41 protein-coding genes and 3 pseudogenes (1 of these 44 only partly in view) are annotated in these 57,313 nt (G+C 68.9%); 18 read left to right on the top strand and 26 right to left on the bottom strand.

Annotation, left to right across the window (positions count from 1 at the left end; translation table 11 throughout):
- Window positions 1–163: 163 nt before the first annotated feature.
- Window positions 164–388 (bottom strand): annotated as a pseudogene (locus tag WMF22_RS05670) (cellulose binding domain-containing protein); the annotation flags it as partial.
- A 499-nt stretch (window positions 389–887) separates the two neighbouring features.
- Entirely contained in the window at window positions 888–1,085 is a 198-nt protein-coding gene (locus WMF22_RS05665; protein WP_438035112.1) for a hypothetical protein, read from the bottom strand.
- A gap of 261 nt (window positions 1,086–1,346) precedes the next feature.
- On the opposite strand from WMF22_RS05665, the gene WMF22_RS05660 reads away from it, so the two are divergent.
- Window positions 1,347–3,800 (top strand): alpha-glucuronidase family glycosyl hydrolase, encoded by a 2,454-nt coding sequence (locus WMF22_RS05660; RefSeq protein WP_438035111.1) that lies wholly within the window; start codon window positions 1,347–1,349, stop codon window positions 3,798–3,800.
- A gap of 444 nt (window positions 3,801–4,244) precedes the next feature.
- A complete protein-coding gene (locus tag WMF22_RS05655; RefSeq protein ID WP_438035110.1) occupies window positions 4,245–7,568 on the top strand; it encodes a hypothetical protein in 3,324 nt (1,107 codons plus the stop codon).
- A 434-nt stretch (window positions 7,569–8,002) separates the two neighbouring features.
- Here the strand turns inward: WMF22_RS05655 and WMF22_RS05650 are convergent, their stop codons facing one another.
- The 4 genes from WMF22_RS05650 to WMF22_RS05635 form a co-directional block, all read right to left on the bottom strand.
- On the bottom strand, window positions 8,003–8,542 hold the full coding sequence (locus WMF22_RS05650; protein ID WP_438035109.1) for a hypothetical protein: 540 nt from the start codon (window positions 8,540–8,542) through the stop codon (window positions 8,003–8,005).
- A 280-nt stretch (window positions 8,543–8,822) separates the two neighbouring features.
- The gene (locus WMF22_RS05645) at window positions 8,823–9,365 is read right to left on the bottom strand and encodes a hypothetical protein (protein ID WP_438035108.1); all 543 of its coding nucleotides are present in this window, start codon (window positions 9,363–9,365) and stop codon (window positions 8,823–8,825) included.
- Complete coding sequence (locus tag WMF22_RS05640; protein WP_438035107.1) at window positions 9,362–10,132, bottom strand: hypothetical protein; 771 nt, start codon at window positions 10,130–10,132, stop codon at window positions 9,362–9,364. The genes WMF22_RS05645 and WMF22_RS05640 overlap by 4 nt, the downstream gene beginning before the upstream one ends.
- Window positions 10,129–10,668 carry a hypothetical protein gene (locus WMF22_RS05635; protein ID WP_438035106.1) on the bottom strand — a complete coding sequence of 180 codons (540 nt, stop codon included), beginning with the start codon at window positions 10,666–10,668 and terminating at the stop codon, window positions 10,129–10,131. Before WMF22_RS05635 ends, WMF22_RS05640 begins: the two co-directional genes overlap by 4 nt.
- Before the next feature lie 1,993 nt (window positions 10,669–12,661).
- On the opposite strand from WMF22_RS05635, the gene WMF22_RS05630 reads away from it, so the two are divergent.
- Complete coding sequence (locus WMF22_RS05630; protein ID WP_438035105.1) at window positions 12,662–12,904, top strand: hypothetical protein; 243 nt, start codon at window positions 12,662–12,664, stop codon at window positions 12,902–12,904.
- Between the two features lie 462 nt (window positions 12,905–13,366).
- Here WMF22_RS05630 and WMF22_RS05625 read toward each other — a convergent pair whose 3' ends face one another.
- The gene (locus WMF22_RS05625) at window positions 13,367–14,128 is read right to left on the bottom strand and encodes an ATP-binding protein (protein ID WP_438032200.1); all 762 of its coding nucleotides are present in this window, start codon (window positions 14,126–14,128) and stop codon (window positions 13,367–13,369) included.
- A complete protein-coding gene (gene istA, locus WMF22_RS05620; protein WP_438032199.1) occupies window positions 14,125–15,612 on the bottom strand; it encodes an IS21 family transposase in 1,488 nt (495 codons plus the stop codon). The genes WMF22_RS05625 and istA overlap by 4 nt, the downstream gene beginning before the upstream one ends.
- Before the next feature lie 515 nt (window positions 15,613–16,127).
- Between istA and WMF22_RS05615 the strand changes: the two genes are divergently transcribed.
- Both WMF22_RS05615 and WMF22_RS05610 read left to right on the top strand, forming a co-directional pair.
- Entirely contained in the window at window positions 16,128–16,274 is a 147-nt protein-coding gene (locus WMF22_RS05615) for a hypothetical protein (RefSeq protein ID WP_438032198.1), read from the top strand.
- Between the two features lie 431 nt (window positions 16,275–16,705).
- Window positions 16,706–17,233, top strand: a complete 528-nt coding sequence (locus tag WMF22_RS05610; RefSeq protein WP_438035104.1) for a hypothetical protein — start codon at window positions 16,706–16,708, stop codon at window positions 17,231–17,233.
- A gap of 625 nt (window positions 17,234–17,858) precedes the next feature.
- Here the strand turns inward: WMF22_RS05610 and WMF22_RS05605 are convergent.
- Complete coding sequence (locus tag WMF22_RS05605) at window positions 17,859–18,221, bottom strand: hypothetical protein (protein ID WP_438035103.1); 363 nt, start codon at window positions 18,219–18,221, stop codon at window positions 17,859–17,861.
- Between the two features lie 190 nt (window positions 18,222–18,411).
- Here WMF22_RS05605 and WMF22_RS05600 point away from each other — a divergent pair, with 190 nt between their 5' ends.
- Window positions 18,412–18,771, top strand: a complete 360-nt coding sequence (locus WMF22_RS05600; protein WP_438035102.1) for a hypothetical protein — start codon at window positions 18,412–18,414, stop codon at window positions 18,769–18,771.
- Here WMF22_RS05600 and WMF22_RS05595 read toward each other — a convergent pair.
- A complete protein-coding gene (locus WMF22_RS05595) occupies window positions 18,768–19,922 on the bottom strand; it encodes a hypothetical protein (RefSeq protein WP_438035101.1) in 1,155 nt (384 codons plus the stop codon). The two genes, WMF22_RS05600 and WMF22_RS05595, sit on opposite strands and share 4 nt — an antisense overlap.
- A 1,516-nt stretch (window positions 19,923–21,438) precedes the next feature.
- On the opposite strand from WMF22_RS05595, the gene WMF22_RS05590 reads away from it, so the two are divergent.
- Window positions 21,439–22,632, top strand: a complete 1,194-nt coding sequence (locus WMF22_RS05590) for a reverse transcriptase domain-containing protein (RefSeq protein ID WP_438035100.1) — start codon at window positions 21,439–21,441, stop codon at window positions 22,630–22,632.
- Between the two features lie 856 nt (window positions 22,633–23,488).
- On the opposite strand, the gene WMF22_RS05585 is transcribed toward WMF22_RS05590, so the two are convergent.
- The 5 genes from WMF22_RS05585 to WMF22_RS05565 form a co-directional block, all read right to left on the bottom strand.
- The gene (locus WMF22_RS05585) at window positions 23,489–25,894 is read right to left on the bottom strand and encodes a protein kinase domain-containing protein (RefSeq protein WP_438035099.1); all 2,406 of its coding nucleotides are present in this window, start codon (window positions 25,892–25,894) and stop codon (window positions 23,489–23,491) included.
- A 160-nt stretch (window positions 25,895–26,054) separates the two neighbouring features.
- On the bottom strand, window positions 26,055–27,431 hold the full coding sequence (locus WMF22_RS05580; RefSeq protein WP_438035098.1) for a DUF1552 domain-containing protein: 1,377 nt from the start codon (window positions 27,429–27,431) through the stop codon (window positions 26,055–26,057).
- A gap of 5 nt (window positions 27,432–27,436) precedes the next feature.
- A complete protein-coding gene (locus tag WMF22_RS05575; protein ID WP_438035097.1) occupies window positions 27,437–29,155 on the bottom strand; it encodes a DUF1592 domain-containing protein in 1,719 nt (572 codons plus the stop codon).
- Window positions 29,156–29,508: 353 nt separating this feature from the next.
- Entirely contained in the window at window positions 29,509–30,147 is a 639-nt protein-coding gene (locus tag WMF22_RS05570) for an NADPH-dependent F420 reductase (RefSeq protein ID WP_438035096.1), read from the bottom strand.
- Window positions 30,148–30,175: 28 nt separating this feature from the next.
- Window positions 30,176–31,030, bottom strand: a complete 855-nt coding sequence (locus tag WMF22_RS05565) for an inositol monophosphatase family protein (RefSeq protein ID WP_437298070.1) — start codon at window positions 31,028–31,030, stop codon at window positions 30,176–30,178.
- A 212-nt stretch (window positions 31,031–31,242) separates the two neighbouring features.
- Between WMF22_RS05565 and WMF22_RS05560 the strand changes: the two genes are divergently transcribed.
- A complete protein-coding gene (locus WMF22_RS05560) occupies window positions 31,243–32,151 on the top strand; it encodes a LysR family transcriptional regulator (protein ID WP_438035095.1) in 909 nt (302 codons plus the stop codon).
- Window positions 32,152–32,263: 112 nt separating this feature from the next.
- Here the strand turns inward: WMF22_RS05560 and WMF22_RS05555 are convergent, their stop codons facing one another.
- Window positions 32,264–33,199 carry a LysR family transcriptional regulator gene (locus WMF22_RS05555; protein WP_438035094.1) on the bottom strand — a complete coding sequence of 312 codons (936 nt, stop codon included), beginning with the start codon at window positions 33,197–33,199 and terminating at the stop codon, window positions 32,264–32,266.
- A gap of 109 nt (window positions 33,200–33,308) precedes the next feature.
- Here WMF22_RS05555 and WMF22_RS05550 point away from each other — a divergent pair, with 109 nt between their 5' ends.
- Entirely contained in the window at window positions 33,309–34,040 is a 732-nt protein-coding gene (locus tag WMF22_RS05550; protein ID WP_437298067.1) for an SDR family NAD(P)-dependent oxidoreductase, read from the top strand.
- The gene (locus tag WMF22_RS05545; protein ID WP_437298066.1) at window positions 34,030–34,347 is read left to right on the top strand and encodes a DUF1330 domain-containing protein; all 318 of its coding nucleotides are present in this window, start codon (window positions 34,030–34,032) and stop codon (window positions 34,345–34,347) included. Before WMF22_RS05550 ends, WMF22_RS05545 begins: the two co-directional genes overlap by 11 nt.
- Before the next feature lie 133 nt (window positions 34,348–34,480).
- On the opposite strand, the gene WMF22_RS05540 is transcribed toward WMF22_RS05545, so the two are convergent.
- The 3 genes from WMF22_RS05540 to WMF22_RS05530 form a co-directional block, all read right to left on the bottom strand.
- A complete protein-coding gene (locus tag WMF22_RS05540; RefSeq protein WP_437298065.1) occupies window positions 34,481–34,960 on the bottom strand; it encodes a hypothetical protein in 480 nt (159 codons plus the stop codon).
- Between the two features lie 408 nt (window positions 34,961–35,368).
- Entirely contained in the window at window positions 35,369–36,310 is a 942-nt protein-coding gene (locus WMF22_RS05535; RefSeq protein ID WP_438035093.1) for a helix-turn-helix domain-containing protein, read from the bottom strand.
- On the bottom strand, window positions 36,292–36,480 hold the full coding sequence (locus WMF22_RS05530) for a hypothetical protein (RefSeq protein WP_437298063.1): 189 nt from the start codon (window positions 36,478–36,480) through the stop codon (window positions 36,292–36,294). The genes WMF22_RS05535 and WMF22_RS05530 overlap by 19 nt, the downstream gene beginning before the upstream one ends.
- Window positions 36,481–36,590: 110 nt before the next feature.
- On the opposite strand from WMF22_RS05530, the gene WMF22_RS05525 reads away from it, so the two are divergent.
- The gene (locus tag WMF22_RS05525; protein ID WP_438035092.1) at window positions 36,591–37,754 is read left to right on the top strand and encodes a DUF418 domain-containing protein; all 1,164 of its coding nucleotides are present in this window, start codon (window positions 36,591–36,593) and stop codon (window positions 37,752–37,754) included.
- On the opposite strand, the gene WMF22_RS05520 is transcribed toward WMF22_RS05525, so the two are convergent.
- Window positions 37,744–38,598: a reverse transcriptase domain-containing protein gene (locus WMF22_RS05520; RefSeq protein ID WP_438035091.1), complete on the bottom strand. Its 855-nt coding sequence runs from the start codon at window positions 38,596–38,598 to the stop codon at window positions 37,744–37,746. The genes WMF22_RS05525 and WMF22_RS05520 overlap by 11 nt on opposite strands.
- An 874-nt stretch (window positions 38,599–39,472) precedes the next feature.
- Window positions 39,473–41,734, bottom strand: coding sequence for an SdrD B-like domain-containing protein (locus tag WMF22_RS05515; RefSeq protein ID WP_438035090.1), 2,262 nt, complete (start codon window positions 41,732–41,734; stop codon window positions 39,473–39,475).
- A 1,116-nt stretch (window positions 41,735–42,850) separates the two neighbouring features.
- On the opposite strand from WMF22_RS05515, the gene WMF22_RS05510 reads away from it, so the two are divergent.
- Window positions 42,851–43,309: a hypothetical protein gene (locus WMF22_RS05510; RefSeq protein WP_438035089.1), complete on the top strand. Its 459-nt coding sequence runs from the start codon at window positions 42,851–42,853 to the stop codon at window positions 43,307–43,309.
- Window positions 43,310–43,336: 27 nt separating this feature from the next.
- Here the strand turns inward: WMF22_RS05510 and WMF22_RS05505 are convergent, their stop codons facing one another.
- The gene (locus WMF22_RS05505; RefSeq protein WP_438035088.1) at window positions 43,337–43,912 is read right to left on the bottom strand and encodes an exonuclease domain-containing protein; all 576 of its coding nucleotides are present in this window, start codon (window positions 43,910–43,912) and stop codon (window positions 43,337–43,339) included.
- 47 nt (window positions 43,913–43,959) lie between these two features.
- On the opposite strand from WMF22_RS05505, the gene WMF22_RS05500 reads away from it, so the two are divergent.
- Both WMF22_RS05500 and WMF22_RS05495 read left to right on the top strand, forming a co-directional pair.
- Window positions 43,960–44,967 carry a hypothetical protein gene (locus WMF22_RS05500; RefSeq protein ID WP_437298058.1) on the top strand — a complete coding sequence of 336 codons (1,008 nt, stop codon included), beginning with the start codon at window positions 43,960–43,962 and terminating at the stop codon, window positions 44,965–44,967.
- A 169-nt stretch (window positions 44,968–45,136) separates the two neighbouring features.
- A complete protein-coding gene (locus WMF22_RS05495; RefSeq protein ID WP_437298057.1) occupies window positions 45,137–45,997 on the top strand; it encodes a hypothetical protein in 861 nt (286 codons plus the stop codon).
- A gap of 112 nt (window positions 45,998–46,109) precedes the next feature.
- On the opposite strand, the gene WMF22_RS05490 is transcribed toward WMF22_RS05495, so the two are convergent.
- A complete protein-coding gene (locus WMF22_RS05490; protein WP_438035087.1) occupies window positions 46,110–47,291 on the bottom strand; it encodes an FAD-dependent monooxygenase in 1,182 nt (393 codons plus the stop codon).
- A 205-nt stretch (window positions 47,292–47,496) separates the two neighbouring features.
- Here WMF22_RS05490 and WMF22_RS05485 point away from each other — a divergent pair, with 205 nt between their 5' ends.
- Window positions 47,497–48,456, top strand: a complete 960-nt coding sequence (locus tag WMF22_RS05485; RefSeq protein ID WP_438035086.1) for a TetR/AcrR family transcriptional regulator C-terminal domain-containing protein — start codon at window positions 47,497–47,499, stop codon at window positions 48,454–48,456.
- A 25-nt stretch (window positions 48,457–48,481) separates the two neighbouring features.
- On the opposite strand, the gene WMF22_RS05480 is transcribed toward WMF22_RS05485, so the two are convergent.
- Both WMF22_RS05480 and WMF22_RS05475 read right to left on the bottom strand, forming a co-directional pair.
- A complete protein-coding gene (locus WMF22_RS05480; RefSeq protein WP_438037239.1) occupies window positions 48,482–48,847 on the bottom strand; it encodes a VOC family protein in 366 nt (121 codons plus the stop codon).
- A gap of 378 nt (window positions 48,848–49,225) precedes the next feature.
- Window positions 49,226–49,477: pseudogene (locus tag WMF22_RS05475) on the bottom strand (enoyl-CoA hydratase/isomerase family protein); the annotation flags it as partial.
- Window positions 49,478–49,655: 178 nt separating this feature from the next.
- On the opposite strand from WMF22_RS05475, the gene WMF22_RS05470 reads away from it, so the two are divergent.
- Both WMF22_RS05470 and WMF22_RS05465 read left to right on the top strand, forming a co-directional pair.
- On the top strand, window positions 49,656–51,455 hold the full coding sequence (locus WMF22_RS05470; protein WP_438035085.1) for a CotH kinase family protein: 1,800 nt from the start codon (window positions 49,656–49,658) through the stop codon (window positions 51,453–51,455).
- A gap of 823 nt (window positions 51,456–52,278) precedes the next feature.
- On the top strand, window positions 52,279–54,756 hold the full coding sequence (locus WMF22_RS05465; RefSeq protein ID WP_438035084.1) for an aldo/keto reductase: 2,478 nt from the start codon (window positions 52,279–52,281) through the stop codon (window positions 54,754–54,756).
- 308 nt (window positions 54,757–55,064) lie between these two features.
- On the opposite strand, the gene WMF22_RS05460 is transcribed toward WMF22_RS05465, so the two are convergent.
- Window positions 55,065–56,099: a formylglycine-generating enzyme family protein gene (locus tag WMF22_RS05460; RefSeq protein ID WP_438035083.1), complete on the bottom strand. Its 1,035-nt coding sequence runs from the start codon at window positions 56,097–56,099 to the stop codon at window positions 55,065–55,067.
- Between the two features lie 257 nt (window positions 56,100–56,356).
- On the opposite strand from WMF22_RS05460, the pseudogene ilvA reads away from it, so the two are divergent.
- A pseudogene (gene ilvA / locus WMF22_RS05455) lies at window positions 56,357–57,313 on the top strand (threonine ammonia-lyase, biosynthetic); its annotated part runs 561 nt beyond the window's last position; the annotation flags it as partial.

The raw sequence follows: 57,313 nt of genomic DNA, 5'->3' as shown, positions 1-57,313 counted from the left end.
TCGATGACGAGCTGCTGCTCGATGACGAGCTGCTGCTCGACGACGAGCTCGCGCTGCTGCTCGACGAGGAGGACGCGCCCGTGCCGACGACCGTGCCTCCGCTGCCGGTGACCGACGCGACCGCGGGCCGCCCGCTGCCGTTTGCGCAGAACCCCCACTCCACCCAACCTTTCTCCTTGATCGCTGCGTTGTGGGTCACGTTCGTGGCGGTGAACTGCCCGTTCGAGGACACGGGGGTCACGTTCCACGCATTGGCCAGCGTCGAGCCGTTGAGCCGGACGACCACGTTCCAGCCGGTGGTGGCCGGGGAGCGGGACTTGTTCGTCACCCTCACGTTCGCGCAGTAGCCGTTCCCCCAGTCCGACTGAATCGCGATATCCGCCGACATCGAGCCGTCTGCGCTGTCCAGGGCGCCGTCCAGAGAGTCGAGGTCCTCTTCCTCGATGGGCTCCACGGCGCACGCAAGCAGACCGAACGCGAACGAAGCGGAAACGCAGCCAAGCAAGCGAGTGATACGCATAAGATTCTCCATGATAAGAACGGCCGAGTCGCGGGCTTCTGCTCAAGGTGGAACCGTGCACCAGCGAGACGCCCGGGAACCCTCGTTCAATTGTAGAGCTCAATATTCCCGGCCAGCGTGCGCCTGATCATGAACGCCTCGCAAACCTTGCCGACCCCATGCCTGCAACCACGGTGTTCGTCGGACAGCAACTCACATGCGGATACCCCGCGATGGGGCGGGGCACCATGAGAAAGCAAGAGCAACTCGGAAACGCAGCAGCGGGGAGCGAGCGCTCCTGGCAGCAATCTCCCCCCGAGTCGGTCCTCCGGATCGTGCCGCCGTCGCTCAGGCTGCCTGGGCGCGCGCCATCGTCTCCATCGCCGAGTTACGCCATTCCGAGCCAGATGCCGCCGTCGATCCACGCCAGCACCTGGCGCAGCTCCGCGCGCTCCGCGGGCGTCTCGTACGGCGGGATCAGCGCGGCGCACTTCCCAGTGGAAGGCGCCTCGATCACGGTTATTGGCAGTTTCAGTCCGCGTTTCTGACGTTTTTTGCTCAGACCCCGCCAGAAATACAGGAACACTGAACACTTCGCACACAACCGCACGAGAAGCGACCTCTGACGAGGTGGGCAAGGCATGACGGAGCCGCGGTGCGTTGCGGTCTTGCACGGGGCGTTTAGCCCTTGACGGGCGTCGAGATTCACCCTCGAGATCCGCGAGTCGGTTTGTTCACCCTCTTTCCCGAGCCACCCTCCATGGAAAGGCTGATTCAGATGGCGCCTCCTTCGGAAAACAAGATGTCACGCTGCGCGGGTCGACCGCCCACCAGGCGGCCTCATTCAATGAAGATCCTGAGGGTGCCGCTCCTCGTCGTCGGGCTCTTGAGCGCGGCGCTCGCGGGCGCCTGCTCCTCGAGCGGCACCGATGAGCCGAACGAGGTGACCGGCAGCGGCGGCTCCAGCGCGGCGGGGAGCCCCAGCGGGGCCACCGGCACAGGCGGCGGGAGCAGCGGCGCGAGCAGCGGCGCGAACAGCGGTACGGGCGGCGGCGCCTCGGTCGGCCAGGGCGGCGGGGACACGGGAGCATCGACCGGGAGCACGGGCGGGATGTCGGGGTCCGACGAGGAGTACCCCGTGCCGGGCGCCCTGCCGGAGGAGACGGGCGCAGACCTCTGGCTCAGGTACCCGAAGGTGCCGATTCCGGGGCGCCTCGCGGAGTACCAGGCGGCCTTCAAGCGCGTGGTCAAATCGGGGACCGGCGCGAGCCTCGACATCGCCGAGGCCGAGCTCGTCAAAGGGCTGAGCGGGTTGACGGGAGGAACGGTCGGGACCGGCGCGGCCGTCGACGGGCCGGGCGCCGTGGTGATCGGGACGGCCGCCGCGGACGTCATCAAGGGCCTGCCGCTCGCAGCGCGCCTCGGCGCCCTGGGCCCCGAGGGCTACCTCGTCGAGGCCGCCGACGTCGGAGGCCAGCCGGTGATCGCCGTGGCCGGCAACACGGAGGTGGGCGTGCTCTATGGCACCTTCGCGCTCCTCCGGCACGTCCAGAGCCACAGCGCCCTCGACAAGCTGTCGCTCACCGGCTCTCCGAAGATCGGCCATCGCATCCTGAACCACTGGGACAACCTCGATCGCAGCGTGGAGCGCGGCTACGCGGGCCGCTCCATCTGGGACTGGAGCGCGCTGCCCGGCACGCTCTCCCCCCGTTACAAGGACTACGCGAGGGCCAACGCCTCCATCGGCATCAACGGGACGGTGCTGACCAACGTGAACGCCAACGCGCAGGTCCTGACGCCGTCGTACCTTACGAAGGTCAAGGCGCTCGCCGACGTCTTCCGCCCTTACGGCATCAAGGTCTACCTCACGGCGCGATTCAGCGCGCCGGTCGAGATCGGCAACCTGAGCACGGCGGATCCGACCAACGCCAGCGTCAAGCAATGGTGGACGAACAAGGTCAACGAGATCTACAAGCAGATCCCCGACTTCGGTGGTTTCCTCGTGAAGGCGAACTCCGAGGGGCAGCCAGGGCCGCAGGACTACGGGCGGACCCACGCCGACGGCGCCAACATGCTCGCCGACGCCCTCGCGCCGCACGACGGCATCGTGATATGGCGCGCCTTCGTCTACTCCGACACGAGCCCCCCGGACCGCATCAAGCAGGCCTACGAGGAGTTCAAGCCTCTGGACGGCAAATTCAAGAGCAACGTCCTCGTGCAGGCCAAGAACGGCCCGCTCGATTTCCAGCCCCGGGAGCCGTTCCATCCGCTGCTCGGGGCCATGCCGAAGACGCCCCTCGCCCTCGAGCTCCAGATCACGAAGGAGTACCTCGGCGAGGACACGCACCTCGCCTACCTCGGCCCGCTCTTCGAGGAGGTCCTCAAGGCGGACACCTACGCGGGCGGCGAGGGCTCGACCGTGGCGCGGGTCATCGACGGCACCCTCCACAAGTATGCGACCACCGCGATCTCGGGCGTCGCCAACGTGGGTGACGACACGAACTGGACGGGATCGCAGATGAACCAGGCGAACTGGTACGTGTACGGGCGCCTGGCGTGGAACCCGGACCTCTCCTCGGAGGCCATCGCGGAGGAGTGGGTCCGGCAGACCTTCTCGAACGACCCCGTCGTCGTCGAGCCGGTCGTCCAGATCATGATGCAGTCACGCGAGGCGCTCGTCGACTACATGACGCCCCTCGGCCTCGTCCACATCATGGGCAACGACCATCACTACGGGCCTGGGCCGTGGCTGAACAGCCTGGGCCGCGTCGAGTGGAACCCGGTCTACTATCACAAGGCGGACGCGAACAGCATCGGCTTCAACCGCACCTCGTCGGGCAGCAACGCTGTTGCCCAGTACGCCGCGCAGGTGGGACAGACGTTCGGGAGCCGGGACACGGTGCCGGACGATCTCGTGCTCTTCTTCCACCGCGTCGGCTGGAACGACAAGCTGAAGTCCGGCAGGACGGTCTGGGAGGAGCTCGTCCATCGTTACAGCCAGGGCGTCGATGAGGTGGGGGTCATGCGAGAGACATGGAAGTCCGTCGAGGGCCGTATCGATGCCAAGCGCTTCGGTGACGTGAGCGACTTCCTGCAGATCCAGCACTACGAGGCGCGCTGGTGGCGCGACGCGTGCCTCGCCTACTTCGGCTCGGTGTCGAAGCTCCAGGTCCCGAGCGGCTACGCCCCCCTGTCGAACACGCTGAGCTTCTACCAGGGGCTCCGCTGCCCGTCCGACGCGAAGAAGCCCCGCTGCTCGCAGGTCTATACGGGGAATCCGTCCCCGGCCATCCTCCAGTGAGAGCAGTGAGAGCGCAGTGAGAGCGGCGGGCCGGCTCGGTCTGGCCCGCGGCCCGCTGGCGATCTTCACGCTTCACGCCCCTGCCCCTGCCAAGCGCACGGCACCCTCTGGATCTCGCTGACTCCGCGATCTGAAGCGGGGCGCAGGTTCGTGGGATACGGGCTCAGCCGCCAGGCAGGCGAGCGAGGCGTACAACGGTGCGCCGCAGCGAGCCGAACGACGCGGCTGAGCCCGTAGCGCACGGACCTGCGCCCCGCTGTAGCCCGGTCGTAATACCGGAGTCATCGCATGACCTCGTCGGGTATCGCGGTCGACGTGAACGCACACACGCTGTTACCGTCTCGCTGGCTCATCCATCAGAGAGCGGCGTGGTGCGCGTCGGCTGCCAAGGCCGTCAGGAGGTGCGTCGTGACGCTGGCATCGAGTCGAGCTTTGTTGTTGTTGATGGCAGGGTGCGCCCCGGCGTGCAGCGCGCCCGACCCCCACGCGGCGGGGAATGGTCCAGCCGAGCGCCCCGCGGAGCGCGCGCTCCGGCCGGGCGGCGCCGCGCCGGTCGAGCTCGGGCGGATCGTGAGCAGGGCGCGGGCGAGCTTTCGATCCACGCGACAAGGGCTCTCCGCCGAAGGCGCCGCCCACCGGATCGACGTCGAGGGCGGCGCGGCGCGGATCCGCGCGAAGCCCTCGGCGAGGGCGGCGCGCAGGGGGCGAGCGAGGCAGCTCCAGGCGCTCGCCGAGGCGCGCACCGCCGCCGAGCTGACGGCGCGCCGCCGCGCGCTCCGCGGGCTTCTCGTCGAGGGCGCGCCCGGCGAGCTCCAGCCGGGCGGCGCGCTCACGCTCACGACGCGATCGATCGCCCGCGCCGGCCACGAGTGCGTGAACGGCGAGGGCCGCGTGCGCATCGCCGCGGACGGCGGCGCGGAGCGCGCGTTCGAGGCCTGCAGCGAGCTGTGGAGGAACCACGAGATGAACGCCGAGCAGGCGTTCCGGTTCCCCGAGCGGCCCGGGGGGCGCGGCGATCTCGTCGTGCGCGTGAGCGCCCGGCTCGGCGCCGCGGACGGCGCGCCCTCGGTCGCGAGCGACGCCCGCGGCCTCGTCCTCGGCGCCGCGCCGGGGCAGCGGTTCGTGTACGGCCACGGCACGTGGATCGACGCGTCGGGCCGCCGCGTCCCGGTGCCCGCCCGCTGGGCGGACGGCCACATCGAGCTGCGCGTGCCCGCCTCGGTCGTCGAGGAGAGCGGCTATCCGGCGCTGCTCGATCCGGAGGTGGGCCCGGAGATCGGGACGGAGCCGCCCGTGCCCGTCCAGCAAGACGCCGGGTTCGATCCGGAGGTCGCGACCGACGGGACGAGCTACGTCGTCGTCTTCGAGGATCTGTCGCGCATCCGCGCGGTCCGCGTCGGCGCGCGCGGGGACGTGCTCGATCTCGACTGGCTGGATCTGGGCGAGGCGTCCGCCGGACAGTACCTGCCCAGCGTGGCGTACGGCGGAGGCCGCTACCTCGTCGCCTGGAGCCAGTACGGCGACGACGGCCGGATCACCATCCGCGGCCGCGTGATGGGACCCGACGGCACGCTCGAAGGGCCGGCGAGCTTCGCGATCTCGACGTCGGACGAGGGCGTGTATCCCTCGGTCGAGTGGAACGGGGAGCGCTTCGTGACCGCCTGGCTCAGCCTCGCCGACGATGGGGCCGACGACGTCCGCGCGACGCTCGTCGACCCGAGCGGCAGCGCCGTCCCCGGCGCCGAGCGCGCCCTCTCCACGAGCGGCCGCGCGTCGCGGCCGGCGGTCGGCGCCGGGGCGGACGTCTCCATCGTGGCCTGGGACGAGGACGTCTCCGGCGGCGGCGCGCGGGCCATCCGTGCGGCGCGGGTGGCCAGCGATGGGACGGCGCTCGATGCCTTTGGCGTCCAGATCTCGGAGGACCCGGGCAACGCGCGGCTGGTCGCGCTCGCGTCCGGCGGGAGGAGCTTCCTGGCCACGTGGGTACGGGACGATCCCACGAGCACGATCCGGGGCGCTGTGCTGCGCGCGGACGGCACGATCGCGGCAAGGGACTTTCCGATCTCGCGGCCGAGCCCGGGCGCCGGGGCCCCCGCCGCGGCGTTCGACGGCAGCAGCTATCTCGTGGCCTGGGCCGACGAGCGGGACGGTCGCGCGATGTACGGGGCCCGCGTCTCGGCCGAGGGTGTCGTGCAGGGGACCGACGACGTGAGGCTCGCGGGCGGGTCACCTCGCTCCGTCCTGGATTCGGATCGGAGCGCGCTCGCGTGGAACGGCTCGCGCTTCCTGCTCGCGTTCCACGGCCAGGGCATCGAGGGCAGCCTGATCGGCCCGGATCTCGCGCTGGCCGCGGGCCGGCTCGGGCTCAGCCCCCTGCCGAACAGGCAGGGCGCCCCGCGCGTGGCCTGGACCGGCGAGAGCTACCTCGTCGCCTGGACCGACGAGCCGGACCCGGAAGGAGAGCGGACGACCGCGCGCGCGGTGCGCGTGAGCGCGGCCGGCGAGGTCGTCGATCCGGTCGGGATCGAGCTCGCGAGCAGCGCCTTCGCGATCGATCTGGCCTCGAACGGCGGCGGCGCGTCGGTGCTCACCTGGAGCGCGGTCGGCGCCGGCGGGGATCAGCTGCGGCGGGTGTCGGGCGACGGCGCGCTCGGGGAGAGCGTCGCCGTCTCGTCGCTCCACCTGTCGGCGACGCCGTCGGTCGCGGGCAACGGCGACGGATACCTGGTGACCTTCGTGGAGAGGACCGTGGAGGAGCCCTTCGTGTACACCGCGTCGGGCCGCCTGCTCGACGCATCGGGGAGCGCTGGCCCGGTGTTCCCCATCGTGCCCTCGGTCGAGGCGGAGTCGCACGCGATGCCGCTCCACGCCGGGCGGGACTACCTGGTGGCCTACGTGAAGGCGGGCCTGCATCTCGTCCCCGTGAGCCGCACGGGAGACGTCGGGGAGGCATTCCTGCTGTCGAGCGCATCGGCCGCCATCGCGGGGGCGACGGACGGCACGGACACGCTCGTTGTCTGGACGGAGTCCGGAGGTAGCTGGCCAGAGGGCGGTGATAAGCCGGTGCACGGTCGAATCTACGGCACGGGCGGCTGGCGGGGCGAAGCATTCCTGATCTCGCCGACGAGCGCTGGTCATGCGGCGGCCGTGGCCTGGGACGGCGCGAGCTACCAGGTGGTGTGGGAAGAGGCGAAGACGCACCGGCTCTGGATCCGCGCCGTGGCCCCCGATGGGACACCGGGTGTGGAGGCGCTGCTCGTGGATGACGCGTGCAATGCGCCGACGCTGGCCCGCGGCGAGGATGGCCGGTTCCTGCTGAGCTACGACAAGCTCGGCCCTGCCGCGCGCACGCGGCGCGTCGTCTCGCGGCTGCTCAGCTGGGAGCCCTCACCCGGGCCCGGCGCAGGCGGCGTTGCGGGTGGAAGCGGCGGCGCAGGGCTCGGTACGGGCGGAGGCGACAGTGTGGAGCCAGGCGCGGGCGGGAGCGGCGGTGCAGTGCCGGGGTTGGGCGGAAACGGCGATGCGGAGCCGGCCGCGGGCGGCCGAGCAGGGAATGGCGGGGGCGGCGGTACCTCCAGCGTTGCCGCCGGCAGCAGCAGAAATGACGGGACGGACGACACCAGCAACGACGCACAATGCAGCGCTCACGGCGCTGGCAGCAGGTCAGCGTACATCGGGCTCACCGTCGCCCTGTTCGGCATCACCCTCGTCGCGCGACGCCGCGGCGCCAGGAGTGCGCAGGACGCTCAAGCGGGCCGCTCTGATTGACCCACCGAGAAATGAACCGCCAAGGACACCAAGACGCCAAGAAATATAAAATTGGCGTCTTGGCACGCTTGGCGGCTCGAACCCCTGCCCTATTCAGGCGGATTCAGTCCATTTGCGTCCTTGGTGTCTTGGCGGTTTATTTCTCGCTTGATCAACGCGAGCGCGGGATGGCAGGCCCTCAAGGAAGCTCCGCCGATAGCCGGCGTCGGGGATCGCGGCGGCTCGAGCGAGCAGATCATCGCGCTCGGCCCGCAGCGCCGCGCGGGCGCCGTCGACGTCGCCGCTCGCCTGGAGCGCGAGCACGTGGACCAGCCCCGGCGAGTATCGCCGCCGACGCGCCGTCGTCGAGGGGGCGCCGCCGAGCTTGCCTCGAGCGCCTCGACGGCGAAGCGCCCGAGTTCGGCCACGCGGGCGGCATCCACCCAGGGGGACAGCTACGGAGCCACCCAAGTCCACACGACCGAGAAGAGGCACACGTAGATTGTCGCCTGGCCCATCGACCCCCCGTCCATGTCCACATCCGGCACCACCTCGTTCCCGAGCTCCGGCGGGATCGGCTGGTAGCCGGGGTACGTGGCCTCGATCTCCCCAGCGATCTCGCGCGCCACCGGCTCCTCCTCGGGGATGCCGGGGAGGTGGATCCCGTAGTATGGCCCGAGCAGGGACACGTGGAAGCTGAGCGCCGCATTATCGGTGAGCCAGATGCGGGCCGAGTACGCCGGGTCGCTCGCCCCCGCCACCAGGCTGAGGGACTCGTTCTGAAGGCCGTATCGCTCCCCCAGGCGGTGGATCATCGCTTCCCACGTTGGGTACGCCGCTCGCCCTCGGTTTGCGGCTTCCACCAGGCGGCGGTGCTCCTCCGTATCGACGTAGACGGGCTCGCCCGGAGGTACATGGATGCGCGAAATTTTGTCCATGCCCCGCGGGTAGAAGCGGTAAACGATGTCGAGCAGCTTGGAGCGAGCTGTCTTCATGGATTCGTCACCTTGGCGCCGAGCCCCTTGTAATTGGATTTGAACGCAGCGTCCACCGTGCGGTGAAACCTATCACACAAGGATCACATAGGATCACGTAGGGTCGTTCAGAAAGTCCGAAGGCTTATCCGGACACCCATCCCTGGAGCAGATGATCCCTGCCGGGGAGCGAGCCGCCTGAGCTCCCCACGGCGCATAGCGCCGCCGAGCTCACCTCGATCGCCTCGCCGTCCACGCGACCGAATGCGGTCACGTGCACGGCAGCCGCCCAGGGCTGTGGTTACGGATCCACCCAAGTCCACACGACCGAGAAGAGGCACATGTAGATCGTCGCTTCGCCCATCAACACCGTGTCCATCGCCACATCCGGCACCACCTCATTCCCGAGCTCCGCCGGGATCGGTCGGTAACCGGGGTAGGTGGCCTCGATCTCCCGAGCGATCTCGCGCGCCACCGGCTCCTCCTCGAGGATGCCGGGGAGGTGGATCCCGTAGTATGGCCCGAGAAGGGACACGTGGAAGCTGAGCGCCGTTTCGTCGGTGAGCCAGATGCGGGCCGAGTACGCCGGGTCGCCCCCTCCCGCCAACAGGTGGAGCGACTCGTTCTGAAGGCCGTATCGATCTCCCAGGCGGCGGATCATCGCTTTCCACGTTGGGTACTCCGCTCGCCCTCGGTTTGCGGCTTCCACCAGGCGGCGGTGCTCCTCCGTGTCGTCGTAGAATGGCCCATTGGGAGGTACGTAGCTGCGATCGGTGCAACGTACGCCCCGCGGGTAGAAGTGGTAGACGACGTCGAGCAGCTCGGAGCGAGCTATCACCATCATTTCGTCACCCTGGCGCCGAGTCGCTTATACTTAAACTTGAACGCAGCCTCCGCCTCTTTGCGAAACGTATCGCAGAACGTCTCCTGCGGGAGATAGTAATCCATGCGGTTTGCGACGTCCTCCGTGATCTCCTTGCTGAGGCGGGCCGCACGGTCTGCGTCGATTTGTCCATAAATCTCAGTCCGGAGCGGCATGCCGATGGTAAAAGCGCAGGGCCATTTCTTGATCTCATGCGGGATAGTGAGTCTCCTGAATGTCAAGTTGACCTTGGCCTCTTGCCATCCTCCGCCTTTGTCCGTGCCGTCGTCCTTGACAATGACGACAAACTTGAACTCCGACGGATCAATATCTACGTATATCCATGGGGCCATCCCGGGCGGCGGGCACTTCGAGCTGCACGCATCGCTACAGCTCAAGAAGGTCGCTCCGTCTCCGGCTATGTCGCCGAATCCGGGGCACGGGTCTGGCGGGCTCGTCGAGCTAGCTGTCGGGCTCTCCGCGCTGTCGCTGTCGCTCGGTCTCTCCTCTTTGTCTTCAAGCTCCCACTCGTTGCACGCGATCTTGCCCTCGCCGCCGCCTTGGGGGTCGGCCCCGAAGTCACCGGATGCGGACGAGGTGAAGACGGGGCGTGGCTCGGAGCCCGGACCGGCCCCTGCACCCGAAGTTCCTTCCCCGACAGGATAGCAGTCGCCGAACGTCATGTTGCACGCCGCCAGCGCCCAAACCGCGATAGTCAAGATCAAAAATAGAACTTTTCTCACGTTCATTTCTCACTCCATCGAAGCACAGGACCAGCAACGACGACGACGGACACATAGCCCGGGAGCACCAGACTGCCCCGACCGACCCAATCCACGTTGACGCTCACCGACACCCCGAGCGGTCCGGCGACGTACGCATTGGTCTGCGCGTGGCCGCCCACTGCCAAGCCACCGACGCGTCCGCACAAGGTGACGCCGCACGCCGGCATGAGGTAGAACGCGACAGACGGCCCCGCGCTGACGTTGCCGTCCTTCCACGCGTACCCGATGTCAACCGAGGTCTGGTTGTAGATCCCGAGCCCGTCTTCCTGGATCGGGGGTAGGATCGTGCACAGGTCGTGCACCGTGAACAGGATGTCTCGCTGGATGGGCCAAGATATGCCCGCGTGCGGCCCCACCGCGAGGCGCGGAACGGTACCGGCCTGGAGCCACCCGAGGCTCACACCAGCGCTCAGCTCGGAGGCCTCTCCTTGCGTCGGTACGACGACGAGCAGCGGGATGACCAGGATCGCCCATGGGATCCGCCGCCTTCTTGTGCCCATCGTCCCCTTCCCGTCTTCCGCAACTCGTGAGCGACGTGCCGACGCGGGGCATTCTTCTGATCAGAGGATCGGCGTCAAACGGAATCTAGGCGAGCACACTGCACTGGCCAGGGGTCGTACCGTCCAGAGCGTGCGCCAGCGAGCAGCTACCCGTGCGGCACCAGCGCGTGTCGACGTGCTGGCGCCAGCTGCATGGCCGCGCCGCCGCGGGTGCGCGCGACCGGCCACGCGCCCCGGGCTGCGCGTGTTCGGCTGCAAGCCCGACCCAGCGCGGCACCGTGCCCAGGCAGCGGTGACCGCGCGCCGTGACGCCCACGCGCGTGGCACCATGCGACGTCGATCGCGCGGCCGCGCTGCCCGCGAGCGCGGCGCCTGGCGATGGCCTGCACGGTCAACGATGACGACGCGCTAGCGCTCACGCGCCCGGAGCCGCACGACGTTGCTCGCGCGTCTGCGCCGCCCGCGAGCGCCACGCATCGCGGCGGCATTGGCGGGGAGCCACGAGACCGGCTACGGATGGCCCGATAGGGCTCCGCGAGCCCCGCAGCCCGGACGATCCCGCAGGCCGCTCCGCTGCTCGAGGGCGTCGCCGCTGTTGCCCCGGCGGCCTCTCGGGATCGTCGAGCTGCTGAGCCGCGCCTAAGCCGATCACGTCGCGCATGCGTTGCAGATCGCCCAGGAGCGCCATCACCTCGATCATACCGCGCGGTACTCCGGCGAGCGGAGTTGGAGAGCAAACGGATCAAGCGCTCGATCACGCCGCTGACCAGCCGCGCGTCTTCGATCGATGGCGCCCGCGCGGTAAGCGTGGGCGGCGCCCCGCGGCTCACGATCTTGCCGTGCGAAGACCACGAGCGGCTTGGACGCCCGCGTTCAACGAGCGACGGCCGGGCCCGAAGCGCTTGACCACGCGGACATCGATGGCCCCGAACTCGCCGGCGTCCACCTCGATCCCCGCGCGCGGAGCGGTCGCGGACCTCGACCCTGCGGCCTGTCTGCTCGAGCGCCAGGTCGCGCGCCGTCGGCGGGCCCGCGCACCTGCGGCCGCTCCTGAGCGAGAAACGCAGCCTTCCTGTCTGCTCCGGCGCCACATACGACGCCAGCGCGATAGCGCGCGCTCGCCGGCGTCCTCCTCGACGCCCGCGGCCGCTCCGCGGTCAACCAGGGGCCGCAGCGCCGAGCACGCACTCGAGGAACTCGCGGCGACGGCCACGAGCTCACGCGGCGCTTCTGTGTGGAGAACAAGCGAGGGCGCTCAACAAGTCGCGAGAAGGGGAAAACCCGGGCGTTTCGCGCGGTGGTCGCGACCGCTCGCGACCACCACCACCGTTTCGGGGGCCCCTGCCGCCGTTTCGGTGACAAGAGAATCGCTGCGGTGGAACCGGGATGGAAGGCGGTCGACCCATCCCTGGCGGCGCAGGTGCGCAGGCGGTTACGCGGCGGGAGTGTTCGTCAACCAACTGGTTGACGAACACTTCGAGCGCCCATCCGCCGGCGGTCCAGGCGGCCGCGGTGGTCCTCCACCGAACGGTTGGGCTCGGCGATGCACGCCTCCGCTCCGTGGGCGTCGCCCCGAGATCGGGCGAAGGGCGGCCGCCGAGGAGAGGGCGCCGCAGAGAACGAGCTCGGGAGGGGCAGGGCGGCCGCTGAGGGCGCCGAGGACAAGCTCGGGCAGTGACCGCCGAGGGGCCGCCGAGGACGCGCTCGGACGCAGGGCGGGGGCCCCGTAGAAGCGCCAGAGACGAGCTCGGGACGGCGGCGGGCTTCTGGAGCACCGAGCACCCCGCCCCGGTACGAACATGCAGCCCGGCGCGGCGCCGCTCTCATCGCTCACCGGTGCGGCTGCTCCGCGCACGCGTCCACCGGGTCGAGCTCCCGGCACCTGGCCTGCCGCCGCGCCTCGCTCAGGGCATGCTCCGCGCACAAAAAGCGGCGCCTCAGCTCTCGCTGAAACGCCGCGCGTTCGCACGTGGGTTGATGTGTCGAGTGAGTCGTGCCTCGTTCTCGACATGCTCACGAGGGATCATCTCGTGTAACGGATGACTGGGCGCGCATCATTGATCGGTCGGCGGTACGAACCACCAAAGGCTGCAATGAGGGCGGCGGTAAGAGCTTGAATGCTCATATCGATTCCTTTGCTGTTGTCTCGCGGCTGACTACCCGCGAGGAATCCACCATGGATCCTACCTTGATGGCGGAATATGCGTATCTCGAAGGAAAAATCGACACCGCCTGAGGAAAAATCGACGCCGCGCCCCTGAGACAGCGCGATCTGGCGCGGGAGCGCACGGCCGGCTGGAGGGCGCCTCGACTGCCGGGGGCAACAGCGCCGAGCTTACGCTCGAGGCGCTGGGGCGCTACCGCGGACTTTTGCACGCCGGGGGTCACGACCCCATCGAGGACGCGCGAGCGCTCGGCTGCTTCGTGGACGGCGCCGAGGTCAGCGCAGAGAGCGCCCGCCGTCGCTCGCGATGAGCTGACGGATCCGCTGGTCCTTTGCGGCGATCGCCGTTCTAGTCTAGCCGAAGACGGCCGAGGGCAGCCACCTGAAGCGCCGCGCTGATCGTAACGCCGCGCCGGCTATGTTGATGATCGCGGCAATCCGCGGAGATTCGGTGAAGTTCACCGGTGAAATCCGCGCCCGGTGCCGGTGAAACCCGCACCCGACGCCGGTGAAGTTCACCGGTGAAGAGGCCGCTCAGTGCTTTTTGGTGCGGCGCTGCTTGGTGCGGATGGCACTCAGCTCCTTGGCTTCCTTGAGCCGGTAGCTCTCGGCCTCGATCTCGATCACCTCGGCCCGGTGCACGAGCCGGTCGACGAGCGTAACGACGCAGGCGGCGTGCGGAAAGACCTGGCCCCAGTCGGAGAAGGCCTTGTTCGTACTGAGCAGGATCGGCTTCTGCGCGTCGTAGCGACGGGTGACGACCTCGAATAGCAGGTCGGCGTAGCGGCCATCGTAGGAGAGATAGCCGACTTCATCGATGCAAAGAAGGGCTGGAACCGTGTAGCGGTGCAGCCGGCGCGCGAGCGCGGCCGAGGACTCCTGCGCGGCGAGGTCGGCAAGCATGTCGCTCGCGGTCGAGAAGCGGACCGTGTGACCGCGGACGACGGCCTGGTGGGCGACGTTCTTGAGGATCATGGTCTTGCCGACGCCGTTGGGGCCGACGAGCACGGCGTTGTGGCCGGTGGCGAGGAAGCCGGGAGCGAAGAGGTCGTCGACGGCCTCGCGGTCGATTTTCTTGGGCCAGGACCAGTCGAAGTCCGCCATGGGCTTGAAGGCGGCTACGCGGGAGTTTTTGAGGCGGCGATCGAGGCTGCGTTTTTGGCGCTCGCGCTCCTCAATGGCGAGCACCTCGCGAAGCCAGGGCTTTTCGGCGAGCTCCTCCCAGCAGGCCAGCAGACCAAACAGGCCGAGGCTTTTCAGGCGGGCCTTGGTCTCGGTGGGCGTTAGATCGGTCATGGCGTCGGGTCCTTCTTCAGGGCGTCGTAGGTGGCGAGCGAATGCGGCGTGACGACGAGGGCGGCGTGCTGGCCGCGCGTGACGGGGATCGAGACTGGAGGCGGCAGGTGGCGCTCGGAGCGCCGGCGGTCGATCACCTGGCGCACGGCGCCGACGTGAATGGTGTCGCGCTCGAGCACCTCGACGAGCGCCTCTTCGAGCTCGGCGGCGCCGACGGCGTCGAGCAGGTGCAGAAGCCGGGCGATGGCGCTGCCGACGTTGTCTCCGCGCTCGGCGAGGATGCGCAGGAATGCCTGGCTGCTGCGGGCGGCGCGGGCGAGGCGATCGAGGCCGCGATGCTCGCGGGCGCGGCGCTTCTCGTCGACCAGGCGCTGGATGTGCTCGGGTTGCTCGATCTGCTGGCCGCGGTCCCACGAGCGGACATGGGTCGCGACGATCTCGTTGCCGTCAGCGATGCGCACCTGTTCGAGGTCGGCGAGGACGACGAGCGTGCGGCTCGTCCGGTCGTGGGGAACAGAATAGTCGTTGAGATCGAAACGCGCGTAGGGGGTCTTTCCGATCTCGACCTCGACGCGCTCATGGGCTGGAAACGGCGTGTCGGGGTGCCCGAGCAGCACACGGCTCTCGTCGTCGAAGGCCTGCCGCACGGTGCGGGCGCGGTCCTCGACCCAGGAGCGATCGAGCGCTGCGGAGCTGGTCCACTCGGTCGCTTGTCGGTTGAGGTCGTCGAGATCGGTATAGGTCCGGGCCTCGAAGAATGCCTCGCGGACGTAGCGGATGGCGCGCTCGACGCGGCCCTTCTCGTTGCCGCGAGCGACGGCGACGGGGCGCGGCTCGAAGCGGTAGTGCGCCGACAGAGCCAGGAGCATGGGGTGGAACCGGATCGCGTCGCCGTGACGCTCCACGACAGCGCTCTTGAGGTTGTCGTAGAGCAGCACGCGCGGGACGCCGTCGATGTCGGCGAACGCCTCGACGTGCCCGCGAACGAAGAAGGGCATCGCTGCGCTGGGGAAGAAGCGCAGGAAGATCCGCCGCGAGTAGCTGAGCACCATGACGAACGCCCAGAGCGGGCGCAGCGCCCGGCCGACAGCCAGCTTGCCGAAGTGCGCCCAGTCGACCTGCGCTTGCTCGCCGGGCAGCGTGCGCAGCCGCTGGAATGCCTCTGCCGGCTTCTTGGGGCGGAGACGACCGATCACTCGGCGCAGATGATCGGGACCGCCCGGATAGCCGCGCTCCTTGAGCATGCCGAAGAGGCGACTCGAGCGCAGCGAGGGATACTTGCCGAGCTGCTCGACGATGAAGGGCACGAACGGGTCGACCATCGACGGGCGCGGCGCGACGACCTTCGGGTCGACGCCCGCTTGCCCGAGCACGCGCTGAACGGTGGTGTGGTGCAGCCCGAGCTGAGCGGCAATGGTGCCCACGGGCCACTTCTCACCGTGGTAGAGGCGCAGCACCTCGGCCTCCTTCTCTTTCGCGATCACCGCCGCCTCCCGTCACCGCGGAGGGCTTCGTGGGACGCGGGGAGCGCGTCGGTGAACAGCTGACCGAGCGCGCCGCTCGCGCAGGGCCCAGGGCGGAAGCCGCGCTCCGCAGAGCGAGCAGCGGCCGACATCTCGGATCCAATCGTCATTGTTGTCCTTTCGGCCGGGGGTGATCTCCGGCGCGAGCTGGGACATCGACGCGGCCGCGGCTTGTGTCACCCTGTGATGCGTCACTTTCTGCGCGGAGAACTTGTCCCGCTGCCGGTCCCGATACCGGGCCTGGCGAGCGGCATGGAGGCGGCGAGCGCGAAGCTGCGTCTGGTAGGCCGCGCCGGCGCGGCGGAGCGACTCACGACGCTGGAGCGGGCGGCAGTCGGGGCAGAGGCGCTGGCCGCGATCGCAGCGACGGCAGAGGCGAAGCTGGACGCGGCAGCGGGCGCAGTGGGCGAGGCGGTAGGCGGACGAAGGCAACGGGCTCCATGACGCCGCTTTCTGGACCTGGAGCCCGGCTTGTGATGAAGGTGGGGGACTCCGGCAACGCGGAGCTCCAGAAGGCCCGAGGGTGGCAGCCCTCGGGCCTTCGACTTTTCGGCGGGCGTAACGTCTACGCCGCGGAGGCGAGCGTGGCCCAGATCGGCGTGGGGACCGGCGGTGAACGGTGAACGCCGCCGATCATGGGGCCGCGGTCTTCACCGATCGGACGCGGGACGCGATGCTCACCGACAGGCTACAGCGGCAACGGTCGTTGCACAAGCCGGACAAGGCCCTCGTTGCTGCGATCTCGTCGGCGCCGACGCGGTCCTCACGACGCGCAGCTCGAGCGTGAGCTCGGGCGCCGCGCTGGGCCGGCCTCGCTACCGGACCCCTCCGGCCGCCGCCGCTGGCCTTCCCGAGCTCGCCCACGCGCGCCGCGAGCCGGCAGCCGCGCCGCTGGTGCGCGATAAGCCCCGCTTATCATGCACCACGGCGGCGCCATCGAGTGAGGGGGCACACTGGTGCCGCGAGCAGGATCGAGGCTGGCGCTTGTGGCTCCCGCCGGAGTCGCCGCCGACAGCGAGATCGCCGATGATGCCGTCCCCAGAGGAGCACCAACATGGCCGACGAAAAGAACGACTGGCGCGGTGACACCGTCAAGGACATCGTAGAAACGGGCACCGATGCGGCGGCGACGTACGCGCTCGAGGCTGCGAAGATGTCGAGCACTGCGGCAACCGCCGCATTCGCCAACAACCCCGGGGTCATGGCCCTCGCCACCGTTCTGCCGTTCGCAGTTGCGGGCGTCTTTTGGACCGCGATGAACTGGAAGCGGATCGAGGCCGAACGCTTCTGGAACACCCTCAGGGAACGCTGGGCATGCGATGATGACATTTCGCGTGAGGAAGTCGCCGGCATCCTCGAATCTAGGGCCGAAGAGCCGGCCGTGCGCGAGACGATCATGCGCTCCGTTCGCGCGTTGATGGATCAGGTTGACTCAACGAGCACGGTCCCGCTCGCCGCCCTCGCGTTGGAGTACCTCCGCGACCCCGCGAACAAGCCCGACTCGTTCTTCCGCGGCTCCGTGCGGTTATTGAGCGATCTTGCCGCCGATGAACTGGAAGAACTGCGCAGTATGCTCGATTGAGCCCTTGCAAAAACGACGCGAGACCCGATCCGGATACTGTCCTACGTGCCGGATACGGAAGGCTCGAAGTGGCGAATCGACGTCCTGCGCGACGACATGGCCGGACACGTCCACGTTCATGAATTGTCTAACGCCGGTCGGCTGTTGCACTTGCTCGCGGCACACGAACTCGCCATGGACGCAAGCATAACGAACTCACAAAAGTCGGGCTATGAAAGGGAATTACACCCTGGTGTTAGCCTTGCGCGTTCCACGGCGAAGCGACTCCGGAGGGTCCTCGGCTAGGCCGACGCTCCGGCTTCGAACAATGGGGCGGATAGGCAACTTGGGAATGTAGTAGGCGAACGCGCCGAGAGACGCGGAGCGGTCCGTTCAGTGGTCCGGGTGTTCGTCAACCACTGGTCGACGAACGGCCAGTTACCAGGGCCCGATTCGCCCTCGACCTGCGCGGCCGCTCCGCGCCCCGGCCAGGTAGACACCGACGGGCCTCGAGCCCGAGCTCGCAGGCGTTCATCTCGCCCCGCGGCCGCTCCGCGGTCGATTAGGACGCGGGCCCGGTCCCGAGCTCGCGGGCCTCGACGGCGGGGAGGACCGCGCCTGATGGGGTCCGTGTTCCCCTCCTGCTTCAGCGACTTGTCCGGAGGGTAGACTTGATTTCACTTACCGTCGCTTGGCAGCACTTTCCAAACGGACGTTTGGAAAACTGTGCCTTACGCCTCTTCACGTAGTCATCGACAATGTCAACGGCGTCATCAGGGGCATATTCGATTACGTCACTGTGATTCGCCTTATACTCTCGGCACCAGTTCTGGATGTACACGTCAAGGTGACCACCGACGACCCTTCGCAAATCTACGACAAGCTTCTCCGCAGGGCCGATGGGGAGCGATTCAGCGACGACCACCTCGTCTTGTGGGTCGCCGATCACCACCTTATAACGGTCACCAGGAATCGAAACGTGGCGCACGAACTCGAACTCGTTTCCCATGAGCGAAGTTTGCACCCCTGAACGCACGACGTCCAACTTCGCCGACCGTAAGCAGGCGCCTCCCTCCCTACGGGCCCGGATTACTCCTCCAGGTAGAACCACGGCAAACGCTGCGACTAGGCTGCCCTGCGGAGTCATGGACGCCATATAGGCTGACCGGTCGACGAACGGCCAGTCACCAGCCCCCGACATGTCCCTCGATCTTCGCGGGCCGCTCCGCGCCGGACAGGGCATCGACGGCCCCGAGCTCGCCGGCGTCCTCCTCGGCGCCGCGGCCGCTCCGCGCTCAGCCAGGCCGCGGCGCCGAGCCCGCGCTCGAGGACCCGCCGGCGACGTGGCCGAGCTCGACAGGTGGACGGCGCCGGCCCCGAGCTCGCCGGCGCTGAGCACCGGTGTCCAGTCACCAGCGCCCGACGTCGCCCTCGACCCGCACGGCCGCTCCGCGCCCGGCCAGGGTGGACGACGACATCGATGCGGCCTCGTGCTCGAGGGCCCAACGCCGATGACGCTGAAGACCTCGCCGGCGACGAGGCCGCCAGCGCTCGTCTAGCCCGCCGCGCGGTGGATGCTTTCCGCAACGGCCAGCCCGTCCCTCATGCGACGGATGCTCTCCTCGACGTCCACCTCTTCCGTCAAGCGGCGGACGCATTCCGCAACGGCCAGCCCGTCCCTCATGCGACGGATGCTCTCTTTGATGTCTTCCTCTCGGCCGTCCTGCTGCCCCAGGTCGATGAGGATCTGCGCCTCGGAACCCACTCCTCGGGCGCCCAGCCCCGCGGCGCCGAGCGCGCTCTCTGCGGCATCCTCCTCCGTGGCGTCCCGTTCCAGGTCGACGAGGATCTGCGCCTCGGAACCCGCTCCTCGGACGCCCAGCCCCACGGCGCTGAGCGCGCTCTCTGCGGTGTCCTCCTCCGTGGCGTCTTGTCCCAGGTCGACGAGGATCTGCGCCTCGGAACCCACTCCTCGGACGCCCAGCCCCGCGGCGCCGAACGCACTTTCTGCGGCGTCTTCACCTTCAGCCGCCCGGACAACGCGACTGACGCTCTCAGCTGCCTCCAGCCCTTCCTTCACGCGGCGGAGGCACCCCTCGATGTTCAGACCGTCCGTCGTCCGACCGACGACCTCCTGGCAACTAGCATCGGCAAAGCACGCGACCAAAGCTTCTACGGCGTCAGCGATATCCTGCGCATCGAGCCAATCCTTGCGCGTCAGGTGCTCTACCATGTGCCCCACCTCCTCAGGCGTCGGAATCTGTGTACACTCGATAGAGTAGTAGCCCGAGTTGTAAACAACACTTGGACCTTGACGAGTGTTCTCGTAAGTCCACTTACCCCACTTGGTACCAAACTGAATCCTGCTACCTACCTCGGCCGCTAGACGCTGAGCACGCACGCCCGCCGCTGCTCTTGCCGCCGCACCCGCCAACAAGGATTCGGCGTTTCTCGCAGCCATCCGTTTGTCCGCCGACCGCTTGGCCTCAAGCTCTTGCAGACCCTCCACATGGCGAATCAGCAGTATCGCGAGCTCGACAACGTGCTCTTTCTTCGCCCACGTCGATTCCGCAACCTTGGACAACCAGAGTGTTACATCGCTCAGACCACGCACCTGAGCAACAGGAACATAAGTATCAACACCATCAGGCACGAACGCTTCTTCTCGCCCGTCTCCGCTCAAACGCGTCCACTTTGAATATCCGTACATGCTCCGCCTCCACGCGATTGCGAAACAACACGACCAGAGCGCATTCGCTACCCGCGCTCGCTCTACTACCCCGGGACGCCTTGATTGAGAAGACCGGCACGTGCGTGCGCCCGTACGATTCCTTTATTTTCGCGTTTTCGTAGGTATCCGACCGCTGAGCAGCCTACTGGAGCTCGAACCTGGACAGCCCGGACGGACGACCTGCCGGCGCCCTGGTCCAGGACCGGGCCGGGCGGCCGCTGTTCAGTATCGGGGCGTGTTCGTCAACCATTTGGTTGGCGAACGACCCTCGCCCGTAAATCCGCGGCGTCGCGCACGATGGCGCTTGACTTCGCCGAGCGCACCTTTGTCGACGGGCGATGGTTCCAAGGGCACCGGCCGCCGCTTCCGAGTTCGACCAGGTGGAGGCGGCCCCGCGCGCCGGCGTCCATCTCGACCCTGCGACCACTCCGGAGCAAGGGCTCAGGCGGCAACCTGGGCCCTCTTCCTTTTTGTCACGCCGACGCCAGCGACCTTACGGGCGGGCTGTCCCAGAAAGCCAGTGCGCGTCGAATTCCTTCGGATCTGCGTGGCCGCCTACAGGCGATCGAGATCCTCGCGAGCACCGACCAGCAGGTCGCGCGCAACCCGTACCCCTACGTCACCAGCCGGCTGGTGAGCGACGGAGCGACGTGGATTGTGCGCTGACGGGCGGACAGGCCGTGCAGGAGGGGGGAACTCGCACCCGACGAAGAGGACCAGTAGCCGGTGAAGCGTCCCGACGCCGCCCGAAGGCCAGCCGCCCCCTCGCCCCGGTAACGCGCAGATAGTAGGACAAGAACGCACTTGTTCCGCGTCCTCACGGTAGCCTTGACAGGAAAATTCCAATCCTTAGCCTCAGATCGCCTCCTGTCACTCTGCCTGTTCCTGGTCGGGGCCCCAGTGGCTGCTGACCGGGAGGTGGGGGCCGTCAGCCACCGTCAAACGGGGACTGCCGGCGTCGGTGTGGGCTCGAATCCGCGCCGAGAACCTGGGGGCGACCTCTGCTCAGCTGCTCTGCGCAACAAGACCGGAGTTCGTTCCTCGCGAGGGAGCCATCGGACGGTCAGCAGGCATAAGCATCGGGCGGAGGCCGGCGGGCGTGCATCGACCTTGACAGATGGCCGAAAAGCTGGTAAATTGAACCGGAGGACACCTGTGAAGTCCTGCACGCACATTCGGGTCAGCACGACCCGTCGATGGTCGCGAGTCGTTGGCGTGATCACCACGCTCCTGTCACTCTGCCTGTTCCTGGTCGGGGCCCCAGTGGCTGCTGACCGGGAGGTGGGGGCCGTCAGCCACCGTCAAACGGGGACTGCCGGCGTCGGTGTGGGCTCGAATCCGCGCCGAGAACCTGGGGGCGCCCCTTCAGAGCAGCTGAGCGAACTCACCGATGGCCTCAGCGCGACGAGACCCTACACAGCTGTATGAAAGGCTAAAAAGCCGGCGCGTCCTGTACAAGGCATGGAAGCATGTTTTGTCCACAGGACGGACATCCTTGTCCTTAGAGACTAGGGATGAAATAGAGAAATTCTACGCCGAAGAGCAGCGGAATCTGGATCGAATCCAGAAAGAGCTGCGAGCGCGCACATTCAAGTTCGACCCTGGACATGGGATAGCGAAGAGGCGCGCCGGCAAGAAACCTCGACCAATAGTCGTTGCCTCTGTTCGCAACAGGATTGTGCAGCGCGCAATCCTCGACGTGTTGCAGGAGCAGCCCAGCATACATCAAGAATTCCTGAACACGCCAACTAGCTTCGGCGGAATCAAAGGACGCGCCGTCAAGCACGCCATCAAATGTGCGCAGGAGGCGGTGGCCAACGGCTCCAAATACTACGCATCGTCCGACATCAAGGAATTTTATCGAAATATTCCGAGAGACACTGCGCTCAGCATCATAGAGGAACACATCGCAGACGAAGAGTTTCGCAAGATATTGCGAGACGCAGCGACCACCGAACTCGACAATTTGCCCACGCTGGGAGAGCACGCCAGTTTATTTCCACTTGACGAGACCGGCGTCGCTCAGGGTTGCAGCTTATCAACCATTGTGGGGAACGCTCTTCTTCGCAAATTCGACGACGAGCTCAACGCCAGAAAGATTGTCTGCCTTCGCTACATAGACGACTTCATCGTCCTCGGCCCTTCTCGCGACAGCGTTCGCAAGGCGTTTCTGTCCAGTTTGCGAATATTGAAGCAGTATGGCCTCGATGCTTACGATCCGTGGGAAGACGAGGGCAAGGGGCATCGAGGGCACACGGACAAGCCGTTCGAATTCCTCGGCTGCGAGATCGACGGAGAGTGCGTCAGGCCCAGCGGAAAGAAGATAAATGAATTATTTTCCAAGATAGATCGACTGCTGAGCGTCAGCAAGCAGACGATGAGAACTCCTGCCGTGGCATACAGAAGGAACCTGTCGTTCGTCCCTACGCTGAATAGACTGAGTAGCATTTTGCGGGGCTGGGGGAGGAGTTATGACTTCTGCACCGATCGCGAGGTCTTTCTCCGTATCGACGAGTTCGTCGACAGGCGCATTCGTGATTATTTTGCGTTCTACACCGCGAGCGTGCGTAGGGATCCAAAGATACGCGGACTCATGAGAGGGGTATACCTAATGGCCCCCTGTGATGAGGCACCACGAGAGAGCGTTCCGAGAACACGAGATGACAGCAAGGGACTTTCGAGTTCGTAGGGGCCGCAGGGTCTTTCAGGATACAGTCTGTGCGTCGCTGACAACCGCGGATCGGCCGAGCACAGCAAGATCGGTGCTGCGTGCCTGCGCTCCCCCCTCCTGCTCCGCGAACACGCGGGCCGACTGCCCGCTCTTGTGCCAGCGAGCCACCTGATCGCGCCAGATGCGTCTGCTCTCCTCCATCCACACCTCCGGCGCGGATCTCTACGCAGCGCAGAGGCTCCAAGACAGCATTCAGGTCGCCGGACGGGTACACTGTTCCGCTTGACTTGGGCGGCCGCACCGTGCTTCTCGGCATGCGCTTCGACCTCCACGACCGCAGCGGCGGAGAGGGGCCGCGCCGAGCTCGCGCCCGCGCGCCTCGTCGCTGGCACCCCTCCTGTACTCGGCCAGATGGGCGACGGCGCCACGCTCGCCCTTTGCCAGCGTCGCTCCTGCGCTCGGCCAGGTGGAGAGCCACTGCGCCGAGCCGGCCGACATTCGCCTCGATCAGCGACGGCCCTGAGCGTGCCCAAGTGGACGACGGCGGCCCCGAGTTCGTGCCCGGGAACCTCGACGCCGGCTAGGCGTGGAGCGGCCCCCCGACCCACGCCCGCGCCGCGGCGAGGGACCACGCTGATCGGCTCCGGTGCCATGCACTCGACGGCGGCCGTGCCGTGTTCCTCCTCGTTGAGCTGCTGGCTGGTGAACGACCACAGCCCCGAGCGCGTGCCCCAGGCGCAGCGATCCGAAGCCGCGCCCTTGACGACCCGCGACCACCAGCGCCGCACAGACGCGGCCCGATTGCCCGCGCAGCCTCCCTACCTCCGCCCGCTAGCCGCCGTCCCCACCGGACAAAGAAGCCAACTACTCGAAACTACTCAGTATTATTTTTGCGTGTGGAAATTGTTTCCCCCTTGCAGAAGACCTCGCCGAACAGGCTCGCCGCCCGGAGGAGCCGCCGCGCCTCGGGCGCGAGCGCCGAGAGGCGCGCCTCCACCATGCCCAGCACGGTGTCGGGCAGCGCCGCCCCCCGCCCCTCGGCCACCGCGCGGATCAGCTCCTCGATGTAAAACGCGTTCCCTCCCGACCGCTCGACGATCTCCGCGACCTGGGTGGGCTCCACGGCCGCGCCGAGCGCGCTCTGCACGAGCTCTGTCGCCGCGCGTCGCGAGAGCTCGTTGAGGCGGATCTGCTGGGCGTTGCGCGTCGCCCACAGACGCGGGAAGAGCTCGTGCACCGATGGCCGCGCGAACGCGATCACCGCAAACGGCCGATCGTCGAGCTCGCGCAGCGCCGCGTCGACGATCTTGATCGAGGGCGCGTCTCCCCAGTGGAGATCCTCGAGGACCAGGAGGGCGGGCCGGGTGCTCGCCACGGCGGAGATGAGCGCGACGTACGCCGCCTCCACCTGCTCGGCCATGAGCTGCGGGCTCTGCCGGGCGGCGCGCAGGCGAGGGCTGTCCTCGTCCGGAAACGGCGCGCCCGCGAGCTCCCCCAGGAACTCCGCGATATGCGGGGCTTCTTCACCCGCATGGAACAGGGAGACGGAGACGAGGTGCTTTATCTTCTCCCGCTGGGCCGCGAGCGGCTCGCCGGCCGTGATCTGGAGCGAACCGCGCAGCGCCTCCGACAGCATCGCGAAGGGCGAGCCTGCGCCGATCGCGTCGGGGCAGGCCAACCCGAGCGCCACATCGGGGTGACGCCCCCGGATCGCGCGGACGATCTCTTGCCGCAGGCGCGACTTGCCCATGCCAGGGGGCGCCGTCACCAGGACCGCGACCGGGCGCCGCTCTTCGAAGCTCTCCTCGATCAGGTCGACGACGCTGCGGAGCTCCCGGTCTCGACCGACAAAAGGGCTCGGTTTACCGAGGAGAGTGCGAGGCTCGTCCCCGATCTGCCGCAGGTCCTGGAGCAGGAAGCGGCCCGCCTCCTCGACGACCTGAAAGCGCGGGTCCAGCAGCGCTCGGGTCACGTCGTCGATCCGCACCAGCGCGCCTCGTCCCTCGAGCTCGCGTGTCTCATCGAGCAACGCCGCGGCCCGCTCCAGGGCCTCTCCCACGGGCAGACGGTGGGTCGCCTCGGCGCGGCCCGTCACCAGCACGATCGCGGCGTCCGTCGCCGCCCTCACCCAGAGCGCGCAACGCGCCGCCGCCGCCGCTTGATCCGTCGCGCTGCCCTCGCTCAGGAGCGCCGCCACGACGACGCCGTTCACGAGCTCCTCGACCCGCGCCCCCAGCGGCACCGCCGCGCGCTTCACCGCCTCGACGAGGCCCCGCGACGCGTCCTGGGCGGGCCTCGTCGCTCCGGTGGTCCTCACCTCGCCGGCGGGAGCCGTCCGGGCCTCGACGGCGGACTGGCCATGAGCCGAGGCCACCGCCACGATGGATACGAGCCGCCGCTCCATGCGGGTGATCGTTCGGGAACCAGCGCCTATCTCGGCGCGGCTGCGCGGCTCCGCGTCCGACCCCAGCGATACGAGGGCCTCTATCACGGCCGCCCCGTCGGCCGGGCGCTCCGAAGGCTCCTTCGCGAGCATCCGCGCGACCAGGTCGGCGAGCCAAGGGGGCACGTCCGGCCGGAGCTCGATCAGGTGCGGCGGCTCTTCCAAGAGGAGCTTCGCGAGCAGCGCCATCAGGTGCTCGCCCTGAAATGCAGGCGTGCCGGTCAAGCACTCGAACAGCACACACCCGAGCGCGAACACGTCCGCCGGCGGGCCCACCTCGCGCTCCGTGCGTGCCTGCTCCGGGGCCATGTACCCGGGGGTCCCCAGGATCGATCCTGTCTGCGTCAGGCGCCTCGTCGCTCCTGGCTGCCACGCGATCCCGAAATCGAGCACCTTCACCTGCTCGACCTCGCCACCGACCAGGAGCAGGTTGTTCGGCTTGATGTCCCGGTGAACGACGCCGAGCGCATGGGCCTTTGCGAGAGCGCTCGCGACGCGACGGGCGACGAGCAGGCTCTCTTCGAGGTTCAGGCCCGCCCCGTCAAGCCGGTCGGCGAGCGTCTCGCCGTCGAGCCACTCCATCACGAGGTAAGGTTCGCCCGAAGGCTCGAGCCCGTGCGTCACATACTGCACGATGTGCGGGTGCGAGAGCCCCGCAAGCACGCGCGCCTCGTGACGAAACCTCGCCGAATCGCGCTCGCTGACGCGGGTGAGGAGCTTGAGCGCCACGGGTCGACCCGTCGTCCGGTCCAGCGCGCGCCACACCGTCCCCATTCCCCCCGTGCCCGCGCGGTCCACCAGCTCGAAGCGGCCGCCGAAGAGCTGCCCCCTGTGCATCGAAGGACGAGCGTGCCGCAGCCGGGGTCAACACTCAACAGAGATTTACTCGCCAAAGGCGCGATGAGGCGCTCCAGCCCGCTGGACCTCTTGTCTGCCCGCTGCGTGGTGCCTCCAAGCGGCTCGCCCGGTTTTGCTCGGACGCGCCTCGTTCTCGCTGCTATGTCAGGTTCGTGAGCGGCCCGGTGCAGTGCTCCGGGGTGCCGAACGTTGTCCGGGTGTCGCCGAACAGGTTCAAGATCGAGACGAGCAGGTTGTTGTGCGGGAGGTTCTTGTACCGGAGCCAGCGCCCGGTGCGCAGACCTCCGCCGCCGCCGGCCAGGAGGAACGGCATGTTCGTCTTCTTGTGGCTCGGCGGATCCGAGAGCTCGGAGCCGAAGAAGACGACGCTCTCGTCGAGAAGCGAGTGTCCGCCCATGTCGACCTTCTCCATCTCCTGCAGGAGATAGAGGTGTTGCTTCGAGTACCAGTTACAAATGAGCTCGCACTCCGCCGGCCTGAAGCCGCCGTCGTGCTGGTAGTAATGGTGGTGCTCGCTCAGGTTCAGCCAGGGGAAGGTGTGCTTCGCCTCGGTGTCGCTCCACTGGAGGGTGCCGACCGCGGTGATGTCGCAGGCGAGCGCCATCACCAGCATGTCCGTCATGAGCTTGCCGACCTTGGGGATCGCCGCGTCGGTCGACGTGTCCTTGATCGAGCCGTTGTCGGCGGAGTTGCGCCCCGTGCGCGGGTTGTAGTCGGACGTGTCGACCTTCGCCGGCGCCTGGCAGGCGCCCGCAGCGGTCGGCGCCTTGCTGAGGCTCTCCTCGATCTCGCGGATCTTCGTCAGGTGCTGATCGATCTTCTGCCTGTCAGCGGCGCCGAGCCGCGAGGACAGGGCGGAGTAGCGCCGGTCGAGGAAGTCGAGGATCGATTGCTTCCGCGCGAGGCGACGGGCGGCGTCATTGTCGGCGCCGGGGTTCAGCGTGCCAAAGAGATCGGTGAAGATCTCCACCGGATCGATGCGCGGCGGGATCGGGCTGTAGGGCGCGTCGTTCTCGAAATTCGCGATGTTCATCGGAGACAGCAGGCCGTGCGATTTCCCCGTCGCCCAGCGCACCGCGATCTCGAGGCTCGCCTTCGCCTTTTGCCCGCCGGAGATCCGGGAGGCGATCACCTGATCGATCGACGGCCCGCTCCCGTAGGCGCGGCCCGCCGCGCCGTCCTGCGGCGTGCCCGTGAGCCAGGCGATGATCCCCGCCTGGTGCTGCTCGCCGAGCCCGCTCTTCATGTCGAGGCCGTCGACGACGAGCAGCCGGCTCTGCACCGGCGCGAGCGGCGAAAGGATGGGGCTCAGCGTGAAGCTCGTCTCGGAGCCCGTCGGCCGCCAGCGGTCCATCACGGTCCCGCCGGGCGTGTAGACGGCGAGGAAGCGCTTCGCGGGGGCGGCCTGCGCGCGCGCCGTGGGCTCGGCGCCCATGATCTCCAGCCACGGGAGCGCGATGGCGATGCCGCCAGCACCTCGCAGCAAGGCACGCCGGTTCAAGCGAAATGTCGACATGATCGTCACTCCTCCCGGGGAGCCATGGTGTGGAAGGCGTCCGTCTGCGTGAGCTCGATGAGGAGCTGCTTCACGTTGTATCCGGACGTCTTGAAGGCGGCCGTGACGGCCTCTCGTGTGCACCTGTCCTCGGCGCGCAGCGTGAGGCCGTAGGCGTATTCGATCCAGTGCGTCGCGAAGCAGCTCTGCACGTCCTCCGCCTCGGCGAGCTTGCGCACCAGCTCGATCGGCCCGCTCACGGTCCCCTCCGTGCCCGGCACCGAGCCGCTCGCGTCGATCGCGACGTCGTTCTCGGTCGTGCGGAACAGCCCGACAGCGTCGTAGTTCTCGAACGAGAAGCCGACCGGATCCATGAACTGGTGGCACGTCGCGCAGACCTTGTCCTCGCTGTGCTGACTGAAGCGCTCCCGCGCCGTCTTGCCGGTGTACGGGTCCGGCGGCTTCACCTTCTCCAGGATGTCGCCCGTGGGGAGCGGGATCACGTGGCACATCAGCTTCTGGACCACGAAGGAGCCGCGGACAACGGGGTTCGTCATGTTCGAGTGCGTCGTCCCGGCCATCACCCCCGCCTGGGTGAGGAGCCCGAGGCGCTGGGTCGTATCGAGCTCCACGCGCCGGAACGCGTCGCCCGTCACGCCGGGGACGCCGTAGAACGCCGCGAGCGGGCCGTTCATGTACGTGTACGGGGCGGTCAGGATGGACGGCCAGGTGCCGCCTTCCTCGAAGATCTCGTGCTCGAGGAACCGCTGCGTCTCCTCACGCATCAGCGCGCCGAGCGAGCGAGAGAAGGTCGGGAAGGCCTCCGCGTCCCGCTCGAGATCCGCGAGGCTGCTGATGGGGAGCAGGCTGTCGAAGAAGAACCGCACGACGGGCCGGGCCCGAGGGTCGTCGAGCATGCGCTCGGCGTGCGAGCGCACGCCTTCCTTCGTCGCGAGCTCCCCCGCCCGCGCGGCCGAGCGCAGCTGCTCGTCGGGCATCGTGCCCCAGAACAGGTACGAGAGCCGCGTCGCCATCTCGTCGCCCGTCGGCCGGCGGAGCGCCGGGCGCGCGGGATCGGGCGCGCCCCACTCGACGCGGTAGAGGAAATCGGGCGACTGGAGCACCGCCTCGATCACCGTCGCGATGCCGGCGGCGAACGTCGCGTCCTCTCGCCCGACGCTGTACAGCGCGAGGAGCTCGTCCGCCTCGCCGGCCTGGAGCGGCCGGCGGTAGGCGCGCGCCGCGAGGTCCTCGACGATCGTGCGCGCGCACGCTTCCTCGCTCGCCGCCGTCACGTCGCCCGCGCACGGGGCGAGCGTCCCGAGCGCCTCCGGCGTCGCTGTCGCGCGCTGGGCGATGCCCTCCGCGATGGTGCCCAGCTGCTCGGCGAGCAGGCTCGAGACAGACAGCGTGTCCGCGTCGTTGCCGAAGCCGTTCCCGATATCCTCGCTCGGCAGCGAGAAGGCGGGCTCCGTCGTGTCCCCCAGGAGGTCGCGAACCGTGTTGTTGTACTCGAAGCGCGTCAACCGCCGGAGCGGCGCTCGCCCGGGGTACACCGTGTCGGCCCGGCAAACACCGATGGGATCGTCGGTACCAGGTTTGCCGGAGCCCGAGCTGGAGCCGGAACCGGCGCCCGGCTCGCCCACGGATCCCGTACAGCCGCCGGCGAGGACCAGCGCGATCGGCGCGGCCCACCGAGCGCCTCCGCGACGGCGCGCAGGCTGGTGACGCGAGGGTCTGGACATCGTTGTCGCTCCTCACCAGCGCTGGGAGCGCTGAAGTCCTGCGATTAGACAACGAGCGCTCTTCAATCGCCAGGAAATTGAGAGCGGATCCCTCCCCTTCGACCGCACAGGAGCCGTCGGTACCGTCCCTGCGGCCCCGTGATTCCAGTGACGGCGACATGATTTGATTCTTCAGGACGTGTTGCCGCCCGGTGCGCACGCGTTCCGTTCTGCAGCGAAAATCACATGAACACGGCGCTTCTCGTCGGCTGCAATTTTTCTCGAGATGAGCGTTCACACCGGATGGGTGCTTTCGCGAAGCCCCGGTCACGAAGAGGGATTGGGCTCCAGAACCGCGATGGGCGTCGCCGCGTTTACCGGGCGAGCGCGAGGGCGAAGGGCGCGAGCCCTCGCCTTCGCAGCACGGAGGGGACGAGCAAGGCGACCGCCTCGGGGCCGCGAGCGGTCTCGATGTCTCCGAGATCTTCGATCCAGTCGGCCGGCCAGCCGAGATCGCCGAGCAACCGTCCGACGACCGCCTTCGCGCCCTCGTCGTTGCCGGAGAGGAACGCGGTCGGGGCGGCGCGCAGGCTCGTTGGATCGGCCATGACGGTGAACAGCATGGTGTTCAGCGTCTTGACAACGGCCGTCTCGGGCAGCGCGGCCTGCAGGCGCTCGGCGACGCTGCCGTTCGGGTAAAGCAGGCTGCCGGGGAGGCCGTCGCGGCCGCGCAGCGTCGCGTTGGAGACGTCGACGAGGATCTTTCCCTTCAGCGCGTCGCGCAGGGCGCCGAGCCGCTCCACGCTCGTGTCCCCGGGGGTGGCGTTGATGACGATCGCGGAAAGGCGCGCTGTCTCCGCGTGATCCCTGAGCTCGACGCGCGCTCCCGACCGTTTCAGCGCCGCTTGCGCCGGGTCCCTTGTGCCGATCGTGACGGCGTGCCCGGCGCCCGCGAGTTTGTTGGCGAGGACCGTGGCGACGCGGCCCGACCCGAGGATTCCAATGTTTCCCATGCGTTGATCCATGTTCAGCCTCCTCCTCTCATCGGATGGTCGACAGGACGCCGATCGCGCCGGCGTGGAGCCCGGGCGCTGCGGCCAGGAAGTCCTCGCTGGCGAGGCTCCAGCGCTCCCCGCGTGTGTCCGTGACCGTGCCCCCGGCCTCCGCGACGAGCAGCGCCCCCGCGACGAGCCCGGAGCGGATCTGGCTGTACTGCCAGAAGACGTCCATCCGGCCGGCCGCGACCTGAACGAGCTGGAGGGTGGCCGGGACCGAGACGCGCAGGACGAGCGCGCTTCCGAGCATCGCGGTGACGGACATGCCAATCCGCCGGTACGTCTCGTCGTCCTCGTCCGGCTTCGCCTGGCCGGTCCCGACGAAGGCAGCGCCGAGCGCCGTCTTCGGCGACGCGCGGATCCTCCTGGTCCCGAGGTACGCGCCCGCGCCCTTCCGGGCGGTGTACGTGTCGCCGGTCAAGGGCAGGTGCACCGCTGTAAGGACCGGCTCGTTGTCGCGGACGAGGGTCGCCGTGACGCACCAGTCCGCCATCCCGTGCACGTGGTTGATGTTCCCCTCGACCGTGTCGGTGACCCACCACTCCCCCGGCGGGAGGGGCCCGCACTCGAGCTCGTCCTCGACCCACCGGGCCTCCGGGCGAGCGCGCGACAAGGGCTCGCGGAGCGCCTCGAGGGAGACAGCATCGTTTTCGCCGAGCGCGGCGAAGATGTCCTCTCGGCTCCTCGGGCGCGGCTCTGTCGAGAAGCGACCGACGAGCCGCTCGCCCGCCGCGGAGAGCGCCGCGACGACCGCGGGCAGCAGGGGCTCGTCCTCCGCGCGGCCCGCGCTCCGGTCTCGCCACATCGCATCGTTGTTCATCTGCTCGGAATGAATCGACATGAATCCTCCTCGGACGAGCGGCCCGCGCGTGCTCGTGCTCGTGCTCGTGCGCGTGCGCGTGTTCGTGTTCGTGTTCGTGTTCGTGCGCGTGTTCGTGCGCGTGCGCGTGCGCGTGCGCGTGCTCGTGAACCGTTGGCCCACCGCGCGGATGAATAAACCCTGGACGACTCATACCGTCCAATGCATAGTTGATATGAGGAATAATTACCGCCATGCATGTGGACCTGAACCTGTTGCCGGCCCTGGACGCGTTGCTCGAGGAGCGGAGCGTCAGCGCCGCGGCGGCCCGCTTGCACCTGTCCCAGCCCGCGATGAGCCGAACGCTGGCGCGCATCCGGGACGCCACGGGGGACCCGATCCTCGTGCGCGCCGGCCGGACGATGGCGCTCACGCCCCGCGCGCTGGCCCTGCGACAGGAGGTCCAGGCCATCGTCCAGCGAGCGCGCGCGGTGTTCGCGCCCGAGCGGGAGCTCGACCTGGCGAGGCTCGATCGGACCTTCACCGTCCGCTGCCACGACGCCCTGACGACGGCGCTCGGCACGCGGCTCTTGCGAGCGGTGCAGGAGCAGGCGCCTCTCGTGAAGGTCCGGCTCCTGGCCGAGCCCGCGGGAGATACGGACGACCTGCGCCACGGGCGCGTGGATCTCGAGATCGGCTCGACGGAGCCCGCGCTCCCCGAGATCCGTGGGGAGCAGGTCGGCGAAGATCGCGTCGTCGTCGCCCTCCGCCGGGCCCACCCGCTCGCGCGCGGCCGGCTCACCGCCAGGCGCTACGCCGAGGCGCTCCACGTCATCGTCTCGCGCCGTGGCCGCCTGCGCGATCCGATCGACGAGGCGCTCGAGGCGCTGGGGCTGCGGCGGCGCGTCGTCGCGGCGGCTCCCACGTGCGCGGCGGCCATCCATTTCGCCCGCGAGAGCGACCTCCTCGTCGCGCTGCCGGCGCGCGTCTGCGGTCCCATCGTGCGGGCGCTGGGCCTCAGCACCCGTCCGCTGCCGCTCGACGCGCCGGAGATCAGGATCATCCAGCTGTGGCACCAGCGCTGCGAGGGCGACAAGGCGCACGCATGGCTGCGCGGACACACGCGCGAGATCATCCGAGCGATCTGCCGTGGAGAGGCGTGACCCGGCGGCAGCGTGCCAGTCGGCTCGGCCGGCGCTGACGGGCATGGCGTCGACCCGCCTGGCGAGCGCGCTCCGCCGCCGGAGGTCCGGCCGGCGCGGCCCTCAACCGCTCTCAACCCCTCTTCCGGCGGCGCGGGGCCTTCCCGGCCGCCGCGGGCGCCCCGGCGCCGTAACCGCAGCGCCCGAGCGCCTCCCAGAGCGCCTGCGCGACGACGCCGTGCGGGCGATCGCGGCGGCGGATCACGAACAGCTCCATGGTGTCGGCCTCGAACTCGGGGACCTGCAGCGCCACGAGCTCGCCCGCCGCCAGCGCGCCGGCGGCCACGTGCTCGGGCAGCCCGCCCCAGCCCATGCCCGCGAGGAGGACCTCCTTCTTCGCCGCGACGTCGGTGACCGTCCAGCGCAGGCCGCCCTCCAGCACGTTCAGGGACGGCGAGGCGCTCGCCCTCGCGCTGTCGCGCAGGATGATCTGCGCGTGCGCCCGCAGCAGCGCGGGCGGGACCGGCGCGCCGCAGGTCGCGAGGGGGTGATCGAAGCGCGCCACCGGGATCACCCGCACATCGCAGAAGCGCGCCGCCTCCACGGCTGAGCCGTCGATCCCGAGCTTCGTGGCGACGGCGAGATCGGCGCGGTCCTCGCGGAGCGCGTCGGCGGTGCCCGCGAGCCGCTCGGTGCCGAGCTCGATGCGCACCAGGGGATGACGCGCCTGCAGCCCCCGGAAGATGTCCATGATGGGGCCGAGCGGCGTCACCGCGTCGACGGCGAGCCGCACGATCGGCTCCGCCTTCCCCGAGAGGCGCATGCCGAAGCTGCGCAGCGCCTCGGTGCCCTCGATGACGGCCGCGGCGCGCTCGTGGAACAGGCGGCCGGCGTCGGTGAGCGTGGCGCGGTACTCCCGGCGATCGAACAGCTCGATCCCCAGCTCGCGCTCGAGGTTGCGCACCAGCTTGCTCACGGCCGGCTGGGACTTGTGCAGCCGCGCGGACGCGGCGCTGAACGTGCCCTCGCCCGCGACGGCGAGGAAGGCGACGAGCTGATCGTAGGTCATGGCGGGGCCCGCGGGATCAGAACCTGTAGTTATGGTGTCGATAGAAACATACCACTTTCTTGGTTCGAGGGGCGGTCCTAGGTTGTCTGCGCGAAAGGAACGACACTCCATGTCCACCAGGATCGATCGTGTCATCATCACAGGCGCCAGCAGCGGTATCGGCCTCGACCTCGCCAGGAGCTTCCTTGCCGAGGGCTCGAGCGTCGTCATGAACGGCCGCGACCCGGAGAAGCTCGAGCAGGCGCGGCGGAGCCTCGACGGCGGGGCGCGCGTCGTCGCCGTGCCGGGCCACGTGGGGGATCGGGCCACGGCGCGGGCCGTCGCCGCGGCCGCGCGCGAGCGCTTCGGCGGCGTCGACGTGCTGATCAACAACGCCGGGATCTTCGGCGTGAAGCCGTTCCTCGAGAGCACCGAGGAGGACCTGGAGCGGTTCTTCACCACCAACGTGAAGGGGACGTTCCTGATGACGCAGGCGGCGGTTCCGCTGATGATCGAGGGCGGCGGGGGCTCGATCATCAATATCGGCACGGTGCTCGTCCAGCAGGCCATGGCGCGGATGCCGGCCTCGGCCGCCATGGCCAGCAAGGGCGGCGTCCACGCGCTCACCGTCTCGCTGGCCGCCGAGCTCGCCGCCCACAACATCCGCGTGAACACGCTGGCGCCCGGCATCATCCGCACGCCGCTCATCGGCGAAGGCGCCGATTCGCTGGCCTCGATCCACCCGCTGCAGCGCGTCGGCGAGGTGCGGGACACGACGGAAGCGGCGCTGTTCCTGGCCAGGGCCGGCTTCGTGACGGGCACGACGCTCGACGTGGATGGAGGTTATTCCCATGGGCGCTGAGGGCCGGCAGCACGTGCTCCTGGTGGGGCTCCAGCTGGCGGACGAGACGTCCTACGCCCGCTACCGCGCCGGGATGATGCCGATCCTGTTGTCCCATGGCGGCGCGTTCGGCCACGATTTCGTCGTGGCGCGCGTGCTGAAGGGGGATGAGCGGATCAACCGCGTCTTCACCCTGCTGTTCCCCGACCGCGCGGCGCAGGAGCGGTTCTTCGCCGACCCGCAGTACCGCGCCGTGCGCGCCGAGCTCTTCGAGCCCGCCGTCGCGGCGACCTTCATCCTCGGCGAGTTCGAGGCGACGGCGGTGTGAGCCGCGTGCCGCGCGGCGAGGGAGCAGAGCGTCGCGCCGCCGGCGCGGCGCTCGGGATGATACCGATCGCGCGACCGACACAGCGGCGCGAGCGCCGGCGCGGCGTGACACGCCCGCTGGATTGCGGATGGCATCAAGGGGTATAGACGATGTCGCCGTCATCGAAGAAGCCGCCGGGGATCGCGACGCCGACCGCGCCGTAGTAGTTCACGTCGACGGCGTCGACGCCCGCGCCTGGGCTGCCCAGGTCGGAGAAGGTGAAGCGGTTCGCCGCGGCGAACGAGCCGCCCGAGGTCCAGCACGTGCCATGGCCATCGAAGCTCCAGCTTCCGCCGCTCACGGTATGAGGACGGAAGCGCAGGTAGCGGCAGGTGACGGGGGCTTCGCCGGGATTGTGGATGATGATCGTGAAATGCCCCCTGAGCGAGCCATCGACCTGCTGGCTCACCGAGCCCATGAAGCTGGCATGGCCGCGCACGCCCCATCCGGAGAGCGTCGGCAGCAGCGGCCCGGCCGCGGCAGGGGACGAGAACGCGGCGACGGCCAGGCCGGCGGCCATCGTGAGGGACAGGACGAGGGAGCGGGTCTTGTGGGTCGTGTTCGTGGGCAGCATCGTATCTCCTTGGTCGTTGCAGCGAGCGTCGCGCGGCTTCTTTCGTGCCGGTACCAGGCGGACACTCGCACGAGCCGTACCAGGGCCGACGAGGGGAGCGGGGCGGGCGGGAAAGGCTGCTTCAGCCGAGATCCTGGCCGCGGCGCGGCGCGAGGGACGCGGGGCTGGAGGGGCGCGCCTCCATGTCTGGTGGTGGCTCGCGGCACCACCGGGGGCGCGCGAGCCGCCGTGCCTCGTTGAGAGGACGTCACAAGCAGGCTTCGCTTGGACAAGCAGGCTTCGTTATGTTCTCGCTGCACGACACGTGCGGTGCTCCTCGCGACCTCAATGACGAAGGATCCCAGGAGACCGTGCGCCTCGTCGCCACCGCCCCCTCAAGCTCATGGGGCGCGAGGGGCTCCAGGCCGACTACGTGGCGCGGCGCGCGCTCAGGGCCTCGCGCTGCGCCGCGGTGAGCCGGTCGAGCCTGGCGTTGATGGTGAAGCTGCCAGGCTCGACGCGCTGGAGGGCGACCGGATCGGTCACGTCCGGGTGTTGTTCGGCGTCGCGCAGGGCGCTCGCGACGCGGTCCGTGGACCAGCCCAGCGCGGTGGCCAGTTGCTGGACGGTGAGCGGCGCGCTCGCGTGCACGAGCGCGGCCAGCACCGTCAGCGCGTCACCGACGGCGGCTCCCGTAGGGCCGCCGGCCATGTCGTCGCTGAGGCGCGCGAAGAATCGGCCCATCTGGCCCAACCGGGCGCCGGCGGGGGTGGCGGCCCCGAAGATCTCGACTCCCTCACGGGCGGCATCCGCCCACATCGCGTTCGCGCGAGCGCTCGACATCCACGACCTGACCCAGACATCGTCGTCGAAGACGTAGCGCTCGCCCCGCCGCGCGCCGCGCTCGCGCCGGACCAGCTCGATCCCTTCCAGATAACCGATGGCCTTGGACACCGACGCGGGGCTGACCCGCAATCGCGCGACCAGCTCGACGGCGGTCAAGGCGCCCGCGTCGGTGGTGAACAGGGAGGCGAGCACCCGGGCCGCCATCCGTGGAAGCCCTGTCTGGACCATCAGCGTCGAGAAGCGCTCGATATAGCCGCGCACCGCCTCGGGGTCCCGCCCGTCGGCGCCGGCGGCGCCCCGCTGCTCCGGGGGCGGGGCCGGCCTGCGCCGGCGGGCGCGCCGCCCGGTGGCCTCATGGGCGTGCTCCGCCCGGTAGCCGGCGGGCCCGCCGTTGCGGGCCACCTCCCGGCTGATGGTCGACGTCGGCCTGCCCAGCCGCCTGGCGATCTCGGCGTACCCGAGCCCCTCGGCCAGCCCTGACGCGATGTCCCGGCGGTCCTGGTCGCTCAACCTGCCTCCCGGCATCCTCGCCCGCCCTCCTGTGGGTCGCTGGTCCAGCCCAGTGTGCGTTCACCCTCAGCACATTGCAACGCCGATTGCCCGATCGTTGCATTCATCGACAAGACCATTGCAATATTCACCATAAATTCGCCGCACAGCGCACCAAATCCATGGATCGTCCATTGACGATCCATGAGACGCAACGTAGCGTTCGCGACTGTTCAAAGGGCCACGGCGAGGGGCCGGCGTGCTCCGCCCGCTTCCCGAGGCGGCGCAGCCGGGCTCCGGCCTGTGGGTGACGTTCATGGACCTTGCCATCAACACCCAAGCTCCCACGGACGTGACCAGTCGGTCGCTGGCGCCGGACATCGCCCGTGGCTTCATGCTGCTGCTGGTCGCCGTGTCCCACGCGCCGGCGTTCGTCAGCCGCTGGGATCTCGGGCCGGAAGCGCTCAACACGATCGCCGTGTTCATCCGATCCCTCGTCGCCGAGAACCAGGCGCGCGTCATGTTCGTGTTCCTCTTCGGCTACGCGCTGGGACAGCTGACCGAGCGGCAGCGCGCGCGGGGCAGCGACTGGGCCTCGATCCGCAAGCTGCTGCGGCGCCGGAGTCTCTGGCTGATCGTCGTCGGCTTCGCGCACTCGACCCTGCTCGTGCCGTTCGACATCATTGCGGTCTACGGCCTGACGCTGCTCCTGCTCGCGCCGCTGGTCCGGACCCGGGACTCGGTCCTGTGGTGGACCAGCGCCCTCATGCTCGTCCCCGCGACACTGCTGCTCTCGTGGCAGAGCGTGACAGCGCAGACCGCCGCAGCCATGGGCGCGCCCATGACCATGGCGCACCTCATGGCCCCCGATTACGGCGCTCACGTCCTCGCCGGCCTCCCGCTCTGGCCGCTGAAGACGGCTGTCTCCCCCATCGTGGTGGTGCCGGACATGCTGCTGGGCATCTGGGCCGCCAGGCGCCGGATGCTCCACGAACCGGAGCGCCATGCGAGGTTCCTGCTGCGTGTCACCGCGATCTTGATGGCCGTGTCCGTCATCGGCAGGTCTCCCATGGCCCTGCAGCTGGCGGGCGTGTGGACGACATCGAACCGCTGGACAGTCGCCGGCGCGCACGCCCTGACCGGATACGCCGGCGGTCTCGGCATGGCCGCCGCCTCAGGGCTCGTCGCGATCAGGCTCGGACGCGACCATGGACGCCTCACCGCGGCCCTCGCCGCGCTGGGCCAGCGGTCAATGACGTTCTACCTGTTCCAGTCGGTGGTGTGGGTGGCGCTGTTCTACCCGTTCACGCTCGACCTGAGGGACGACATGGGCTTCGCCGCGAGCTGCGTGGTCGCCGTCGCCCTGTGGATCGCCTCGATCCTGCTGGCCGACTGGATGCGCCGCACAGGCTACCGCGGCCCGGCGGAGGCGCTGCTGCGAAGGCTGTCCTATGGCCGCACCGGGCCTGTCAGCGCGTGATCGAGCCCCACGACGGCGCATGCCGTCTCTTCCTCTTGTTCGTCGGCTTCACCAGGACGAAATCGTCCGCGTACCGGATGAGAAACGCGCGGCCTTGCAGTCGCGGCTTCACCTCCTGCTCGAACCACACGTCCAGTACCCCGTGCAGGTAGACGTTCGACAGCAGTGGCGAGACCACGCCGCCTTGAGGCGAGCCAGACTCCGGGAAGGACACGGCCCCGGACTCCAGCACGCCCGCATGCAACCACTTGCCGATGAGCCGCAGCAGCACCCCATCGCGCACCCTTCGGCGAAGGATCTCCTGGAGGTGGCCATGGTCGAGGGTGTCGAAGAACTTCCGGATGTCGACCTCCAGGACCCAGCCGCCGCCCATGTGCATCACCTGGTCACGGAGCGCGTGCAGCGCTTGATGCGCAGAACGCTCCCCCCGGAAGCCGTACGAGCTGTGTAGAAAGTCCTGCTCGTAGATCGCCTCCAGCACCATGACGACCGCGCGTTGCAGGACCTTGTCCTCGAAGGTCGGAATGCCGATGGGCCGCATCTGCGTCCCGTCGCCCTTCGGGATGAGGACCCGCCTCACGGGCGGCGCGCGGTACGTGCCGGACTTCGCGCGTTCAAGCAGCGACCGGAGGTTGTCCTCCAGATGCGCCGCGTACTCGTCCGCGGTCTGCCCGTCCACGCCCACGGCGCCGTCCTTGCGCGTGCGACGGTACGCCTCGCGCAGCCACTCGACGTCGATGTGGTGCGCGAGCGTCGTGAACGCCACGCCAGGCGCTTCCCTCGCCAGCTTCGCTATCCGCTCGAGTTTCGTGGAGATGTTTTGGGAGCCCGGTGTCTCCTTCATCTTTCCCTCCAGCAGCTCCATGTCCCGGCACCCCCTTCGCTCCACGGGGTCCCTCGGGACGGTTCCCCCGCTTCATCCGCTACTACGAGGTGCTCGGACGCCTCGTCACCCTTCCCGCCTCGCTTCGTTCCCTTCGCTCGGCGGTACCGCACCCGCCGCTGCGGCGGGCTTTTCTTGGCGGAGGCGACGGGGCCTCCCAGGTTCCTGGGGAACCCTTGCGTGCACGCCCTGGTCTCCGACCCCGGGGGGTCCAGCGCGCCGAGCCCTTCGCCGCACGCGGCGTTCCAGCGCGTCGGTGTTGCCTTCCGCTTCTTGGACAGCTTGGGCACCCACCAAACATGGCATTTCGAGGCTCAATACAAGGCTTTCACGCTCGCTGTCTACGCTTCGCAGCCCGGGGTCTACCCTCCGAGCCACGCAAGACTCGCTTCCGGCTGGGGGCTAGCCTTGGCCGGAGAGGTCCGCAGGACCTCCATGGGTTCCATCGCAAGGTTTCAGCTTTCTACATGAGCATCCTCCTCGCCCAGGCTTTGCCTGGCGCACCCAAGACGCCAAGAAGAAAAAAAAATAAAACATAAAAACTTTGGCGTCTTATGGTGTCTTATGGCGTCTTGACAGTTCGAAGTTCTGCACTTTCAGGCGATTTCAACCCGTTTGTCGCTCCAGGGCGGCGATCCGCCGTCGCCGGAGCGCTGTTGGCTGTAGAGGGGGTTGACCACGGAACCGCCGGAACGGCCCTGGTGGTCGAGGCGAGCCCAAAGAGAGGGGGAGGGGCCAGCGCAGGTCGCGCTTGAGGTGGTTCGCTCGGGGCGGGCGCTGGCCTCGGGGAGCTCTCGTCGTGCCGGCCGATCACCGGTTATCGGTCGAGCATCGGTCAGCCACGGTGCGGCGCGCAGAGGAGGCCGTTGTTGTACGCGTCGAGCGTCTCGGCCAGGGGCTTGCCGGTCGCCCAGGGCGAGTTCTTGCCCCCCTCCTTCACGTTGCTGCCGAGCGGGTTCTTCTTGAGCCAGGCGTCGGCCGCGGCGATGGTGTCCTCGATGCAGCTCGACTGGTTGCCGATACCGACGTTGAGCTTGGCGACGATGAGGTGCTTCGCGATGATGTACGTGACATCACCCTTGGTGGGACGGCTGATGATGTCGAGGAGCTGAGCCTTCGTGTAGGTCTTGCCGCCGATGGTCAGCTGCGAGACCTTCCAGGCGCTCTCGTGGTTCTTCCAGTAGCCGGGGGTGCCGGTGCCGGGGGAGGCGCACTGGCAGGCGCCGCAGTCGGCCGCGCAGCTCGAGCAGTCCTCGGAGCCGGCCTTGCAGACGCCATCGCCACAGACCGGCGGGCACTCGCCGCAGTCGGCCGCGCAGCTCGAGCAGGTCTCACCGGCCTCGCAGACGCCGCTGCCGCAGACCGGCGGGCAGATGCCGCAGTCGCTCGGCACCTCGAAGCAGTTCTCGCCGGCCTCGCAGACGCCGTTGCCGGGGACCGCGGGGCAAGCACCGCAGTCGCCGGTGCAGGTCGAGCAGTCCTCGCCGTTCTCGCAGACGTTGTTGCCGCAGACCGCGGGGCAGGCGCCGCAGTCGTCCGAGCAGCTGCCGCAATCCTCGCCAGCCTCGCAGGTGCCGTTACCGCAGACCGGCGGGCAGGCGCCGCAGTCGTCCGCGCAGGTGCCGCAGCTCTCGCTGCCGTTGCAGGTGCCGTCGCCGCAGGCGGGCGGGCAGACGTCGCAGTCGGCGCTGCAGCTCCCGCAGTCCTCGCCGGCCTCGCAGGTGCCGTTGCCGCACTGGGGCGGGCAGACGCCGCAGTCGACGGCGCAGGTGGAACAGCTCTCGTCGCCGCCGCAGACGCCATTGCCGCAGGAGAGCTGGTAGCCGAAGTCCGCGTCGAGCAGGTCCTGCGCCCAGCCGAGCGAGACGACGCCCACGTTGTCGAGCCCGCCGTCGGGGTCGGCCGTCGGCTCCTGTCCAGCGAGCGGGCCGCTCGCCATGAAGTTGTCGGGCGTGATGACCACCGAGTAGGTGCCCGCCGGGAGCGTGTCGAAGAGGTAGAAGCCGGGCTGGCCGGTGTAGGGGCTCGTGCCGGTGATCGTGAAGTCGATGAGCTGGGCGCCCTGGAACAGCTCGACACGGACGCCGTTGACGCCGAGCTCGCCGGTCTCCGGCTCGTAGAGCCCGTCGGCGTCGCTGTCGAGCCACACCGTGTCGCCGATCGACGAGTACGTCACGTAGCCGAAGTCGGCGTCGGCCACGTTCTCACCCGCGTCGAGGGACACGCCGAGCGGCTCGTCGTCGCTGGTCAGGATATGGCCGAGCGGGAGCGTCGCGTCGTCGACGTCGACGACGTAACAGCCCGCCTCGAGCTCGGTGAAGCGGTAGACGCCGTTCGCGCCGGTCACGGCCGTCTGGAGCAGGGCGCCGTCGGCGACGCCGTCGCAGTTCGCGTCGCCGAAGAGGTCGACGACGACGCCGGAGATGCCGAGCTCGGAGGCGTCCTCGATGCCGTCAGCGTTCGCGTCGAACCACACCTTGTCGCCGATCGAGCCCTTCGGCGCCGTGTAACAGACCTCGAGGAGAGGGCGGTAACCCATGTCGGTGTGGGCGCTGCCCTTGTACGACGTCTTGCCGCTGGCGCCCTCCTCGAGGAGGATCCCGTGGCTCGGCGCCGTCCCGTTCACCCAGTCCTGCACGATCCCGGTGAGGTCGACCGAGCTCCACCCGGTGACGTTGGGCACGAACGAGGTGAACGCGGCGGGGTCCATGCCGCCGAAGTTGTTCCACGTGACGAGCTCCTCGCTCCAGGGGGCGAGCACCTGGTGGACGTACACGGTCTTCGCGGTGCTCGTGTACGTCAGGGCGTAGAACGTGGCCGACGTGACGAGAGAGCCGGCGGGGATGGGGCTGAGATCGAAGCGGAACAGGGCGCGCTTCTCTCCGACCGAGCTGGAGTACCCGGTGTTGACCTCGAAGGGGGACGGGACATGGTAGCTCGGGGCGAGGCTCCAGATCTCCGCGTTGTAGATGTCGCCCAGGACACCCCGCTTGATCACGGTGCAGGTGGGAGACGGAGCGGACGTGTTGGCGAGGCTGGTGGCGGCGATGAACAGCGTGGCGAGCGCGGCAGAAGATGCGATTGCGATCTGCTTCATTGGTAGCTCCTCGAGGTCCTCACGGGTGAACCATTGCTGGAGCGTCATCCGAATAGCAGGCGCCATGACTCACGGGTCAGGCGAGGTCGGTTTCGCGGGCTCCGGTCGGAATGAGCCCCCGCGGGCTGATCAGGATCGGATCAAATACGCGGGTGCTCTGGCTTCGATCAGAGGGCGGATGCGCGAGGTGACAGTGTTCAAGATAGCAACTCGACGACGAAGGTGTCCAGATCTTTTTGAAGACAAACCAGAAAAATACATCGAGTTGCGCGGTGACAATTCTGGGTCGTGCGGTGACGTTTTTGGGCTTCTCACGTCGTCTCGCGTCGTCTCACGATCTGTGGGGAGGAACGCAGAGACGAGCTTGGTCTGTCGCATCGATGTCTCATCGATATCGCTGGCCAGCGCGCAGCTCGCGGTCCGCGGGTTGCGGCGTGCCCCGCGCGGCGCGCGCGGCGGCGGCGCGCCGCGACGCTCAGCCGGATCAGCAGCCCTCGCCGACCCTTCGCGGAGGCCGAGGGACGAACACGATCGGATCAGGTACGCGGGAGTGTCTGACGAGATTTGATGCAGAGTGCGCACGGGACCATTTTTCAAGATAACGAGTCTTCGCTTCGCCTGTCTAGATCCTTTTTTGCCGCGTGAGCTTTTTATGTGGCTCTTGGTCTCGCGTGCAGCCTCGCGTGCGGGCTCGCGTGCGGGTGGGTGTCAGGCGCCCGGCGCAGCTCATCGCGCACCGCTCATCACATCCTGTTCATCGCTCGCCCCCGGCGCGGCGCCGGAGGTCCGCCGCCGCTGGTACGCCGCACACCAAAGCCGGCTCACCAAGGCGCCCGGCCCAGGATGGTGAGCCCGGCCACGCGCTTCCCGCTGCTCGAGACGCTGAGCAGGACCGCGGCCGAGCGAGCGCTGCTGGCGGCCGATTGGCGCGACGCCGGGCGGCCATCGAGTGTGGCTGGAGCGGCTGGAGCGGCTGGAGCGGCTGGACAGGGACGGGCTCCCGGCGTAACCGCGTCCGCCGGGCCCGGCGAGCGCCGAATAATCGGCATGGGCTTGACGACCATCCCCCCGGCGGAACGACAATACGCCACAATGATAACGGTCCGTCCTCCTCCGATGACGGCCGAGCTACTCGAGCGCACGGACAGGTACGTGGTGGCGGTGTGGCGGCGGCTCATGCTGCTGGTCTGGCGGGGCGAGGCCACCGCGACCGGCATCGATCGCTCGCGAGAGCTCTTCGCTCGCTGGTCGGCGGACCAGCCGTACGGCGCGGTCTTCGTCGTCGTCCTCCCCCTTGAGAACACCCTGCCGCCGGACGAGGCGAGCCGGGCCGCGATGCGGCGGGCGGCGAGCTCCCCTTCCCGGAACCTCAGGGGCACGGCCACGCTCGTCGAGTCGGAGGGGTTCATCGCCGCCTCGGTCCGCTCCATCATGATGCTGCTGCAGACGGGGCGGGCGCCGAACGTCTTCCGGACGACCGGCGAGCTCGCGACCTGGGCGGCGACGCTCCTGAAGGACCCCGAGCTCACCTCCGCCGGCATCGCGGAGGCGATCCGCGTGGCGCGCGAGGGGTGACACAGCCCCGAAGCCCCAGCGAGGCGCTCACCCCGCGGGCCCTGCCTCGGGGATCGGCACGCGGCCAATCGCGTAAGGCAGGATACGTGCGATGTTGCGCGCGTCGTCGATCCCGCGGTGGTGTGTCCCGTGGAGCGGGAGCCCGAGCCGCTCGAGCGCGCTCGCCATGCCGTAGCGCTGGGTCACCCCGAGCGCCGCGGAGAAGCGCTTCTTGAGGTTCATGTGCCCCTGCAGCGGCAGGGGCACGCCCCAGCGGGCCGCGTCGATCTCGAGCTGCTTGCGGTCGTAATCGCCCCACGAGCAGAAGAGCGCCTCCCGCTGGCCGACGAAGCGCCCGAGCGCCGCGATGGCGTCGGGGAACGTGGGCGCGGCGTCGACGTCTGCTTGCGTGATCGTGGTGAGCTTCGTGCAGAACTCCGTGAGCCTCGGCCGGATGACCGGGCGCACGAAGGTGGCGAGCTCGCTCACGGGCTCGAGCGTCGCGCCGTCCACGAGGACCGCGCCGATCTCGATGATCTCCATGATGCGCTCGGGGATGCGGCCCTCCTCGTCGCACGTCGCCTCCAGATCGATCACCAGGAAAAACGCGGGGTCCTTTCCCATGTCCGTCCTCCTCTCTGCTGGACCTTGATAGGATCCGCGCGAAGAAAATGCCCGGACACGAAACCGGACAGGCCGCTCCCGCGGGCTTTTCCTGGGAGGATTACGTCGCCTGGCTCGTCGCGCAGCACGGCTCCTTGACGGCGGTCGCCGAGCGGCTCTCCTCCCTGCGTGGCTACGAGGACGACGTGACCTCGATCGAGCGCGCCCTGCGCCGGCTGCGGGCGCGCGGCCAGCGGGACGGCGGGACGTGGGGGGCGCGCGCGCTCGCGGCCTTCGGCTTGCCGGACGCGCTCACCGAGCGCGCCCGCTGGATGGGCGCCTATCACTCGCGGTTCACCGACTTGCCCCTGCCCCTCGCCCAGGACCTCTTGCGCCTCTGGGATCGACCGCCGGTGAGCGAGGATCCGACCTCCCGCGTCTTCCTCGCCCTCGCCCACGCCACCTGCGTGCTGCGCGGCGACGACCGCGAGGCCGGAAAGACGCACCTCGCCCGCATCCGGCCGCTGCTCGGAAAGGCCCCGCCCGAGGCGCGGGTCGAGGCCCTGCTCACAGAGGCCTTCGTGGCGAGCCGCGATGACGTCGCGCGTGTGCCTGGCCTGCTCGACGAGATCGAGCCGCTCTTCGAGCTGCCGATGCCCGCCAGCGACCGAGCCTGCCTGTTCGCCCGGTGGATCGATCAACGCGCCTTCGAGCGGAACCGCGCCTGGGGCGGCAAGCAGCCGGATCCGGCGGCCGCGGAGGCGCTTTACCGGCGCATCCCGGAGGACGGTCCGGCCTTCGCCCGGGCGCGGCGCGCGAACGGCCTGGCGTATGCGCGGTGGAAGCAGGGTTTCCCCGAGGAAGGCGCCGCGCTCGCGCGCGAGGCGTGCCGGCACGCGGGGGACGGCGGGCACCTGCGGATGCGCGCGATGGCGCTGAACATGCTGGCGCGCATCGTGGGCGGCGACGAGGGCGCGGAGGCGAGGCGGCGGGCGATGGCGATCGCGAACGAGCTCGAGGACGAGGTGCTCAGGCTGCGGTTCGAGCGGCGAGCGGAAGCGGGAAACAAGCGCTGAGGCCGGTCAAGCCGCCTGCAAGGCCTCCTCCTTTTCCTTCCGGGAGACGGGCCGCACCCCGGCGAGAGCAGCGTCGGAATCGTGCCAGATGGCCCGTGACGCCCGGACGGCGCGCTCGTGCTCTCCGAGAGGCCTTTACGCAGGGCGCGACTTCGCCGATCCTGGTGGAATGAATTTACGTCTTGTTTCAGCTTGGGCTTTTGCTGTCGCGCTTCATGCATCCGGGTGTTCGGACGTCGGCACCGATCCTGGCGATTCCGGCGCCGGCGGCGGCGGCGGTAACGGGGGCGCGGGCGGGGAGGACGAGAACGGTCTCGGTGAGATCGCCGGCGTCGGCGGAGGGACCGGGCTCTCGACCGCGGTGAGCGTGATCATCACGGCCGACAATGCGTACGGCTTCGGCTATGGAACCGGCGACGGGCTCCTGAGCTATTTCGGGGGCATCGAGAACAACCTCGCCGAGAGGATATTCAACTGTCCCATCGGCAACGGGCCCGAGTCGTACACCGTGCCGGCCGCGTCCGCGAACGCCGGGCATTATCTCTACATCATCACGTACGCCGACAAGTCCACGACACAGGGCGTGATCGGCCAGTTCTTCCGCGAGGGGGCCGCCCCCGTCTTCACCGGCCACGGCGCGTGGGAGGTCTGCGCGACGGGCGAGGACTACGACCTCGGCTCGAACGGGCCGACGCTGGAGACCATCAACCAGCATATCGCGCGCTGCAACAGCGGTGATCTCGACCCGCAGACGACCAGCGCCGGCTGGGTGACCACCGAGGCGTCCGCGCACGGCCACGTCGCATTCGGAGAACGGAACGACACGGCGCGCTCGGTCCCGGAGCCTGGCAATGAGTTCTCCATCGTCTGCGACATCGACGAGGAGGCCCGGTGGATGTGGTACGAGTGGGATCCGGACCGCAGCGCCGGCAGCCCCTTCATGTGGCCCGGCGGCAGCGGCGGCAACGTCACCAAGGACTTCCTGATCTTCCGCCTGGGCGCCGAGTTCATCCCCGAGGTCCCGCTCTAGAACAACGGCGTGAGTCAGCGAATCGTCCGCGCCGTCGCGCGATTGGAACTCATGACGCGGTGAACGCGTCCTCGCCGAGGTGCCTCGCGCGCGCGTCAGCACCGCGAGGAGGTCACGCCGGGTACGCGGGGAGCACGAGGTCGCTGGCGGCGCTCGTGACCATCTTCTCGAACCAGCGGGAGAGCGGGCGCGAGGTGAGCGCCCGGTACATCGTGTTGCGCAGCGCGAGCTGCACGCGGGTCGGCGGCGCGAAGAACGAGCCGACGCGCTTCGCCCCCTGCTGGCAGCGCCGGGCATACCGACGGATCCGCGCTTCGTAGCGCTGGAACGCGGCGCGATGGTCTCCCTGCGCGACGGCGAGCTCACCCGCGAGCACGTACGCGCAGACCACGGCGAGGCCGGTCCCCTGTCCGCCGAGGGTGCCGCCGTAGCCGGCGTCGCCCAGGAGCACGACGCGACCCCGCGAAGTGCGATCCATGTCGATGCGCCCCACCGCGTCGAAATACAGGTTCGGACTCTGCCTCATCGCCTCGAGCAGACGCGGCACCTCCCACGCCATCCCCGCAAACCGCTCGGCGAGGATCGCCTTGTGCTGCGCCACGTCGCGCGGATCGTGGTCGAGCGGCCTGGAGGCGAACATCAGGAGCGCCGTCGCCTCCTCGGGGCGGCGGGCGCTCGCGACGCTGGCGGCACGCCCCGGCTCGCTGAAGATGAGGCCCTGGTGATCGAGGCCGAGGTGGTTCGGCGCGGCGAACGTCGCCACGTAGTAGCCGTGGAAGCGCAGGAACCTCGACTCGTCGCCGAACGCGAGCGCGCGCACGCGGGAGTGCAGCCCGTCGGCGCCCACGACAAGGTCGAAGCGCCTCGGCCGGCCGCGCTCGAACGTGACGTCGACGCCGCCGGGCGTGTCGGTGAGCGAGGCGATGCTGTCGCCGAACACGAACTCGGCCGCGTCCTTCGCGGCCTCGTGGAGGATGCGGCTGAGATCGCCGCGCTCGATCTCCACGTCGCCGCTCGCGAACGCCGCGGGGAGCGTGACGAGGCGCCGGCCGGCCTCGTCCACCATCGCGAGGTCCCGCATGTGGGTCTGATGCTGTCGAATCGCGTCGAGCACCCCCATCTCGCCGAGGACGCGCAGGTGGGTCGGCCCGCGGAAGTCCACGGCGTTGCCGCCTGCCCGCAGGGCGGGGGCGCGCTCGACCACGGTGGGGGTGAACCCGCGGCGCGAGAGCCAGTAGGCGAGCGCGGGGCCTGCGATGCCTGCGCCGGAGACGAGGACGGTGCCGTTCGACATGGGGACCTCGGGAGGAAGGTTGCGTACGCCGTACGCAACCGAGCGCGTACGACGTACGCACGAGCCTGGCGACGACGGCGGCGTCCGTCACCCCACGAACGGCGCCATGGCCGAATATTCTAGGCTATAACAGCCGCGGTCGCGCGCCGCGCCCCGGCAGGATTGCGCGCTCTTTCAACCGGCCATCTGTGCTAGTACAGTCACCATGCCTCCGGTGAAGCGCGGCGCGCCGGCGAACCGCCGCAAGTCGGCCGACGGACCGCCCTACCTGCAGATCGCGAGCGACCTGCGCGCGCGCATCGCCTCCGGGCGCCTCCGCGCGGGCGATCGCGTCCCTTCGACGCGCCAGATCGTCCGCTCCTTCGGCGTCGCGCTCGCCACCGCCACCAAGGCGCTGTCGACCCTGCGCCACGAGGGGCTCATCCGATCGGTCCCGCGCTCGGGCCACGTGGTGGCCGAGGGCGATCGCGCGGAATGTGAGCCGTCAGAGCGAGGCGGCGCGTTGACGCGCGAGCGGATCGTGCAGGTCGCCATCCGGCTCGCCGACGACGAGGGGCTCGACGCGCTCTCCATGCGCGGCGTCGCCGCGAAGCTCGGCGTGCCGACGATGTCGCTCTACCGGTACGTGGAGGGCAAAGACGCGCTCGTGCTCCTCATGATCGACGCGGTGTTCGGCGAGCACCCGCTGCCGGGGCCGCCTCCTCGCGATCTGCGCGAGGCGCTGATCCGCGCGGCCCGCGCGCAGTGGGCGCTGTACCGGCGGCACGGGTGGCTCGCGCACGTGCTGCCGCTCGCGCGGCCGGTCGCGCTGCGCAACGTGATCGCGCACGCCGAGTGGATCCTGCGTGCCATGGAAGCCCCCGGGATCGACGCGGCGACCCGGCTCGAGGCGCACATGACGCTCTACAGCTACGTTCGCGGCGTCGCCGTGAACCTCGAGTCGGAGCGCGAGGCCGAGGCCACCACGGGGATGACCGAGGCGCAGTGGAACGAATCGCAGGGGGCCGCGTTCCTGGCGATCGCGACGTCGGGGCCGTATCCGAGCTTCGCCAGGCTGCTGAACGAGCTCTCGGGCGGGTACGATTTCAACCTCGATCGCGTGTTCGAGTTCGGCCTCCAGCCGATGATCGACGGCCTCATGAAGACGTTGCGGCCGCGCGAATGAGCGGGCCCGCAGCGCAAAGCCGAGCTCACGGGCGCGTCAGCACCTCGAGGATGTGCCCGTCGAGATCGCGGAAGTAGAGGCCGCGGCCGCCCTTCCGGTGGTTGATCCGGCCCATCTCCTTCGCGTGCGGATCGGCGCTGAAGGAGATACCGGCGCTCTGGATGCGCTCGAAGATCCGGTCGAACTCCGCGTCGTCCACGAAGAACGCGTAGTGGTGCGGCTCGAACGTCTCGCGGTCGGCGAAGTCGAGCGTGAGCCCGCCGTTGACGCGCACGGGGGAGAACGGCCCGAACGGCGCGTCCACCGCGAGTCCGAACATATGCGCGAAGAACCGCGCGGCAGCCTCCTTGTCGTGCGCCGGGACGATGGTGTGGTTGAGCTCGATCGACATCGGTGATCCCCTCCCCTTTTGCCATTCGATCCGAGCGCGGATCGTCAAGGGGCGCGCGCGTTTTCTTCCAGGGTCGCTTCGGTTTCGCGGAGTTCTTCCCGTCGCACCTTCCAGGGTTGATGTGCTCCGCGAGCCCGTGCAAACGGCGCCTGACAGCGGATGAGCTGATGCGGGCAGGAGGCGCCACGCCGGCTGAGGAGCGAACCGGCATTTCTGGCGGGACGATTTCGCGGGGGCGAACCGTCGCGATCCGTCGCCTGCCCCGGGGATCTGGGGAGGGCGTGACGACGGATCGCACCCCCTCGGGAGGCGTGGGCCCAACCCGGGCCCCATGAATAGGCGTTTGCGGCACTGCGCCCGAGCAGCAGCGGCGGCGAACGGCTTCGGGAAGCGGAACGCCGCGCCGAAGGCGGCGTCGAAATCGTCGAGGAAGCTTGAGAGCCTCTCCCGATCGAGCGATGCGAGCTCGTGCAAATCGAGCCCCGCGGACAGGCACTGTCCGGTGCCGCGGACGAGAACGCCGCTCACGGCGTCGTCCTGCGCGAGCCGCCCGAAGACGTCCGTCATCTCACGGAGCAACGCCTGGTTCATGGCGTTGACCTTGGGTCGGTTCAGCGTGATCTCGGCCATGCCGTCACGGGTGAGCACCTCGACGCATTGCATCGCGAGATGCATCGCGCAGCGCCGCTCATGGCGCAAGATCGCGTGTCAGGCGGCTCCGCGGAGGCGGCCGGACGTGCTAGACACTCGCCTCATGGTACGGAAACACACAAACATCCTCGTTCGTGCACGCAGCATGCTCTCGGTGATGGCGTTGGCGCTGGCCCTCGGCGCGTCCGCGTGCGGCTCCGACCCGCCGCAGACGCCCGGCGAAACCCCCGACGCCTCCTCCGGCGGTGGCCCCCCCGGCGACGGCGGCGGCCCCTCCGGCGGCGGCGGCCCGCCCGGCGAGGGCGGCGGCCCCGACACACCCGATCCTGACCCGAGCGACGCCATGTTCGATCCCGACCACGTCATCGAGGTGGGAATCACCCTGGCGCCCGAGGACTGGGAGACGCTCCGCCGCCAGTCCCGCGACGTCTCGGAGGTGATCGGCGAGGGCTGTATGGAGGGCCCCAAGAGGAGCCCTTACACCCAGTTCCCCGCGACCGTCACCGTCGACGGCGCCACGCTCGAGATGTCGTCCGTCCGCAAGAAGGGCCTCCTCGGTTCCGCCAGCGTGTCGAAGCCGTCGCTCAAGGTGAGCTTCGACGAATACGTGGACGGGCGCGAGTACGCCGGCCTCAAAGGGATGACCCTCAACAACGCCCGTCAGGATCCCTCGCTGATCAAGACGTGCCTCGCGTTCAAGGTCTTCCGCGACGCCGGCCTGCCCGCCTCGCGCTGCAACTTCGCCCACGTGACCGTCAACGGGCAGGACCTCGGCATCTACGCGCACGTGGAGCCGGTCGGGAAGCGCCTCCTCAAGCGCCATTTCACGGACGCGAGCGGCGACCTCTACGAGGGCCAGCTCAGCGACTTCCGCGACGGATGGACCGTCACGTACGAAAAGAAGACCAACGAGGACGACCCCGACCTGAGCGAGCTCGACGCGGTATCCGCCGCGCTCCTGGCCAGCGACGCCGCGCTCGACGCGACGCTCGGCGCGGTCCTGGATATCGAGATCTTCCAGCGGTACTGGGCCACCGAGTCGCTGATCGGCGCGTGGGACGGCTACGCGGGCAACACGAACAACCACTTCGTGTATTTCGACCCGGCGTCCGGGAAGATGTCCTTCTTGCCGTGGGGCCCCGACATGTCATTCGACGCGGAAGACCCGCTCGGCCCGCTAGGGCGGCCGCAGTCGGTCTCGGCAAAGGGCGCCATCGCGAACCGGCTCTACCAGACCCCGGAGCTCCGCGCTGCCTATGCCGAGGCGATGATGGACCTCCTCGAGACGGCCTGGAATGAGGACGCGCTGCTCCTCGAGATCGACCGGATGGAGGAGCTCCTCGCGCCGTACGTGCGCGCGGACGCGGGGGCCGTGAGGGAGGCGACCGACGCGATACGGAGCTTCGTGAGCGGGCGCCGCGCCACGATCACCGCCGAGATCGCGCCGACGCCCCCCGCGTGGACGTTCCCGCAGCCCGCCACCGCGTGCCTGACGACGGTCGGGACCGTGAAGGGCACGTTCTCGACGACGTGGGGGTCGCTCACCGAGCCGGATCCCTTCGCCGCGGGGACGGGGACGTTCGACGCCGCGTTCCCTGCGGATGACCCGCAATCGGCCGGGACCGTCGGCTCCGCGGCGGGCTATGAAGGCTCCGAGCCAGGGGTCGAGTCCATCACGAGCGGCCGCGCCCAGGTGACGGTCGTCGGGAGCTTCCCCGACGGGACGGTGCGCGCCCTCGTGTTTTTCGTGGACCCGGAATTCTTCGCCGCCGGAAAAGAGCGCCCGTACGACTGGCAATCGGTCCTGGCGTTCGCGCTTGATTACACGCAGTCGGAGCCGGTGCTCACGGGCTTTTTCGGCGACGGCAAGATCCACTTCGACGAGGCCTCGACGGAGTCGGGAGCGCCGGTCACGGGCTCCTTCGAGGCGACCGTCCTCGGAGGCGGTCTATTCTGACGTGATGCCGATTCTGCTCCGCCCGGCAGGACGGCGCTGGTCGTCGCGCTCGGCCTCGGGTCGTGATGGTGAGCGCCCGGCGCTATGCGGAGTACGGGCATGTGGTGGTCTCGCGTCGCGGGAGCGCGAGGGGCCCGGTGGACGAGGCGCTGGCCGCGCGTGGCCTCACCCGCACCGTGATCGCGGTGCTGCGCCGCCAGGCCAGTCGCCGACTCCGATCGGTGATGCGGCGGGCCCTTCACCGCAGGCGACGCGACGGAGGAGGGCGCCCCGTTGGGCCACACCGGAGCCGCCCTTTGCGCGCAACAGGCGAAAACGACGAAATATCTACTATTTCCGGTGGCCGCTCGTCATCGACCGATTTTGCTGGCGGATCCCCTGGGATCTCGGAGGGGCATGACCTGCTCCGTGAATGATAACGAGGGTTGTCGGCATGTCCCCGGCCGGAGGCGACCAAGGCGCCGGGGACATTTCGACACACAGGCCGGCGTTTGGATCCGTCGATTCCGAGAGATCGCCGGCGCGCGTCCAGGCGAGCGGCGCGCTCCGCCGCGCCACCCCGACGACGGCCTCGGAGGGTAGCCGCGGGGGGCGGAGCGTGCGTGCTGTGGCGCGCGGCGCCCCGGCCGCGGCTGCTTGACTGCACGACCGAGGTTCGAAAGAATCTCAACAGGTATGTATTCAGCCCTCTTTCGGAACGTGCTCGTCGAACCGCCCGGGCCGGACCCGCACGCCGGGTGGTGTGGCAGGGGACGCCAGGGATCGCCTCGGGCCCCTGTGCCGATTCTGGGGTCCCTTCGATCGGCGGGTTTGGAGGATCAATATGGCTGACGATCGAGCTCTCGCGTCATTCTTGGACACTTCTCCTGCGCCCGTGGCCGAGCCAGAGCCGAGCGAGGCCCTGCGCGGCGCGCTCACGTTCGGCACCTACCGAGTCGGTGGCGAGACGGCCGCGCGCTTGGTGACGAGCGCGCTCGAAGCGGGGGTGCGCAGCGTCGACACGGCCCACCTGTACAAGAACGAGCCGGCCGTATTCGCTGCGGTGCGCGCCTTCGAAGCCGCGCATCCCGAGCTGCCGCAGATTCGTGTTTGTACGAAGATCTTCAAGCATCTGCTGTTCGATCAAACGTTGCGGGCGGTCGAAGGCTCTGTCGTGCGGCTCGGTCGCGCGCTCGATTTGGTGCTGCTGCATCGCCCGCTGCCCGCCGCGATGTGGCGCGCGCTCGATGCCGCGGTCGCGCGCGGATTGGTGAATGAAATCGGGGTTTCGAACTATTCCGCTGCGCGTTTGAAGGAGCTGCTGATGCTCTGCGACGGCGTGACAGGCGAGCCTTGCCGTCGCCCCGCGGTGAATCAAGTGGAGCTCCACCCCTTTGTCGGACCCGTGCAGCCACTCCTGGCGCTGTGCCGCGCGGAGGGGATCCGCGTGCAAGGACACACGGTGCTTGCGCGCGGGCAATTCCTCGAGTTTCCGCCGCTCGTGCGCCTCGCGCGGTCGCTCGGGGTTTCGACCGCGGTGGTCATGCTGCGTTGGGCACAACAGCTCGGTGCCGAAGTCGTGTTTCACACGACCCAGGCGCAACATCTGCGTGAGGTGATCGACGCGACGCGCGCCGCCGAGCCGGTGCTCAGCGCGCTTCAGCTGGCCGAGATCAGCGGCTACTATGGTCTCGAAACGCGGCGCTTCTTTCCGGAGGCGGCCACACCCTCGCTCGACGCCGAGCTCGGCGAGGTGACCGACACCGGGACCTACGTCGAACGGGTGGCTGCGCGCTTGGCCGAAGATCGCCGTGCCCTCGAAGCCGGGCTGCCCGTGTCCGACCTGGCGCTGAACCTGCCCGCGAACTCCAATCGCCAGCTCTCGACGGACCCCGTGGCCAACCAGCTCGCGCTGCGTCTCTTCCCAGTCGAGGGCGACAAGACCGCGGTATCCAGCTATGGGCGTTTTCGCGATCTCGTGCGCAAGCTGCGTTCGCGCGCGCAAGCACAAAAAGAAGCACAACTCAAAAGCAGGACACCGATCTGCTCGCTCAAGCCGGGTCACCCGGCACTTCGTCCGCTGCGTTTCGTCGACGGCGAGCCGGTGTCCATGGCCGTGGCCTATCCCGAAGCCATGCCGGTAGAGGTCGCGCCCGCGCACGAGCTCGCCCCCTTCTTCGACTTTCTGCGGGATCCGGAGCGCCTCGGCTCCTCGCCGCCGGATCTCGGCGAGGCGCCGCTCATCTTCCAGCGCGGCGCTTACTACGCGGACGAACGCATGGACCTGTGCAAGCAGGTCGTGGGGCCCGCTCACATCGCCGCGCTGTGCGAAGCCGTGGAGCGACCGTTCAGCGCGGCGCACGCGCCGCGCTGGGGCCGGGTGCGGCACTTCCTGCTCGGAAATAACATTGCGTGCCAGGGCGCGGGCGATGAAGGGGCGCGTGCGTTCGCGCGTCTGATGTCCAATCCCGAGGTGACGATCGAGACCTGGTACCTCGCAGGCAATTGCATCGACGCGGAGGACATGGGCATCATTGCCCAAGCGCTCGAAGACAATCGCCATGCGCGCGCGTTGTGGTTGAAGCGCAATCCGCTCGGCGCGGGCGGCGCAGCGCATCTCGGCCGTTTGTTGGCCAAGAACAGCACCCTGTCGCTCCTCGACGTGCACAACACGGGTCTATTCGACGAGGGCATCGAAGCCTTGGCGGACGCCTTCGAAGCCGCAGGTGGCGTCCTGCATCTCCGCCACCTGTACGCTGCTGCCAATGCGTTCTCACCGCGCAGCATCGCCGCGCTGCGCCGTCTGTTCACCAGACAGCTGCCAGAACCGAGCTCGCTCGTGTCGCTGTCATTGTCGCTCAATCGCTTGGGCAACCCGGGCTGCGATGCGTTCGTCGACCTGCTCGAGGCCGGTGCGCTCGCCCGCCTCGAACGCCTGGATCTCGGCTCGATCGGCCTCGATCGACCGGATTTGACGCGGCTCGTGGACGGACTCATCGCCCACTGTCCGAAGCTTCGCAGCCTGAACCTGGGCACGTACCTGAGCACGCGCGACCTGGGCGAAAAGACCAATCTGCTTCGGCCGGAGGTCAGCGCGCTCGTTCGCTTGCTTCGCGAGCACCCGGCGCTCGAGCTGCTCGACGTCTCGATCTGCGGCTTACCCCAGGCCTCCATCGACGAGCTCGTCGCTGCCTGCGGCGCTCACCAATCGCTCCACGGCGTTGGCGGCCATGCGCTTCATCATACGGAGCTCGAACGGCGCTTCTTGAAGCACCCCGAGCGCGTGCTGCACATCGACTCGATCTATCGGGGACGGGCGTAAGCCTGGCGGCCGCGGCGGTGCGCGTCGCGGGATCCACGAGCCACGGGCGCCTCGTGCTACGATCCCCTCGTGATGAAGGAGAAGGCCAGGCCGGGCGAGACCCTCATCGCGCGCAACAAGCGCGCGGTGCACCGGCGGTCGTCTGAGGCGGCGCGCGGGCGCGGGTCGGCCGGGACGCGGTGCCCTGGGTCGGCGCGCGGCGGCTCCACGTGCTTCGGAACTCGTGCCACGCCGGAGGCGTGCGGAGCTGCCGGCCGGGCGGTGCCAGGGCGCGGTGGTGTCGTACCCGTGACGGTAGAAGACGTCGCTCACGGATCCCGCGCGCACCGGACCCCGATGCCGGCTGCGCGGGTCGTCGGAACCCGATGGTCGCGGGTGGAGAGGAGCAGCGCCTCCGGGACGCTGCGCCAGCCGCCGCCGCGCATCACCCGCTCCGTCCCGCCCGTCGTGACGGAGCAGTCCACGCAGTCGGGCGTATAATCCGCGTGCCAGTCCAGCGCCCACTCCCACACGCCCCCCGCCAGATCCGCTTGCTTGAACAGCCCGTCTCCCTGCGGTGACCTCGATCCGACCGGAAGGACGTCCTCGATCACGCACCCCGCCGCATCGCTACCATTGCAGGCATACACGGCGTGGTCCGGATCGATGGCCACATCGTCCGGCGAGGCGGACCACGGATAGGGACGCTGCTCGGCGCCGCCGGCCGCCGCGTAGCCCAGCTCCGCGTCTGTCGGCAGCCGGCCGCCGTCCCACGCGCAGAACGCAAACGCCAGGTGCCAGCTCACGCAGTTCATCGCCAGGCGCTCGTTCGCGCCGGGCTCATCCGTCCACACCCACGTCGTGCCCTCCGAATCGCAGAGCAGCCCTTCCAGGAGCTTCGCTCTGTCCGCCGGCAGATGTTCGTCCCACGTCGCGTACCACCCGCTGCCCGCGATCCTCGGGTGAGCGCCCGCGTCCACGGCTGGCCGGCTCCCGGGATACGCGTCCACGAACGCGCGGAACCGCCCCAGCGTGACCTCGAACCGATCCAGCAGCAAGTCGCTCACGGTGGCCGGGAAAGCCGGGTCGTTGCTCCGGTTGAACGTGCCGCCGGTCACCAGCTCGCTCGCGCAGCAGCTCTCGTCTTCCGCCGGCCCGCACGTCGCAGGCAGCCCGACGCAGCGACTGCCGGTTTCCACGCTGCCGCCACCACCACCACGGCCGCCGCCGCCGTCGGCGCCGCCGCCGCTGCCGCCGTGCTCCTCTACTGGATGGTAGGGCTTGTCCAGCCCGACGACCGTCGTGCACCCGACGCCCGGCAGGCACAGCGCCACCCAGGACCACCGCGCAGATCGCTTCCTCATGCTCGTATCTCTGTTATCGAGGCGAGAGCCAGGAATCAATAGAGCGCTGCTGGATGGTCGGAGGAGGGGCATCCTCGTGTGACGCGCGCGGGCGCGGCTCGGCCGCAGGACGCGCGAGGTGGATCAAGGGCCGACATCCACGGCCTCGAGGCCGTAGCGCCCGAATGAGCAGAGCGCGCGGTCGCCGGAGAGATGCCCTGAGGGGTGTTCCACGAACGAGTTGACGATGCGCGCCGAGGACCGTAGCTTTCGCCGCCCAAATGGCACCAAGCGGTTATCTCGAGCGAATCCTGCGCGCCCGCGTGTACGACGTGGCCCAGGAAAGCCCCCTGGAGGATGCGCCGCGGCTCTCCGCGCGCCTGGGCAACCGCGTGCTGATCAAGCGCGAGGACCTGCAGCCCGTCTTCTCCTTCAAGCTGCGCGGCGCTTACAACAAGATCTCCTCGCTGAGCGCGGCCGAGAAGGCGCGCGGCGTGATCGCCGCCTCAGCGGGCAACCACGCGCAGGGGGTGGCCCTCGCCGCCCAGCGGCTCGGCATCCGCGCCTGCATTGTGATGCCGACCACGACTCCCCGGATCAAGGTCGACGCCGTGCGCGCGCTCGGCGCGGAGATCGAGCTGATCGGGGATTCTTACGATGAAGCCTACGCCCATGCCAAGACGCTCGAAGCGAGCGAGGGGCTGACCTTCGTGCACCCGTACGACGACCCGGACGTGATCGCGGGTCAGGGCACCATCGCCCTGGAGATCATGCGCCAGCATCGCGGGTCGCTGGACGCCATCTTCGTGCCCGTGGGCGGCGGCGGGCTGATCGCCGGTATCGGCGCGTATATCAAGCATCTGTACCCCGAGATCAAGCTCATCGGCGTGGAGCCGGACGACGCCGCGTGTCTGCGCGCGGCGCTCGACGCGGGCGAGCGCGTGCGGCTGAGTCAGGTCGGGCTGTTCGCCGACGGCGTGGCGGTCCGTCAGGTGGGCGAGGAGCCGTTTCGCATCGCCCAGCGGTGCGTGGATGACGTGATCGTGGTGGACACCGACGCCATCTGTGCCGCCATCAAGGATATCTTCGACGACACGCGCTCGATCGCCGAGCCGTCAGGCGCGCTGGCGGTCGCGGGCCTCAAAGCGTACGTCGAACGCGAGGGCCTGGGCGGAAAGACGCTGGTGGCGATCCTCAGCGGTGCGAACATGAACTTCGACCGCCTGCGGCACGTG

The organism is Sorangium sp. So ce204, from assembly GCF_051526795.1.
Taxonomy (GTDB): Bacteria; Myxococcota_A; Polyangia; order Polyangiales; family Polyangiaceae; genus Sorangium; species Sorangium cellulosum_B.
This window is presented reverse-complemented; position numbering and strand designations above follow the sequence as displayed.

What these genes read in the sequence shown, in the direction of transcription:
- WMF22_RS05580 (WP_438035098.1), bottom strand. Translation starts at nt 27,431, where the DNA reads ATGTCGACATTTCGCTTGAACCGGCGTGCCTTGCTGCGAGGTGCTGGC.
- WMF22_RS05565 (WP_437298070.1), bottom strand. Translation starts at nt 31,030, where the DNA reads ATGTCGATTCATTCCGAGCAGATGAACAACGATGCGATGTGGCGAGAC.
- WMF22_RS05460 (WP_438035083.1), bottom strand. Translation starts at nt 56,099, where the DNA reads ATGAGGAAGCGATCTGCGCGGTGGTCCTGGGTGGCGCTGTGCCTGCCG.
- WMF22_RS05530 (WP_437298063.1), bottom strand. Translation starts at nt 36,480, where the DNA reads ATGGATCGTCAATGGACGATCCATGGATTTGGTGCGCTGTGCGGCGAA.
- WMF22_RS05525 (WP_438035092.1), top strand. Translation starts at nt 36,591, where the DNA reads ATGGACCTTGCCATCAACACCCAAGCTCCCACGGACGTGACCAGTCGG.
- WMF22_RS05560 (WP_438035095.1), top strand. Translation starts at nt 31,243, where the DNA reads ATGCATGTGGACCTGAACCTGTTGCCGGCCCTGGACGCGTTGCTCGAG.
- WMF22_RS05625 (WP_438032200.1), bottom strand. Translation starts at nt 14,128, where the DNA reads ATGACCGATCTAACGCCCACCGAGACCAAGGCCCGCCTGAAAAGCCTC.
- WMF22_RS05605 (WP_438035103.1), bottom strand. Translation starts at nt 18,221, where the DNA reads ATGGGAAACGAGTTCGAGTTCGTGCGCCACGTTTCGATTCCTGGTGAC.
- WMF22_RS05545 (WP_437298066.1), top strand. Translation starts at nt 34,030, where the DNA reads ATGGGCGCTGAGGGCCGGCAGCACGTGCTCCTGGTGGGGCTCCAGCTG.
- WMF22_RS05595 (WP_438035101.1), bottom strand. Translation starts at nt 19,922, where the DNA reads ATGTACGGATATTCAAAGTGGACGCGTTTGAGCGGAGACGGGCGAGAA.
- WMF22_RS05550 (WP_437298067.1), top strand. Translation starts at nt 33,309, where the DNA reads ATGTCCACCAGGATCGATCGTGTCATCATCACAGGCGCCAGCAGCGGT.
- WMF22_RS05470 (WP_438035085.1), top strand. Translation starts at nt 49,656, where the DNA reads ATGGCGTTGGCGCTGGCCCTCGGCGCGTCCGCGTGCGGCTCCGACCCG.
- WMF22_RS05650 (WP_438035109.1), bottom strand. Translation starts at nt 8,542, where the DNA reads ATGAAGACAGCTCGCTCCAAGCTGCTCGACATCGTTTACCGCTTCTAC.
- WMF22_RS05535 (WP_438035093.1), bottom strand. Translation starts at nt 36,310, where the DNA reads ATGCCGGGAGGCAGGTTGAGCGACCAGGACCGCCGGGACATCGCGTCA.
- WMF22_RS05555 (WP_438035094.1), bottom strand. Translation starts at nt 33,199, where the DNA reads ATGACCTACGATCAGCTCGTCGCCTTCCTCGCCGTCGCGGGCGAGGGC.
- WMF22_RS05540 (WP_437298065.1), bottom strand. Translation starts at nt 34,960, where the DNA reads ATGCTGCCCACGAACACGACCCACAAGACCCGCTCCCTCGTCCTGTCC.
- WMF22_RS05505 (WP_438035088.1), bottom strand. Translation starts at nt 43,912, where the DNA reads ATGGGAAAGGACCCCGCGTTTTTCCTGGTGATCGATCTGGAGGCGACG.
- WMF22_RS05575 (WP_438035097.1), bottom strand. Translation starts at nt 29,155, where the DNA reads ATGTCCAGACCCTCGCGTCACCAGCCTGCGCGCCGTCGCGGAGGCGCT.
- WMF22_RS05520 (WP_438035091.1), bottom strand. Translation starts at nt 38,598, where the DNA reads ATGAAGGAGACACCGGGCTCCCAAAACATCTCCACGAAACTCGAGCGG.
- WMF22_RS05570 (WP_438035096.1), bottom strand. Translation starts at nt 30,147, where the DNA reads ATGGGAAACATTGGAATCCTCGGGTCGGGCCGCGTCGCCACGGTCCTC.
- WMF22_RS05640 (WP_438035107.1), bottom strand. Translation starts at nt 10,132, where the DNA reads ATGAACGTGAGAAAAGTTCTATTTTTGATCTTGACTATCGCGGTTTGG.
- WMF22_RS05510 (WP_438035089.1), top strand. Translation starts at nt 42,851, where the DNA reads ATGACGGCCGAGCTACTCGAGCGCACGGACAGGTACGTGGTGGCGGTG.
- WMF22_RS05500 (WP_437298058.1), top strand. Translation starts at nt 43,960, where the DNA reads ATGCCCGGACACGAAACCGGACAGGCCGCTCCCGCGGGCTTTTCCTGG.
- WMF22_RS05660 (WP_438035111.1), top strand. Translation starts at nt 1,347, where the DNA reads ATGAAGATCCTGAGGGTGCCGCTCCTCGTCGTCGGGCTCTTGAGCGCG.
- WMF22_RS05615 (WP_438032198.1), top strand. Translation starts at nt 16,128, where the DNA reads ATGAAGGTGGGGGACTCCGGCAACGCGGAGCTCCAGAAGGCCCGAGGG.
- WMF22_RS05635 (WP_438035106.1), bottom strand. Translation starts at nt 10,668, where the DNA reads ATGGGCACAAGAAGGCGGCGGATCCCATGGGCGATCCTGGTCATCCCG.
- WMF22_RS05490 (WP_438035087.1), bottom strand. Translation starts at nt 47,291, where the DNA reads ATGTCGAACGGCACCGTCCTCGTCTCCGGCGCAGGCATCGCAGGCCCC.
- WMF22_RS05515 (WP_438035090.1), bottom strand. Translation starts at nt 41,734, where the DNA reads ATGAAGCAGATCGCAATCGCATCTTCTGCCGCGCTCGCCACGCTGTTC.
- WMF22_RS05485 (WP_438035086.1), top strand. Translation starts at nt 47,497, where the DNA reads ATGCCTCCGGTGAAGCGCGGCGCGCCGGCGAACCGCCGCAAGTCGGCC.
- WMF22_RS05585 (WP_438035099.1), bottom strand. Translation starts at nt 25,894, where the DNA reads ATGCACAGGGGGCAGCTCTTCGGCGGCCGCTTCGAGCTGGTGGACCGC.
- WMF22_RS05610 (WP_438035104.1), top strand. Translation starts at nt 16,706, where the DNA reads ATGGCCGACGAAAAGAACGACTGGCGCGGTGACACCGTCAAGGACATC.
- WMF22_RS05495 (WP_437298057.1), top strand. Translation starts at nt 45,137, where the DNA reads ATGAATTTACGTCTTGTTTCAGCTTGGGCTTTTGCTGTCGCGCTTCAT.
- WMF22_RS05480 (WP_438037239.1), bottom strand. Translation starts at nt 48,847, where the DNA reads ATGTCGATCGAGCTCAACCACACCATCGTCCCGGCGCACGACAAGGAG.
- WMF22_RS05465 (WP_438035084.1), top strand. Translation starts at nt 52,279, where the DNA reads ATGGCTGACGATCGAGCTCTCGCGTCATTCTTGGACACTTCTCCTGCG.
- WMF22_RS05645 (WP_438035108.1), bottom strand. Translation starts at nt 9,365, where the DNA reads ATGATGGTGATAGCTCGCTCCGAGCTGCTCGACGTCGTCTACCACTTC.
- WMF22_RS05655 (WP_438035110.1), top strand. Translation starts at nt 4,245, where the DNA reads ATGGCAGGGTGCGCCCCGGCGTGCAGCGCGCCCGACCCCCACGCGGCG.
- WMF22_RS05600 (WP_438035102.1), top strand. Translation starts at nt 18,412, where the DNA reads ATGTCCCTCGATCTTCGCGGGCCGCTCCGCGCCGGACAGGGCATCGAC.